Origin of the sequence: Pleionea mediterranea, assembly GCF_003148745.1 — a bacterium.
Classification (GTDB): Bacteria; Pseudomonadota; Gammaproteobacteria; order Enterobacterales; family Kangiellaceae; genus Pleionea; species Pleionea mediterranea.
In genome coordinates this window covers 115,343-173,013 of the sequence record NZ_QGGU01000004.1, presented here as the reverse complement: position 1 = coordinate 173,013, position 57,671 = coordinate 115,343, and the positions used below count along the sequence as shown (strand labels likewise).

The window sequence follows — 57,671 nt, the reverse complement described above, 5'->3', positions numbered from 1 at the left end:
GATCGCCATTAAATCTCGACGATGATCTTGTTCAATAAATTCTACCTGTGGATCATTTTTTAGCTCGTTGAATAATTGCGTCGATAACTCAACCGCAACCGAGCCTTGCATTGGTAATTCACGTTTTACACGAATGCCTTTCGCTTGTAGCTCAGAAGACACTTCACGCAAATCAAAACGTGTCGCGCCTGTGCCGGACATCATCGGTAACGAGGCAGTTTTATATTTAACAATAAAACGAGAAGTTTCTTGCTCGGCAAGACTTCCTTGTTTGCTTTCGCTCTCAGCCGATCCACAAACGGAAAATGCAGATATAACAGCAGAAGCGAGCAAGTGATGTTTAAATTTGGATCCCACAGAATACTCCTTGAATAGGTAAGTTTAACTCGACGGTCTGATCATCGTTTAACGGTGAGGTATTTTGGCAGCTGTGTTTTACAGTTATGTTTTACAGTTGTGCTATATAGTCGTGTTATAGAGTTTCCATAGCACCTGAATAAATAACACTTGAATAAAATATTGTCTTAAACACTCGCCTTAAAAAACCGCAGCGAAGACTACTGCAGACAAGGGGGATTTGCACTTTTGAAAGTGACTATTCTGTAATATTCACACTTTTAACAAGCAGTAATGTGACACCATCTACTTTTAAACTGCGAAACGGATCACACTTGAGAGTTGGTCATACAAGCGGAAAAGATTGAAGCTTTAAGGCTGGAATTATTTAAAAAAATCAGCGAGCAACAGAAGTTACTCGCTGATAGTTTGAAGATTTATTTTTCGAAATAAAAAGGTTCGCGTTTTTTCGGGTGATTACCAATTTGATCCATGGTGTTTGCATCGTACAAACGACCATTCACCATCACCTTATCGATCTTGTCGCTGTTGCGAATATTTTCCAGAGGATTTTCGTTTAAGATCACCAGGTCGGCCAGTTTTCCCGCTTCCAAGGATCCAATATCCTTTTCCATTCCCAAATATTTTGCGCTGTCGAGGGTTGCAGCCCGTAATGCTTCAAGGGGTGTCATACCACCTTGTTCAAACATCCAGATTTCCCAGTGCGAACCAAGACCTTCACGTTGTCCGTGTGCTCCTAAATTCACGCCCACACCCATGTCTTGTAACTTGGCGGCAACGCTTGCAGTTTTAAAATGGTTGTAGTCTTCTTCCGGCGCTTTCATACGACGAATGGAACGCGGCCATAAAATATCTTTTGGTACGTACTTCGATAACAGCGGGTGCTTCCACACATCCTGATGTTGATACCAATAATGTTCGCCCCAAATACCACCGTAAGCCACAACCAAAGTTGGTGTGTAACCCACTTCCGTTTGCGACCACAACTGTTCAACATCGTGGTAAATTTCTGCGGTTGGGAATGAATGCTCTATGCCAGTATGCCCATCCACAATCATGGTGAGATTATGTTGCAGTAATGAGCCGCCTTCAGGCACCACCATCATATTGGTTTCGCGAGCAGCATCGAGTACCTGTTGCCGTTGATCGCGTCTTGGCTGGTTGTAACTTTTCACCGAAATAGCGCCAACGGATTTCATTCGCTTTAAATGATCCAGTGCATCGTCACGCGATTCTACCTGAGCCGTTATCGAAGCTTCGGCACCGTATAAAATGGTTCCGGTTGAATAAATTCTTGGCGCTGCGATTCGACCTTTTTTCGCCAGTTCACTGGCGGCAAAAATAGTAGAGGTATCGTTCGAGGGATCGTGCAAAGTGGTCACACCAAACGCCAGAGTCGCGTAATTCACCCAGTTTTGTTGCGGAGTGATTTCGCGACGACCCTGCGCGCCATGCCAATGCACGTCCACCAATCCCGGGATAATGGTTTTACCGTCTAAATTAATCCGTTTCGCACCACTGGGAATATCAAGAGTTCCGGTTTCGCCAACCGCTTTAATGCGATTGCCTTCGATGACAATGTCACCATTTTCGATAACCTGTTGATCATCACCGGCATCGCTTTGCATCGTAATAATCCGTGCATTGGTCAACACATAGCTGCCACGCGGTACGTCATAATCGGTTTTAAAGCCGAGCTTACGGGTTTCAATTTCGGGAAGTTTGGTATCGGCAAATAAGGGGTGCGGCAATGTTTGAGAATAGAGCGTATCGCCCTGAGACCAATAAAGCGTTTTACTGTCTTTGGTCCAACTTAAATTTTCACCGGAGAAATCGCTGATTTTATGCACCGGAACAGCGGTACCTTTGGCACCTGTAGCAAAACTTTTTCCGGCTTTGGTAAAAGGAGTCACATAAACCTGAAAACGCTCAACAAACGCGATCCATTTTTCATCCGGCGAAACTTTGTATTCTGTCGCCCAGGGCGTATGCAATCGTTCCGCAACCTGATTGCCCTGCAAATCCATTTCAACCAGTGTATTTAATCGACGTTTGCCTTCGCTGCGACTGCGGGTCACATACAATTGAGCCGACTGTTTGCCAAAGTGCGCTTGCGAACCACTTTCGGTCACTAGTGCAGGATTATCACCATCCTCTTCCATTTTAAAGATTCCGGTTTGCTCGGCGTATAACGGACTGGTTAGATAACCGCCCGACACTTTACGATAAACAATGGTTTCACCATCAGGAGAAAACTGTGGTTCGATAAATTGACCGGGCTGGTCAGTTAAAGCACGACCACGACCACCGCTGGCACGAACTTTACTCACCGTACCAAACTTTTGATCGTTCCAGGTGGTGTAAACGACCCAGCGACCATCGGGCGAAAACGACGGGTAAAACTCGAAATGATCAGTTTGCCGGGTTAATCGTTCTGGGCGACCGTTCGGCAGTTCACGAGCATACAAATACCCCAATGCCTGAAACACCACACGCTCTTCATCGGGCGATACTGTTACCCAACGCAGCATATTTACATCAAATTCCTGCGGTGCCACTTCTACCGGAAAACGCACTGCAGTACGTATTTCACGAGTGTCTTTAATTTTAAACGGCACTTCTTTAACACTGAGCGTCTGGGTGTTTAATCGTTTGATTTTACCACCGGCCCAAAACACCAGATCGCGACTGTCTGGCGTCCAGCTGATGGTTGGATAAACGCCGTGGATCGCCCAGGTTTCCTGCATATCCCGATCGAGCTGCTGATAAACCGGAGAAATTTCACCGGTGGTTAGATCTTTAATAAACAGGCTCGACTGATTACGAATACGACGCACAAACGCCAGCTTTTTACCATCGGGCGATGGCGTCGGCCGAACCGCACCACCGGGGCCACTGATTTCGGCTTTAATATCTCCGTCGTGACGATCGATACTGAAAATTTGGTAGATCTGTTTGTTGGAATCTTTGCTGTACTCAAAGATAGCCCCCGGAGTGGAGTCCCGGCTGAAAAATACTTTTTCACCGTCAGCAGAAAATACTGGCTCACCCAGATCTTTCTGATCGTTCGGACGTTTATTCAGTTGAATGCCTTTTCCACCCGACAGGTGATACATCCAGATTTCACCGGCGCCCAAAGAGCGGCTTGAAGTGAAATGTTTACGCGCCACTATAAAGCGGCCATCGGGCGACCAGCTTGGGCTGTTTAATAATCGAAATGATTCATCAGTAATTTGCTTTGGCTCACTGCCATCGGCTTTCATTACCCAGATATTATCGCCACCCCCCGCATCAGACGTATAAGCAATAAACTGCCCATCGGGACTGAACTTTGGCTGCATATCCCACGCCATGCCGGAGGTAATGGATTTGGCCTCACCACCAGAAATCGGCATGGTGTAAATATCACCCAACAGATCAAACACAAGGGTTTCGCCATCGGGGCTGACATCCACGCTCATCCAGGTACCCTGTTCCACATCGATGCTTACCTGCTTCGAAGGGCCCGGCGGATTATTAACATCCCACTTATCGGCTGCAGCCATGGCAGTCGGTGCAAAACAGCAAACACTGAATAAAATGAGTGAAAAATGCCAAAATTGGCGTAATCGGCGAGTAACGTAACTTATCTTTGAAGGAATCATAACTAACTCTCTGAATATTGGTATTTTTTCTGATGGCGTTTTACTGCCTGAACAGTTAATGTTAGTGCGTGGCGATAATTTCAACAATAAGCCACAAATAATCAATAGATTTTTTGTAAACAAATAACAAATCGTCTGATTTTTCAGTTGTTTGCTGGGATTTTTTAATAAATCTATTAAACTATGAACAGTATCACACATTTAAAGAGTGTATGGAGTGGATTGGCTCAACAAGTTACTGAACAAAAATAACAAACGAATCGGGTTGCAGCTTGAAGGCGAAACTTTAAGTTATTGCTATTTGCTGCCTCAAACAAACACCCCAGAAATTAGCGCTGCCAGTCAAATTCAACTGTCTGAAGACAGCCTGACCGTTTCGTTTAAAGCCGCCATTGCCGAAATTAATGCCAAAGGCGCCGATGCCTATTGGATTTTACCCTCAGAAAGTTACCGCTTACTTACTGTTGAGCGCCCAAGTGTTCCAGATTCAGAAATGACTGAAGCGATCCGGTGGCAGATTAAGGATCAAATCGATGTGCCTCTGGAAGAAGCCGTGATCACACACTTTGAATACCCCGATAATCTGCCCGGTGGTAAGCGTCAGTTTGTGGTGGTGGCCCGGCTTGACGCGGTTCAACGCCTTATCGACTTATCGTTACAATCGGATCTTAATTTAAAGGCCATCGATATTCAGGAGTTATCACTGGGTAACCTGATGACCCCCTGGCTGCAACAGGGACAGAACATTGCATTAATAGCCGAAACACCTACGGGCATTTCGGTCAACTGTTTTAACGGCAACGAATTTTCATTTAACCGCGCTTTACCGGGTGTGTTTCTGCCTCGCTCAAATGACCCTGTAAACAGTGAGCCGGAAACAAGTGACTCAACCGATAATGAAAATACAAACGGTGATGAAGAATTTTCTCTGGATGTCGACATTGGTCAGCATGAAACCGACGATACAAACAACGATCAATTATTGCTCGAAATCCAGCGCACTCTCGACTATTACGAAAGCCAGATTTCGCGTCAGGCCGTAACGAAAGTCATACTGCCCGACTTTGGTCAAAAAACAGAAAGCCTTGCTGAAGAGCTTAATGCCAACCTGGGGTTACAGGTGGATATCTTAAAATTGAATAAACATTTTAACTGGAGCGATTCGTTGGTGGAGCATCAACTGTCACGGCATTTACCCGTATGTGGCGGTGCATATAGGGATATGGAGGTGGCTCATGCAACAGATTAACCTGTACCTGCCGGAGCTGCAGCCGAAAAAAGAAGTCCTCAGTTTGCCCCAAGTGGGTCTCATAACTGCGGCATTTCTGTTTATTTTTATTGCCTTTGGCTGGAGCATCACGTCCGACACTGCGGCACTGAAACAACAGTTAACCAGCGAAACCGAAATGCTGAAACCGCTGGAATTGCAAAAGCAGGAACTCGATAAAATGGTTGCGGGCCGACCGGACGAAAGCGCACTGGCTGAGGAAATCGCCGCGCTGGAATACCACATTCAAAACAAATCGCTCGCGTTAAATACATTGAAAAACAGCGATGTCGCAGCCAGTGACGGCTTTAGTCAATTGCTTGAAGAGCTGGCACAGAGCAAAAACAGCAAGCTCTGGTTTACCGACATTGGCATTAACAACGAAGTATTATTATTAAAGGGGCAAACGCTGGATCCAAAATTAATCACTGCCTGGATTGAAAACGCTACCAATGGCAATGCATTAAGCCGCCAGTTTTCGGCAATAAAAATAGAACAGCACAGCACTTATAAACGCGTGTATGACTTTGAATTATCCGGTGGAGTCGTCGTCCATCATGAGTGAACAAAACAAACTCGATCAAATGATCGAAAAATACAACGAGCTGGAAACCCGACAGCGAGCCATGATACTCGGGTTGGTTGTTGCAGTATTACTGGTGATTTTTGACTTTGCCTGGTTTCAACCGCAATCAACCGAGCAGGCGCGCTTAAAACGCGAGTTAAGTAGCGTACAAACCGAGCGTCAAGAGCTGGCAAAAGCCGTTGAACAGCGACAGCAACAATTAATGGGCACCGCGTTTAATCAACAACGTAAACGCATTAAGCAATTGCAACAACAAGAAGCCGAAGTTGACGAAGCCCTCTCGGAATACGCACAGCTGGTGTCGCCACGACAAATGCCAGAATTATTGAGAAACTTTTTTGAAAAAAGCGATCGCCTAACCTTACTGGCATTAGACAAATTACCGGTAAAACCGGCGTTTAAACAAGTTGCGAGTAACGGTTCCCAAAAAGACGATAGCAATACCGACAATAAATCTCATACCGCGGGTTCTCAAAAAATCAGTTTTTACCGTCATGACTTTACGGTCACCTTGCGCGGCAAATACTTTGAGTTACTCAAGAGTCTGCAAACACTTGAGTCGATGAATATAAAAATCTATTGGGACAGCTTGGACTATCAGGTCGAAAGCTATCCGAATGCCGATATTAAATTAACTTTGTATACCTACAGCTATGATAAAAACTGGATTGGCGCTTAGCCTTTTAATTGCTTGCTGCGTGTCTCAGCCATTGACTGCTAAAGAGCAGCCAACGCTGAACGACCCAACGCGTCCGTTAATTAATACGCAGTACAAACCACAAAAAAGCAGTACAAGTGAAACGGATAAAAAACCGGTTCAGCAGAAGAATCAGCTTAAAGGTATTATTGTTCAAAACAAATCCAATAAAGCCATTATCGACAGCAGTATTGTTACTGTTGGCGATCCAATTAATGGCTATATTGTGCACGCCATAGATGCACACAAAGTTTTGTTACGTAAAGGCAAACAGTATAAAACGCTTCGCTTAACGCCCAGTGTCAAAGCGGTCAACAAATAAGGTTAATAAAAGATAATGACTAAGCAAAAGCTAATTTACACAGCGATCACCGCGCTTTATCTTTCGGCTTGTGCCACCACAACCGAACCTGAGCCGTCAGCTAAGGCGACGCCTCCAACCATGGTTCAACAAACATTTGAAGATGATGCAACAACGCCTTCATCAACTCAAACTGCGCCCGATTCCAGCGCCATGCTCGACTCTTTAATGCCTCAAGTCACTCTGGGCAATGACGCGCCCGTTTCCGCCACGCGGTTTGACATTAAAGCCGATCAACTGCCCATGAATAAATTCCTGATGGGTTTGGTCGACGACACGCCTTACAATATTCTGGTGGATCCCAACCTGACCGATCCCCTTACGCTGCAACTGAAAAACGTTACCATCGATGAAGTTTTATCGGTACTCGAACAAACCCACGATATTGATGTGCAACAACAGGGCAGTATTTACTATGTAGGCGGTTCAAAATTACAGACCGCTGTTTACCCGCTCGACTATTTAAATCTTGAACGCAAAGGCAAATCGCAAACTCAGGTCAGCTCCGGACAAATTTATTCCAGTGGTGGTCAGGGGCAACAAGGCCAGCAAGGCGGTAACAGTGGCGGTGGTCAGGGCGGCCAAAATGTTAGCACCATCAACTCTTCAAACATTGAAACCAACTCATCAACCAATTTATGGCAAGAAGTGCAAAAAGCACTGAACGCCATTGCCTCACAAGACGATAACAGTCTGGTTATGGTGAGCCCACAAACCGGTATTGTGCTGGTAAAAGCACGACCCATGGTGCAGCGACAGGTGGCGGAGTACTTAGGCGTTGCTCAGGCCAATTTGGGGCGGCAGGTAATTCTTGAAGCTAAAATTTTGGAAGTAAAACTGAACGATGAGTTTCAGGCTGGGATCGACTGGTCAAAAGTTCAGGTGAACGGCGCCGGCAATATGATAGCGCTGGGTCAGATGGGGCAGGAACTGGATGTTGCTGCTGAAGCCAACCCAATCAATGGCGTGTTTAACTTGTTGTACGAGACAGATCCTAATGATCCTAACCCTTTCAGTGCCACGGTTAACTTGCTAGAGCAACAAGGTAACGTACAGGTGTTATCCAGCCCGCGTATTTCCACCATTAATAATCAGAAAGCTGTGATTAAAGTGGGCACCGATGAATTTTTTGTCACGGATATCAGCACCACGACCACTTCCGGGATCAGTTCAACCACCACGCCGGACGTAACACTTACACCATTTTTCTCTGGCATCGCACTGGATGTTATGCCACAGGTTAGCGCCAACGGCGACATTATTTTGCACGTCCATCCTTCGGTCAGCGAAGTCAACGATCAAACTAAACAAATTAATATTGGCGATCAAAACCTGACATTACCTTTGGCTTTAAGCAGCATTCGTGAATCGGATTCCATTGTTAAACTGAGAAGTGGTGAAGTGGTTGTGATTGGTGGTCTGATGCAAAATCAGGTGGTCAAAACCGATTCTGGTGTGCCGGTACTCAGTAATATTCCGGTTATCGGTAATCTGTTTAAACAACAACGTGACAAAGTCGTCAAAAGCGAACTGGTTTTATTACTGAAAGCGACCGTTGTTGATCCTAACGGTTGGGACAGTCAGGTAAAAGAATCTAAACAGCGATTTGATCGGTTTGGTCAATAACTTATTGAGTAGCGCATGTATCTGTATCACTATGGCTTTCGAAAACTGCCTTTTTCGTTAACACCGGATACTGAATTGTTCTGTGCGCTACCCAGCCATAAATCAGCACTGAATACCTTAAAGTTTGCCCTGTCCACTGGTGAAGCCTTTTGTAAAATTACCGGCGAAGTCGGCTCGGGCAAAACCATGTTGTGTCGTTTGCTAATCAATAAGATTGGTGAGCAGCGACAAGTTGCCTATATTCCTAATCCGGTGTTAACGCCACGAGAACTTAAACTTTCTCTTGCGCACGAACTCAATATGCGGCTCGGCAAATCCGTTGGTGAAGAACAACTGGTGCCTAAAATTCAGCGCAAACTAATTGATATCAATAAAAAGCGTGGCCCGGTCATTTTAATTATTGATGAAGCGCAAAGCATGCCCGATGAAACGCTGGAAGCGCTGCGGTTATTTACCAATTTAGAAACAGAATCGAATAAACTGATGCAAATAGTCTTGTTTGCCCAGCCAGAACTCGACAGCAAGCTTTCTCAACCTCATTTACGACAACTGCGTCAGCGTATTGTGTTTTCTCATAAACTCTTTCCGCTTACTTACAGCCAGACAAAAGCCTACTTAAATCATCGAATTGCAAAAGTATCCGTGGAACGAAATATTACTCTTTCAAACACGGCACAATGGTTACTGCATAAAGCCAGCCGGGGCATTCCCAGATTAATTAATATTTTAACCCATAAATCCTTGATGCTTGCCTATGGTGCGAATAAGCGCAGCATTGGTTTATCGCAAGTCTGGCACGCTGTTTTAGATACCGACGACACGCGAATTTATGCCACACGATTAAAAGCAGCACTCGCCGTAATTGGACTGAGTGTATTCAGTAGCAGCGCTCTGGCGCTTTGGATAATGCCATGAGTGTGGTCAATAAAATGTTGCGCGATTTGCAGCAAAATAAACCGGAACAAACACTCAAGTTAGACGATACTGATGTTAGTGATTCAGTTAGCGATGCGACTCATGATAATGCTAAGCCTTATCTTAAACGTTTATTCATTCTTTTATTGCTGACAGCTGTAGCGATCAGTTTTTATATTGTTAATCCACTTTCAGATCCAGCCAGTGAGCAACCAATAGCAAATTTACACAATACAGTGGCTGACAGTGATAATAATTTGCAATCCAGCCAAGACGAGTCACAAACAGTTGCGAACATTAAGCATGAAGGTGCTTCTTCAAATACTTCGCCGCTAACGCATGATACATCAATGATAGAGGATACGACTTCTGAACAATTGTCTTCCGTCTCATCGGATAAAAACGTTTTTGAATCAAACAGCACCCGCTCTCAAACTACCAATGCGAAAGCCTCTAATTCTGACAATGTCATTTTAGACAAAGCTAAAACTATTTCAGATACAAGCCAATCGACAGATACAACTCAACCGAATAATGCTCTGGCTTCTAGTTCAGACAGTTTCAGTTCGACTAATCATAGTTCCACAGATAATAGTTCCACTGATAATCGCTCAACTACTAATCATTTAATCGAAAGCCGTTCAGCCGAAAACAATTCAAACGAAAACAGTTCAAACGAGAATAGCCCAGCCAGTGAAGAGTCAACCGAAAAACAGTTAAGTATTATTAAGAATGACGTTAAACAAAATACAAACGCAAAAAAAGTAGACGCGGTTGCGACAAACAACACCAAAGTTAAAAACCTGTCCGATGCTCAGCAGAAAAAGCAGCAGTTGCAATTGGCAAATGGGTTTATTGAAAATGGCTTATTCGGTAAGGCAGAGCAACAACTCAGCAATTTACTCAGTGAATATAACGATTATCACCCAGCTGCGGAAAAGCTGGCTTATGTTTTTTTGCAAACAAATAATACTCAGGCGTTGGTATCCTTGCTGGAGCAACAAATAGCCAGTTTTCCGGGACACACCACCTACCGAATTTTATTGGCACGTCATTACGCCAATCAACGCCAATGGCAAAATGTTGTTCACGCCACGTCAAGTGATCATCAAAGCAATACCACTTTAATGTTAATGCGCACACTGGCGTTGCAACAACTGGGTCAACATCAAACGGCTATCGAATTGTATGTTAATTTATTACGCCAGTCGCCTGAACGAGGCGACTGGTGGATTGGGTTGAGTGTTTCTCTTGAAGCGGTAAAGCGATATCGAGATGCGCATCAGGCGTTGGTAAAAGCGGCCAAAGATCCAAGAGTGACCCAACCACAACATCAGTACATTGCGCAAAAAACCCAATATTTACAAGGTTTGTTCTAATGCTTAGAAAGAAAATACGACTCGGTGATTTACTGGTAGAAGGTAATGTAATTACCGAAGATCAATTGATGGATGCGTTAAAACAACAGAAGTCCACCGGTCAGCGGTTGGGTTCTATGCTGGTTAATCTTGGGTACGTGGGTGAAGAACAGTTATTACGATTTTTAGCCCAGCAGCTTGAAATAGATTACATCGACTTGCCCAATTTTAAAGTCAATCAAAGTGTTATCGGCAATCTTTCAGAAATTCAGGCCCGTCGATTTAGAACACTGGTTATTGATGAAAAACCGGAAGGCTTTTTGATCGCCATGGCGGATCCCACCGATCTTCATCGTTACGATCAAATTCAGGCAATCCTGAAAAAGCCGGTTAAAGTTGGTGTTGCCAAAGAAGCCGACATTATCAGAAACATCGATTTGTTTTATCGTAAAACCAGTGAAATAAGTTCTCTTGCCGAAGAACTGGAAGGTGAATTAGGAACAGACGAATTTGAGTTGCCCACACTGGCCGATACAACCGACTCTGACGAAGCTCCGGTCGCCAAACTGTTAAAAAGCGTGTTTGAAGAAGCGGTTCAACTGCAGGCGTCCGATGTTCATATTGAACCGGATCAGGATGTTATTCGCATTCGATTACGGGTTGATGGCTCTCTGCAAGAACAGGTAATGAAAGAAAAGCGGATCGCATCTGCTCTGGTTCTGCGTCTAAAATTAATGTGTGGACTGGATATATCGGAAAAACGAAAACCCCAGGATGGCCGCTTTAATATAAAAGTTCGCGGTCACAGTGTTGATGTTCGTCTTTCAACCATGCCGGTACAAAATGGTGAGTCGGTGGTGATGCGACTACTGGATCAAACCAGCGGTATTTTGCGGTTGGACGAAATTGGCATGGACGGCGAAATCCTCAATCAATTTCGACAACTGTTGCGCTCACAACACGGCATGGTATTGGTCACCGGCCCTACCGGCTCCGGTAAAACCACAACCTTATATTCTGCATTAAGTGAACTGAATTCACCGGAGAAAAAAATAATCACCATTGAAGATCCGGTGGAATATTATTTATCGCGGGTCAATCAGGTTCAGGTTAATACAAAAATTGGTCTCGACTTTTCGCGAGTACTTAGAGCTGTGTTACGACAGGATCCCGACATCGTTCTGGTGGGCGAAATGCGCGATCAGGAAACCGCTGAAATTGGTTTACGTGCCGCCATGACCGGACATCTTGTGTTATCAACATTACACACCAACGATTCCATTTCTTCTGCACTTCGATTAGCGGACATGGGCGCAGAGCCCTATCTTGTTGCCAGTGCATTACGCGGCATCATTGCTCAGAGACTGGTAAGGCGGGTGTGTACCTATTGCGCCAAAGATCATCAGCCCGATCCTCAGGAGCACACCTGGCTCGAATCCATTAAAGGCGCTCAATTAAGCAATGCAACCTTTAAACACGGCGATGGTTGTACTCAATGCAATAATACCGGTTACCGTGGACGTGTTGCGATCCACGAGATGTTGGTTCTCGATGACGATATGCTCAGCGCGCTTCGCCGCAATGATGTGGATGAATTTACCAAGGCCTCAAAAGCATCGCCTTTATATAAATCACTGCTCGACAGTGTGGTTAAACTCGCTGTAAAAGGTGTCACCTCTTTGGAAGAGGTGTACCGAATTGGCGAAACAGTGGAAGAAACCGACTTACTTCCCGGAAATCCTGACGATGAAACCGCTTAAGCCACAACCACAACGGATTTACTAATGCCGATCTTTGAATACAAAGCACGACGCTCAAACGGTGCCTCGGTTGATGGCACCCTTGAAGCAACCAGTCGAGAAGCCATTGCCGACAGGCTGCAAGGGCAAGGACTTATTCCGGTTCAAATAACCGAGCAGAAAGACAAAAGTAATGACATTGGTGAAAGCTTAAAAAAACTGTTTCAATCGAAAAAAGTTGAAACCAATGATCTGGTGATGTTTTCACGCCAGATGTACAGCCTGACAAAAGCGGGCGTACCGCTTAATAAATCCATAATTGGTCTTATCGATACATCGAACAGTTTGCCATTAAAAGAAGCGTTACGAGACATACTCGATGGCCTGACCGCTGGTAACGATTTAGCGTCGTGTTTTTCGCGACACCCACATATTTTTAATTCGTTTTATGTCAGCCTTATTCATGTTGGCGAAAACTCCGGTAATTTAGAAGAAGCGTTTGAACGACTGGCCAGCTATCTGGAACTGGAAGAACAAAATCGCAACCGGGTTAAATCCGCCATGCGTTATCCATCAATCGTTCTCGGTTTACTGGTGGTGGCCTTTGGCGCCATTAACTGGTTGGTTATTCCAAAATTGGCAGCTTTATTTCGCAGTATGTCCACAGAAGAGTTACCCCTGTTTACCCGCATTCTTATTGGCACATCCGACTTTTTTGTTAACTACTGGTATCTGATAGTCGGCGGATCAATTTTACTGGTGGTGTTAATTCAGCAATATATCAACTCCGACAAAGGTCGATTAGTCTGGGATGAAAAAAAGCTCAATCTCCCGATATTTGGCAGCATTATTTACCGTGCGCTATTAGCGCGCTTTGCCCGTGCATTTGCCATGATGTCTCGTGCCGGCGTCTCCGTTACCCATGCATTGGGTGTTGTCTCCATGGTGGTCGATAATCGTTATGTCGGCAATCATGTTATTGATATGCGGGCAGCCGTTGAGCGGGGTGAAAGCATCACCATGGCCGCCACGAAAAGCAAAATGTTCTCCTCACTGGTGATGCAAATGTTGCAAGTGGGGGAAGACACCGGACAGGTGGATGAAATGCTGGAAGAAGTGGCCGACTTTTATGAGCGCGAAGTGGATTACGACATCAAAAAAATTGGCGACTATATAGAGCCTGTATTAATACTAATTGTGGGAGCCATGATACTGGTACTGGCGCTGGGTGTGTTTATGCCAATTTGGAATCTGGCTTCATCTGCAGGTGCTTAACCCATGATGCTGCAATATTTTTCGCGCCAGTTTTACTGGTTACTGTTTATTGCTGTGTTCGCACTCACTTTATTGTGGATAATCAACCACCCCAGCGATCGCCAATCAATCAGATTACACAATAATATGATGGCCATGACTACCATGGCGTTTCAGGAAGCCATTGTGTTTACCCATATGAAATATCACGCCTCAGCCAACCGAACCGGTGCAATTTTGGATTTAGTGCAGCTCGATCACCACAACATCGACTTTAATCAACACGGTTTTCCGGTGGGTACGGATCACACTGAATCCTCGGTAATATTACCCATCACCACACGAAATTGCCGACAGCTTTGGATTGCTTTATTGCAGCCGATGAGCCCTATGTTGCAGCCAGATCCCTATGCATCACTCAAGGCAGAAGCGATTAATGGTAAGTGTGTATTCACTTCCTTAAATAGCCCATCGACAAAAATCACATATTCACCTGTTAGTGGTCGAGTTGCTATGAATACACGAAACTAAAGAAATGCTTAAAATGACCGATATAACCCACTGAATAATAGGTAATTTATGATTTATTATTTTGCTAAATATTGTATTATCTGCTAATTTTCAAAGTAGATAATTGTGGACGGGAATAGCCTCTAATTGAGTTTCCCAATAGCCAACGAATTCTTACTATTTTTAACAGTTCCCGGAGGAATCCATGAAAGCGGTAGCAAATAAAGGTTTTACATTAATTGAACTGGTGGTCGTAATAACGATTATCGGTATTCTGGCTGCGGTTGCCGCGCCTAAATTTATCGGCGTTCAGTCCGAAGCTAGAGAGTCTGTATTACGAGGCGTAGAAGCCGGTATTCGTAGTACTGCCAGTCTGGTTTATGCCAAAGCCCTAATTCAAGGTGTAGAAAATGGAACTGACGCCACTGTTAATACAGGTACTACACCTGCAACTGTGACTACCACAGCAGGATATCCTAATGAAGACGAAATCTTTTTGGTGATGGATATCAGTTCTAATGAGCTAGTTCAAGGTGCAACAGCTGGAACCATCGGCTATGATCTAACAAACGCCACACCAACTACTCCAGAAACAGATTGTATTGTCACTTATGTGAATAATGATGATGGCACAATTAGTGTTACCGTTGCTGCCGCAGGCTGCTAATTAGCAAAACTGAATGATTCATAGTTCAATAAAGCCGCCCGTAAAACAGGCGGCTTTTTCATTACTGGAACTGGTGGTTGTGATTGTTATCATCGGTATTTTGGCGGCGGTGGCTACGGCACGGTTTGGCTCCAGTAACAGCTTTGAAGGCCGGGCGGCGGCGGCTGAACTGGTCAATCGTTTGCGCTTTGCCCAGCAACTTGCCATGAACAATACCAGCCGCACCATTGTGGCAACCGTAACCGCTACTTCTCTGGATATTGAAGCCGACGGCAGTAGTTTGTCCGGCTACCCTTTCGACTTTTCGTCCGAATACGACGTTAGTTTTTCAACCGCGAGTTTTACCTATACGACGTTAGGTGAAACCACCGCAACTACTCTGACGGTGACACCATCATCGGGTGTCAACGTCTGTGTCTCGAGTGCCGGCTATGCCAGATTGTGCTAATCAGCCAAACCATAATCATCTAAAACAGCAACGGGCGTTTACGCTGGTTGAACTGGTAGTGGCCATTGCCGTGTTTGCGATTGCAATGACCAGCCTGATCATTGCCTTTAATCCAGCAACAACCGGTTCAGCCAATCCCATTTTACAAACTCGTGCCGCCGAACTGGGCCAGGCCTATCTTGAAGAGATCATTGGCAAACGCTTTGATGAAAATAATTCTGTCGGTTCACAGACTCGCTGCGGCGATGGCACAGCACCCGCTTGTACGGCACAGGGCAGCTTTGGTCCCGATGCCGGAGAAAGCCGCTCACGCTTCGATGATGTTGATGATTATGATGGACTGACCGAAGTGCCCACCAACGCACTCGGAACCACACGCACCAATTACAACAGCTATCAGGTCTCTGTTACCGTAACCTATGCAGGCGGTGACTTGGGGCTTAACGCTTCCGACGCCAAGCGCATCGACTTGTTAATAACCGGCCCCAACGGTGGCCTGTATAATTTCACTGCGTATCGGACAAATTTCTGATGCAAAACTCAACCAAACCAATCAAACGACAACAAGGCTTTACGCTAATTGAGCTGGTGATTGTGATTGTTCTGTTGTCGGTTATGGCTGTCTCCATTGCCACACTGTTTCGCGATACCACAGAAGGCTATATGCAGGCCGAGTCACGGATTGGCATGGCCTCAAGTGCCAGGCTGGCGCTTGAACGTGTTGGTCGAGAAGTTCGCGAAGCTATGCCAAACAGCATTCGTGTTAATGGTGGCAATAATTGCGTTGAGTTTGTGCCCATTGAAGCCGCCACCCGCTATACCGATTTACCCACTACATCTCCCGGAACCACCATTAACGTTGTGGAACAAGATGCCAGCACCAAAATAAGCGGCCTCAATACCAGCAACCTGTTTGTTATGGTGATTCCGTTGAACACCAATGAAGCCTATAACGCCGCTGCCGGTCATTATTCTTCAGTTTCATCTTTTTCAAAACTCGGAAACAATGAAACTCAGGTGACCATCAGCTCCAATCGTTTTCGTCGTAATTCACCGCAAGATCGGATTTTCTTTGTCCGTCAACCGGTGAGTTTTTGTGTGGTCGGCAATAATTTAAATCGTTACGATAATTACGGATTTAATACCTCACAGCCTGCGCCAGCCAGTATGGGCACACCAACACTTGTGTTGGACAGAGTATTACTCAGCAGTAATGGCAATCCGGTGGATGTGTTTAACTACGACTCTGGTTCTCTTAATCGCAGCGCACTGTTGGTAATAGAACTCTACCTTGACGGTCGAAAAGAATTTATTAATCTTGAGCACGAAGTGCATGTAAGAAATTTTCCATAATGGAATTTTTAAACCCATGTTGGTTTTGGCAAACGGTCATAAAACTTTTACTGTTTTGGAAATCAGACTTAGATCAACCAGGTGCATGTTTTTAATGAAGCTGACTCACCATCAAAAAGCCTGACAAAAAGGTTATTCACTATGAACCACTCAGATAACAGTTTATTTCACAATTCAATAATCAAGTCTGTTAAATATTCGGCTAACCCTTCTATTAAAAATAATGGTTTCAGTCTGGTGGCCGCTTTATTTGTGATTATTGTTTTGGGTCTTTTGGCTGCAGCCCTGTTTCGAATGACTCAAACTGCCAATATTGCAGTGGCTCAGGAAACTCTGTCCATTCGTGCCTTTTTTGCTGCCGAAACAGGTGCGCAAACTGCTGCCATGCAAATTTTTCCGCTGTCGGGAGCTGGCAGTTGTAATAACCAAACCATAAACTTTACTAATCCAGGCCTGATAGGTTGTAGCGCAAACGTACAATGTGTCAGTTACACGGCCGATGGCGATACTTATTTCGAAGTGAGCAGTCAGGGGCAGTGCAGTTCTGGTGACTTACAAACCAGTCGCACATTAGAGGTGATGCTGAAAGATATTTAATAGAATTACTTTTAATGTTCCGATTAATGTTCCGAAAGTAATTTCAGTTCATTCGTAGATATTTTTTAAGGAGACAAACGTTAAAAATCGACACGACTTAATAATCATTCCAATTATAATTTTTATTAACCGCCTTCTAACAAAAATAGATTTAAAAACTCCCAATAAAAAAGCCGGGACAAGCCCGGCAAAATGCTACTTTGGAGAACACTCTAATTCATCAACTCTATTGAGCTGACGTAAGGGTGTTAGTTACCTGATAGTTGGTCAGTGCGCTGATGTAACCGGTCACTCGTAACGTATAGGTTCCCGAGTCTTTTACATCGAAACTAAGCGCTTCAGGGTTTGAGAGCGATGCACTGGAAGCCACTTCATTGCCCGCTGGATCAACCAGGTAAAAGTCCAGATCGGCAACACCATCCCAACTCAGGCTTGACTGTATTTGCACCACATTACTGGCCACGTCAAATGGAAATTCAGCCACTTCCAGATTTTCGGCAGAAGGACCCATAACACCTGAGTAGGTTTCCGTTTGTTCAACATAAGTAACACCGTTATCAACCAATGCACCGTCTATCTCAAAACGATCGAAATACATTTTATCTTTAACCGAGCGCAGCTCGATTTCATGAGTATCGTCGGTTAAACCTTTAATGGGCGTTACCACTAAACCACCAAAACCTTGTTCACGATAAAGGCTAACGGTTTTTAATGTTTTACCATCAACTACTACGTCAACTAACCCACCTTTTGGTCCCGAAAGAAAATGAATTTTAATTGCGTCACCACGGAACGATGCCTTAACAGTGGAGTGCTTGCCTTTCGACTCGACATAGCCACCGCCAAACGCAGTGATTAAACTTTTCTCTTTAAAGCGACCTATATAGTCCACCAAAACATCAGTGTCATCACCCTGAGACCAGAATCCTTGACTTGACCAATCAGTGTTGCCTTGCTCAAACGACAGGCGCTCACCAGTTACATTGCGAGCCATATCAATTGCGGCTTTCACATTAACGTAACCACTGCCCACTTCATGCTCTTTGTAACCCGCCATAGGATCAGCGGTGGCTTTAAGGATTTCTTCAATTTGATCCGGAGACAGATCCGGATTGACACTCAATAACAAAGCCGCTGTTCCAGCAATAAAAGGCGTCGCCATGGAAGTACCCGAGATCGTGTGATAGTAGAGATAGTATTCTGGGTGATTCGGATCAACGACTGGACCTAACGCTCCAATAGCTGTGTTCGGCGCCCGGGTTGAGGTAATGCCATCGCCAGGTGCTGTTATGTCCGGTTTTTTCCAAATATGCCCTTCTAAACCACGGCTTGAAAAATCCGCCAGCTCTTTGTTTGGATCACCAGCGGCAACGTTAATCACCCAGGGTGGAATGGCGTATTGGTTTAAAGTATCTTCATCTGGGCCCGAATTGGATGCTGCAAAAGACACCACCATTCCGTTTCGATAAGCCAGATAAGACGCCTGATTAATCGGGTTATTCGGATCAAACTCGGCGCCGTCGCCACCACCCCAACTGTTGGTAATAATATCAATGCCTAAACGATCTTGATTCGCAATGGCGTAATCAAATCCTAATAAACCGTATAAAATATTTAAGCCTTCACCAGCGCCTAAACCTACCAGTGTTGCACCCGGTGCAATACCATCATTATAATTTTCACGACGCTCGTCATTAGCAGACGCAGCACCACTACCAGCAACGGTTCCTGCCACATGCGTCCCATGGCCTGAAGAAGTATCACTGTTAAGGGTGCCTTCGGCAAAGACATTAATGCCACCGGCCAAATCTAAATCACCGATAATTTTTACATTCTCAATGGTTTTCGATCCAAACTCTAAATCAGGGTGTGTCGCATCAACACCTGAATCAAGCACAGCAATGGTGACACCAGTGCCATCAACGCCATAATTATCATGCACGAAATGGCCGCCAGTAATTTCACCGGAGGTGTAATTTGAATACTCCAGTGGTGCATTAAAATAAATGCTGCTTACTTCTGGATTGGCAGCCAAAATATCTAATTGCTGTTTCGTTACATTAACACCAGCCATCGGCAGTGCCTGCATACTTAAAAAGGGAACGTTTAATCCCTGCATCACTGTGTCAACAGATGACTTGTCATTAAAAGAAACCACCACATTGAAAGGTCCACTTTCCTGTTGTAGTTTTTGCTGAAGTTTTGGTCCAATGTGCGCGTCTGCAGCGGCATAACCGGATAAGGTTAAAGCAGCAGCAAGAGCGGTATAAGTAATAGGTGATCGCATTGATCTCTCCCGTTGTTATTATCATCAGACTCAGCCTGTCAAAAATAACCAAAAAATCCTATAAGGGAATACACCTATTTCGTTGAGGAAATTACACTAGAAGCTATCTAATATATAAATTTTTTACAAACAAACATCATTGACCAGAAACTATCGGACACATGGATTGATTTAATTTTTTGTCAATGGATTGATAGGTATCTTGCAGATTGGGATCATCCGGCTTAATGGCCAATGCCTGATTGATTAATTGGCGCGCTTCATTATTACAACCAAGCTTACCCATTAAATAAGCGAAATTATTTAGGTATGCAGCCGTGTACTGACCATAAGGATATCCTTTTTGATACCAGTTATAGGCCCGCATGGGGTCCAAGTTTAAATAATAATTACCCAATAAAAAGTAAGCCAACCACTGATCAGGCCACTGTTTACTGGCTTGTTGAAGCGCCATTACACCAGAGTCTATTTTCCCGACGTCGATAAGATCCTGTGCCGCTTTGGTATAGATAAAAGAGTTGAAGTGACGACTCGATTTATCAGGCGGTACCACTGCCAGCAGCCAAAAATTAGCACGTTGCCAGGTGCGCTCAAAAACCGATAGATCCATTTCATAATGTTTAATGTCACCGGAGTGTAGTCTGATGGTTTGTTGTTGCAGATCGTACCCGGTCACCACGGCATAATGCCACGCAGGTATCCATGGTATGGATAAGTTTTGTAGAACAATGACTGGCATACCATCACTAACCAGTGCTAATAACTGCTTTAAATTACTATTATCAGCGTAGGGCAAAAAATGATATTTACGGGTTGCTGCGGCCATTTCAATTTGCAACGAACCTTCCAGCTCAGGAATAAAAATACTGGGCGCGAGTTTCTCTGGCGTCTGTTTTGCGCCATAAAAATTAAATACTTCTGCCAAAGCGGTTGGCCCACAAAAATATTTTTTCTGCGCATAAAAGGGAACGGATTTAATGCTTGACTGACGAGGAAGTGAATCGGGAGGACTTGCAGTTAATGCCAATGTTTGTGGTGCCGTACCACAAGCTGACAGTAATATAAAAAAGCTGGCAATAAAGCCAGCTTTTAAAACCCATATGTGTATGGAGGAGCACACTTTTATACTTCTCTTTTTTATTGACGCTCGTTTTTATAATGGACGAATAAACGGATAAACATCGGTAATGCCCATAACATCAAGAACTGCCACAACCACTAACACTGTCACAATAGTGCCGACAATACCCTGACCCGCCGGCATATCATTTAATTGTTGCTGAAAACTCAACAACTCTTGTTGTGTCATATTTTCAATTCTGCTTTTTGCGTGTGCTTTATCAACACCTAGTGCAATGAGTTTATTACTGACTGCTTCCGTATCCAGCATCGCAAGGATTTGTTGCTTATTATAAGCGTACTCTTGTTGCGCAATTACTTTATCAGAAGGAATAACATCAGCAAATGCAGTTGTTGCACTCATGGAGGACAGAAATATTGTTAAAATTATCACCATCAATTGTTTCATTACAGACTCCTTTTTTAAAGGCATGTTAAAAACACGATGCATACATCTTAGACCAATAAGGCTATTTTTTATATGCTAATTTAGGAAACTGCCAACAGGATCAAAGTTTATTACTAGTAATATCTGGAATAAAGGTAAGGGTTACCTGCAAGCCGCCGCGGGATAAATTGTGCAGCTCGATTTCACCGTGATGCAGTTCGACAATACGTTTCACTATGGCCAAGCCCAGGCCCGAGCCACGACCGGTTCTGGCCTGCTCTCCGCGAGAAAACGGTTGAAATAAACGTTCAACATCTTTATCGGGAATGCCTTCACCGTGATCACTCACCGTAATAATAATTTTTCCGGCGGTAAATCTTGAAGCAATTTCTACCGGAGGTTTACCGTATCGAAAGCCATTCTCGACCAGATTTCCGATCAAACGTTTCATCGCCAATATTTTTACCGGATACTTTGGCAATGAATTTAAATCGGTGGTTATATCACGATGGTGCAACACATTATTTTCAGCAATTTGCTCAATAATCTGATTCAGGTCGACATCTTGCGCTGCCTCGTCACGACCATCTCGAACAAATGAAATAAATTGATCAATAATGGCATCCATGTCTTCCGTGTCGGCAATAATGCCATTTTTGGTTTCTATGTCCTGTTCACCTAAAAATTCTGATGCTAGGCGAATGCGGGTAATGGGTGTTCTTAAGTCATGCGAAATACCCGCCAGCAACAGTGTTCGATCTTCTTCCAGCTGGTGAACATCTTTTGCCATTTGATTAAACGCTTGGGTTACCGCAACCAATTCCCGAGCGCCACTTTCTTTTAGTTTACCGGGATAATCGCCCCGACCTATTTCACGAGCAGCAACTTCCAGTCGCTTCAAAGGACGGTGCAGCTGCTTCGCAAATATCCAGCCACCTAAAATACTCAAAACAAAAATAATTGAGATGTAAAATACCGGCACAAGATAAGTCCAGTAATCAATCCGAATCGAAGGAATTCGGATCCAGATGTCTTTCTGTTTTGGGTGCAGTATCCAATAATAAGCTTTGTCCGATTCTTCTATACGTATCTCGGAACCTTCTCCTAAATAACTCGACAACTGATCCGATAAACTTTTGTAGTAAACCGCATCGGCAAAACCTTCACCAAGCGCCTGTTTAAAGGCAAATGACTGGATCCCGGTGGCTTGTTCAAATTGTTCGATGACTTCTGGTGCAACATTATTCTGTTCATGGATCACTAGCGCGTTCATCTGATTCGCCATTTGTTTCATTAAAATATCGCTGTTAGGTTTAACCACCATAAACGCCGTCACAAATAAATACACCAGCAAATTTACGAACAGAAGCCCGGCGATTAACAATGCAGTGCGGCCAAATGCGCCTTGAGGAATGAGAGTCATCTAATTAGAGTCATGGATATGGAATTAATGTTGCGGATGAATTGAGCGCCGATTCATTCAACGCTCCCAATTCAATCGAAAGGAATTTTTCGAAAAAAGATTAAGCGGCACCGCCATCGGGCACAAACACATAACCCACACCCCATACGGTTTGAATATAACGAGGCTTTGCCGGATCCTCTTCAATCATACGGCGCAATCTCGACACCTGCACGTCAATGCTGCGTTCCAGTGCGCTGTAATCACGGCCGCGAGCCAGGTTCATTAATTTATCCCGAGATAAAGGCTGACGTGCATGAGACACCAGCGCTTTTAAAACCGCAAACTCACCGCTGGTTAAATTCATCACCTCGTCACCACGACTCATTTCGCGAGTTGCCAGGTTAAGAGTAAATTCGCCAAAGCCAATTTCTTTCTCTTCCGAACTGGGTGCACCGGGTATTTCTTTCATACGCCGCCGCAACACCGCTTTTACCCTTGCCAATAATTCGCGCGGATTAAAGGGTTTCGCCAGATAATCGTCGGCACCGAGTTCCAGCCCGATGATACGATCCACCTCGTCGCCTTTGGCTGTCAGCATAACAATAGGAATTTGATTTTCGTTGGAACGCAGGCGTCGGCAAATGGACAAGCCATCTTCGCCCGGCAGCATTAAATCCAGCACCATCAAATGGTAATTCTCACGCTCAAGAAACCGATCCATCTGTTCGGCATTGGCAACGGTGCGTACCATATAACCTTGTTCTTTTAGGTATCGCTCCAGCAGACTGCGTAAGCGAAGGTCATCATCAACCACCAGTATTTTCGGCGTTTCTTCGTTCATGGCAACTTCCTGTGTATGGTTGTTATTGTCATTGCGCGACAGCTCAACAATTATGGTTAAACCACAATCTTCATTTTAGTGTAGCATTTTTGCTATTTTTTCCATGCTATCAATGTTTTAGGATAAGTCACAAGCACGGGAATGTAACCATTTATTGGCAATTTTTTCGATACCTGATAGCTCCGACTCCCTTTCAGGTTCAGCTTTCGCTATAATCGCGCGCCTTAAATTAAAATTTATTGTTCAGAATCGTTATTCGCGTCTGACCGGATCACCGTCTGTGGTCCCACTAATTAATGTCTCAGGATGTCGTTCTATGCTAAACATTGCGCAAAAAATCGCCGAACAACTCGCCGTCAATCAAAAACAGGTGCAAGCCGCTATTCAGTTGCTCGACGAAGGCTCCACGGTTCCATTTATCGCCCGTTATCGAAAAGAAGTCACTGGAGGATTGGATGATACACAACTGCGGACGTTGGAAGAACGCCTGACCTACCTGAGAGAACTGGAAGATCGACGCGCCGTCATTTTAAAAAGCATCGACGATCAAGAAAAACTGACACCGGAATTAAAGCAATCCATTGTCAGCGCAGAAACCAAAACCGAGCTGGAAGATCTTTATCTGCCCTACAAACCAAAACGCCGCACCAAGGCGCAGATCGCCCGCGAAGCAGGTCTTGAGCCATTGGCGTTAAGCTTACTGGAAAACCCGGATCTGACGCCCGAAACAGAAGCGGAAAAGTACTTCAACGATGAACACAAGATTAGCGACAGCAAAGCCGCATTAGATGGCGCACGCCAAATTTTAATGGAAATGTTTGCCGAAGACGCCAGCTTGCTGGGCAAACTGCGCGATTACCTCTGGGATAACGGTTATCTAAAATCAACATTGGTTGAGGGTAAGGCTGAAGAAGGTCGTAAGTTCTCGGATTACTTCGATTACTCGGAAGCCATCAATAAGATCCCGTCACACCGTGCACTGGCGGTTCTGCGGGGCCGTAACGAAGGGGTTCTCAGTTTACAACTGGTGCCGAATAAAGATTTGCTGGACGATGAGTCGGCATCTAACCCCTGTCAGCAAATGATTGCCGATCAATTTAACATCAACAATCAAAAGCGCGCTGCCGATACCTGGTTACAAACTGTCGTTATGTGGACCTGGCGCATCAAACTTCATATGCATTTTGAGACTGAGCTAATAGGCCGGGTACGTGAAAGCTCAGAAACCGCCGCAATCAATGTGTTCGCAAATAATTTACGGGATCTGCTGATGGCAGCACCCGCGGGTTCCAAAGTCACCATGGGGCTTGATCCCGGCTTGCGTACCGGCGTTAAAGTGGTTGTGGTGGATGACACGGGCAAACTGCTGACCCACACCACCATTTTCCCCCACGCGCCGCAAAATCAGTGGGATCAATCGATTCGAAAACTGGCCACGCTTTGCGAGATGCATAAAGTGAATTTGATCAGCATTGGTAATGGCACCGCTTCTCGCGAAACCGATAAACTGGTGACCGAACTGCAGAAAAAGCACAGTGAACTAACCTTTGATCGCATTATGGTCAGCGAAGCCGGCGCCTCGGTGTATTCGGCATCGGAACTGGCAGCGCTGGAATTCCCCGATCTGGATGTGTCGTTTCGCGGTGCAGTATCCATCGCAAGACGTTTGCAGGATCCTCTTGCCGAGCTGGTAAAGATTGAACCCAAATCGATAGGCGTCGGCCAATACCAGCACGATGTCAGCCAAAGCCAGCTATCCCGTACTCTGGGAACCGTGGTTGAAGACTGTGTTAACGCCGTTGGCGTTGATTTAAATACTGCCTCTGCCCCGTTACTGTCGAGAGTCTCCGGGTTAAATAAAACTCTGGCGGGCAATATTGTTCAATTCCGCGAATCCAATGGCCGTTTCAGTAACCGGAAGGAGCTGAAAAAAGTGGAGCGACTGGGGCCTAAAGCCTTTGAACAGGCCGCAGGATTTCTGCGCATTACCGATGGTGACAACCCTCTGGACGCCTCAACTGTCCATCCTGAAGCTTACACGCTGGTTGAAAACATCCTCAAGAGCCTTGAAAAGCCCATTAAACAGGTTATGGGCAAAGCCGATGTCATCCGTAAGCTGATGCCCGAAAAGTTTGTAACCGAGCAATTTGGTGTACCCACCATTACCGATATTTTGAAAGAGCTGGAAAAACCGGGGCGCGATCCTCGGGGCGATTTCAAAATGGCCAAATACAAAGAAGGCGTTGAACAACTGAAAGATCTTAAATCTGGAATGGAACTGGAAGGTACCGTCACCAATGTCACCGACTTTGGTGCTTTTGTCGATGTGGGTGTGCATCAGGATGGTCTGGTGCATATTTCGATGATGTCGGACAAATTTATCTCGAACCCACGTGAAGTGGTAAAAGCGGGCGATATTGTTCGAGTCCACGTTATCGATGTGGATCTGAAACGTCGCCGCGTTGGTCTGTCGATGGTGGGACCTAATCCGGAGAATGCCACTCAATCGATGGCGAAAGAAAAAGCCCATAAACCGAGAAACAAACCAAACAAACAACGCAGTAATGCTCCGGCCGGTGCGTTGGGCATGGCATTAGCGGATGCGCTTAAGAAAGGAAAGTAGTGCACTCAGTATTTGCATATCTCATACTCAAATAGCGAGTGTTTATGCATAAAATACAATAGGTTAGCGAGTTTTCACTAGCCTTTTATTGTGCGATCGCACAATAAAAGTTGTAAAAAATTGTTTGCATAGCAAATCACGGTTTGATATAAAGTTTTTGCGCTAGCGAATACAAAGAAACTCGGAGTAACCGGGTCTTGCAGACTGGAAAACCTTTACTGGCCTCACAATAGTGAGGCTTTTTTATGTCCGCCGCTTTTTCAACTGCTCATTTATAGCCCTTATTAATCGCTTGATACACCCGATTTAAAGTAAACTGCTACACTCAGCGGGATGATTCAGACGCAGCCCTGTTTCTACGCCGGTCAGACAGACGCCACTTCAATGTAACAGCCCCACATGCAGCAAAAATTATCGCTGGCACCCAGCTCAGGCTGTGCTCCACATAAAGCACTAATCCGGCAGCAATTAAAAAATAAATAGCCGGCAGCAGTTCGTACAAACCTTTAGGCAAAATAATATTGGTGAGCATAACGGGATCCTCCATGCTTTAACTGACACCATTCCATTGTCTATAAAAAATTGTTTTCTAATAAAATTTCCGGTTTACAAAAAATATCAACTTTCAATAGCCCCCGACTTTTAGAAATAGAGCTAGGCGGCTTTACTCATCGATGTGCTTGCTGATCGCCTCGATGAAGAACATCGACTGTTTATTCATTGTCAACAGAGCTTTGTCTGTTATGCCGGAATTGTTATACCGGAAAACATTGTCTGTTATACCGAATAAGTCGGTAAAAATAAACGATCTAATTTAACTATTAACGCTGAGTAACGGCTTATGGTAATTAGTGTAGCCACAAAATTCATAACGCAGTTGCAAAACAGCTGTTATTTTGACGCGGGTTTGATATTCTTTTCAGCCATTCGACTCACTCACATAAATAACACATGACGTTAACAGACCGTATTTCATCCATCATTCATTTGCGCCGATTTAATTTATTTATCGCGCTGTTTTGTGCTGGTTTAATTGGCGCAGCGCTTTATTTTCAGCATGTGGATAATCTGGATCCCTGCCCGCTTTGTATTTTTCAACGTGTCATTGTGATTGCATTCGGTATCGTATTTTTATTAAAAGCGCTGCACAAACCGAAGCCTGAGTCGTTCATGCAATGGATTTATTTTACGCTTGGCTTGTTAGTCGCTGCAGTTGGCATTGGACTGGCTGGCCGACACGTCTGGTTACAAAGTTTGCCCGAACATCTGGTGCCTGCCTGTGGCCCGGCGTTGGATTACTTGATGGAAGCGCTACCGTTTCTTGAAGTGATTGAAGTGGTGATGCAAGGCTCGGGAGAATGCGCGAAAGAGGATGGTTGGCAATTTTTATGGCTGAATATGCCACAATGGATGCTGGTTATCTTTTGCGGTTTTGCGCTGTTTTGTTTGATTGGCTTGTGGACTCGCTGGCAACAACGAAAACCATTTTAAAAATCAAACATTAACTTGTACATAGTTCTTGCCTGTACATAGCTCTTGCTTATAAATACCCCTGGCTTGGTTAGCATTAAGTTTAGTTTTCCTTAATTCTGCTTAAGGTTATTATTCATTGGAACCCAAAACGCTTTTCAATAAAGGCTTAAGCCCCTCTATACACCATCAAATGGTAACTGGATTTGCTCATCGCCGGGATCCTGTTTAGGTGATTTTTGCGCTTGTCGCTTAATGGGAATTTGTATAGTAAAACAAGTTCCATGCCCAACTTCCGACTCCACCCGTAAATTACCACCGAGCTGCTCACTGATAATAAAGTAGGACACCGATAACCCAAGTCCGGTGCCCTTTCCTTCATTTTTTGTGGTAAAAAAGGGTTCAAACACTCGCTTACGAGTTTGCTCATTCATCCCCGGGCCATTGTCTTTAATATCAATTCTCAAGTTATAACTGCCAACGGCAGCAGATACCCAGATGGTTGGCTTGGGATTATCTTTTTGCGTCGCTAATGCCTGAGCGGCATTAACCAGTAAGTTCAACAATACCTGACTTAATTGATTTTTTTGCGCCTTTATTTTTGGCAAGTTTTCAGCAAAGTTCTTTTCAACCTGAATATTGCGAAAATCAAATTGACGCTGTTGATTGTAATCTTTTTCCGCCAGGCGAATGGAAGATTCCAGTACTTCCACTACATCCACCAGAGTACTTTCACCGTGACTGGGACGAGCAAAACTCAGCATATCCGAAACAATGGTTGCCGCGCGTTCTCCGGCTTCTTTAATCGCCGTTAATGCATCATAAATTTTTTGCTGTTTTAAATACGCCACCACTTTATCGAATTCAAGATCCAACGATTCTGAAATTTGTAAATTGCGTTCAAAGGTTGGCGATAAACGGCGACGAATATTTTGCGTACTCTGCAAAATGGCTCCCAATGGATTATTAATTTCATGAGCCATGCCAGCGGCCAGCCCACCCAGCGATAACATCTTTTCAGTTTGCACCAACATTTCATCGAAGTGGGCTTTTTCGGTAATATCATCCAGCCGGATCACCACGCCGGGCGAGTCGGAGCCCGATGCCTGACTTAACGGATAAAGCATCACGTTAAATTGGCGCTTCATATTATCCAGCTCTATATTGATGGTTTCATTAAGTGCCGATTGTCCGTTATCGCTGTTTCTCATCAGTCGAAAAATGATCGGTTTAAACTGTGGTAATAACTGCACAATCACCTGCCCCAATGCAGCGCCTTCTAAAATGCCAAATATTTTTTCTGCTTCAAGATTCCATTGCGTTACTTTTAATTTGTCATCCAGCGAAATAATAACCGATGGCATGGAGTTAACCAGATTCTCCAATAACAACCGTATTTCATAAATTCGTTTTTCGGTCAGTTCTCGTTTTTGAACTTCTTGCACCAACTTTTCGGTACGCTCCTGCATACGCGTTTCAAGTCGATTCCTCACTCGCTCCAGCGCTTCTTTTGAGGCATGTAATTCTTGCTCGACTTTTCGTCGCTGCGTAATATCGCGGGCAATTTCAAGATAGTGGGTATCTTCCATCCAGCCAGCCACCGACACATGGTTTTCAACAGGTAAACGTTCACCATTAGCGGTGCAATAACTGCTTTCAAAGGTGACCGTTTTTCCGCTGTAAAGTTGCTGATGCATTTTCGGAGTACGGTATAAGGTGCACTCAACATCCAGATCCATATTACTCATGGATTTTAACTGCTCAATGGAATAACCGAGCATCTGACAGGCTTTTCGATTGGCATTAATGATTTGACCATTTGGTCGGGTGATTAAAATGATATCGGCAGCGTGATCAATCAATTCTGCAACGTTTCGGCGGGTATCGTAAGACTGGGTCTCTTTCAGGTGAATCCGACTTAATAATAAATAAAGCGGAAACGACAGCAGTACCAATGTGATCACCAGTACTTTCAACTCCAGCCAAACCTGATTAATTCCCTGAGGATACTGCCCGGATACCTTGTATAACCAATCAATCGCCGAAGGCAGTACCAATAAGCAAAGCAGTAAAATAACCGTCCAGTGGGTCAAACTTATTTTCATTACTTTTTTTTTCATTATTATCGCAATACTTTTTATTCAGTTTATATTCTAAAAACGAGCCCTTTAGTTTCTTATACAAGTTGCGCTTTAACACGCAAAATCAACTGTCATTATTATGCATGGATCAAAGGACAACTCGATTACGTCACAACGTCTTAGTCATTAGCTTAGAATAAATCCATTCTGCCCGCACGCTAAATACTTTGCGATTGCCATTGAATATGATAAAAAGGATGTTAACGGCATTAACTGTCTGACTCAAAAAAGCATAAGAACTGAGGGGAAAGATATGCTGAATTCTGTTAAACAGGATTCCAGAACTCAAACGGTAATCGAACGCTGGTTAGCGGAACGAAGCGAGTTGCTGGTATTGTATTGTCGCCTGACAGGCAAACGCAAAAGCCAAATTCTGCCGGATATCTCCCAGATCAATCAGTTCTGCGATATTCTTATCGACTATGTTTCTGCCGGTCATTTCGAAGTTTACGAACAGGTGGTCAGCCTGTGTGATAAAACCGGTGATGAGTCATTGCAGTTGCTTAAAGATCTATTCCCTAAAATCAGTGAAACCACCGATATAGTGGTGGACTTTAATGATAAATATTCCGATGACAAAGCAAATGATGCGCTTATGTCTGAACTGGATTCCGATTTATCCACTCTTGGCGAAGCCATTGCTGCCCGTGTTGAAATGGAAGATCAATTGATAGATACCTTGTCGGTTCATCATTAGGAGAGACGAATAAAGATGATTCGAGTCATTATAGAACGCCAGCTTAAGCCCGATAGTTTCGACGAGTACGCCACGGTTATCCGTAAAGCGAAAAAAGAAGCCGCGCGCAAAACAGGCTTTATGGGCGGAGAACTTTACTTCGATTTAAACGACAACGATAAAATTGTCATTATTGCTGCCTGGGATACTCTGGAAAACTGGGAGCTTTGGGACAAAAGTGAGGAGCGCAAAGTATTAACTGAAGAACTTGCGCCATTAATGCTTAACGATGAAACCATCACAATATTAAAAAGCAGCCGCTAGTCGCTGTGTCAGTACTTTCGTTCAATCATAAAAAAAGGGTCTGATGACCCTTTTTTTATGTATTCTTTAAACTCTTCAATTAAGTTAAATCTCAAAGTTTAAATCAACTATCCAGCTGTTTTAATTCATCAGCCAGACGACCTGTGATAGCAAAGTAAAACATTTTAAAATCCGCCGCAAATGAATACAGCGGATACTCAAAGGTCGCGGGCTTATTGCGCTCAAACAGCGCATGGCCAATCCAAGCCGGAGCGTAGCCTGTTACCAAAGGCAACCAGAGCCAATACCACTGACCTAAAGCCAATAACGCCGATAGCAACGCAATTGAAGCTGCCGTTCCAGCGTAGTGCAGTAAACGGCAGGTCTTGCTGCGGTGTTGGCTCAGGTAAAACGGCCAAAACGCTTTAAACGTGGTTAGCCGCGACTGTTCCGTCATCGGAGTTTACTGCTGCGCTTCTTCAGGCTGTTTTTGTGCCTGTTGCTCAGTTTCCGGATTGATTTCCAGCAACTCAACATCGAACACTAATGTCGCGCCACCAGGAATGGTTCCCGGACGGCCTTGATCGCTGTAAGCCAGATCCGATGGGATGTAGAAACGGTACTTGGCGCCTTTACTCATTAATTGCACACCTTCGGTCCAGCCTGGAATGACTCGATTCAGTGGGAAATTAATCGGCTCGCCACGTTCCACAGAGCTGTCGAATTGAGTGCCATCAATTAATGTACCTGTGTAGTGTACGCGTACTTCATCGGTAGCTGCGGGGTAATTTTCTTTATCGCCTTCTTCAAGCACTTTAAAATGCAACCCACTGCCACTTTCAGCGGCTTTAATGGTGTCATCTTCTTTTACCATTTTCGCAATGTAAGCAGCGCCATCGGCTTTATTTTTTTTAACTTCTTGTTGCTGCTTTGCTTGCATGGCTTGTTGAACATTTTGCTGAAACGCCATCATCTGCTGATTCATTTGCTCATCATCCATTACAGCTTTACCTTCCAGACCGTCCAGAAAGCCCTGACGCAGCATGTCTTTGTTGATCTCGATGTTGTTTTTACTCAGGTCTTGAGTAATGCGAGAGCTGTACAATGCGCCCATGGAATAGCTTTGCTTTTCCAGATCTGTTTTTGGCTCTGCCGCTTTTTCCGCAGCCTTATTCGCTCCGTCCTGATTACATCCGGCCATCAGCGCCGAAAGAACGGCAACAGAAATTAGTTTTTTCACAGGTTTTCCCCTACAGTAAGTAAATGAATTTATTAAAGTTAGACCCGCAGTCTAACGATATCTGATTGAAAATCCAAACGATGTGGCTATGGCTGTCTTGGCAATGAGTAAAAATGTGAAGAATATACCGCTTTATGGGCTGATTATCTGTGTTTTGGCGCTATCTGGCTGTGAAAAGACGCCGCCGGCCGTTGCTACCTGGCAACATGCCGCAGTAGGCACTTACGATGCTTCTGTGTCCGATGATGGCCGATTTGCGGTGATCAGCTCGGTCAATCATAAGGCCGCCTTTTGGGATCTGGAGCGCAATGAAAAATTGTTCCAGTGGCAACACAATGATTCTCCCGACTCCGCCATTATCGCCAGTGATATCTCACCCGATGGCAGTCGTGCCATCACCGCTGACGATCGCACCTTTGTCATCTGGAATACCAACACCGGCAAACCCTACGGTTACTGGCAGGCACCCGCGCGCATTTCCCAGGTTGCCCTGTCTGATTTAGGCCGGTTTGCTTTACTGGGCTTGCGCAATGGCACCGCTGTTCACATTAGCCTAGAAACCGGGCGACGCCTTGAGTTTACCGGCCACCGGGTTGAGCCCATTGCCTCGGTTGACCTTTCACCAAACGGATTATGGGCACTCACCGGTGCCAGTGATGGCCGCGCCATATTGTGGAACACCCAGACAGGGCAACCGAAATACATTTTCGAACATGAATCGCGAGTAACCCTGGTCAGGCTTGAGCGGCAAGGGCGGTTTGCGTTTACATCCGGCACACGCGGTAATGCAATTGTCTGGGATCTGACCAACGGTTCCGAGCGCACCCGATTGCAATTAAAACCCAGGGAATACATAACAACCGCAGCGGCATTTTCCGATGATGCAACCCTGATAGCCACGGGCGCACCGGATCGCGACATAGTGCTCTGGTCAACCCGAAACGGCAAAAAGCTGCAACACTTTAAAGCCGAGGTTAGAGACAGCTGGAAACCGGTGGGGGCAATTGTCTGGTCGGTTGCGTTTGATCAAGCGAATAATCACCTGTTGACCACGGCATCTTCAGGGTACAGTCAAAAATGGGCCATCGATCCAACGGTCAATCGTTAGCGATTATTTATGGGTATTGCTTCCGTCTAACTGAAAACGATGAGTGCCATTCCCACAAAAAAACCGATGCCTTTTGAGCATCGGTTTTTATTGGTGACAACATTTTAAGCCTTGAATATCAATCTATTCTAATAATAAACGCCCTGATAAATTAACGTTTACCAAAGGTGTCGCCAAAGAAATCACCTTCTTTCCATTGTGGGCGCGAGGCGCTGTTGGCAATTTCCTTACCGATCAAATAATTTACTTTGGTAAAACGTGCCCCCGCCTGATAATCAATCGGTAACGTCGCTTCGTCACTGGGCTGATGATAATGCTCGGCAAAAAACTTTTTAAAGATTTCTCCGCCGTTAACAGACTCATCCAGCGATTTAAAACCAGGTACTAAAAATACCGATGGCACACCTTGCTTAACGAAAGAGTAATGATCGGATCGAACAAAAATATTTTGCTCTGGCATAGGATCCGGCGATAACTGCAAGCCGATCTTTTCAACCGCATGCTGAACAAAATCACCCATGGTGGAATGCTCGGCACCAAAGGCAATCACATCACCTATGGGATACAATATCAACGGCATATCAAGATTTACATTCGCCACCATTTGCTCCACCGGTACGGTGGGGTTTTGCGCGTAATAATCGGAGCCAAGCAGCCCTTTTTCTTCTGCCGTTACCGCAACAAATAAAATCGACCGTTTGGTCGGGTTTTCAGCAAACAGTCTTGCCGTTTCGAGCATAATGGCCGTGCCACTGGCGTTATCCAGCGCGCCATTATTGATGTGATCGCTGTCACCGTCGGTATGATGCCCACCAATGTGATCAAGATGCGCGGTATACACCACATACTCGTTTTTTAATTCCGGATCGGTTCCTTCAACAATGCCTGCCACATTAGCACTGGTTATTTCATCATGCTCGGTTTCACTGGCAATGGTGGCGCTAAAGCCCAGAGCAAAGGTTGGTAAAGGCTGTTTAGACTCGGCCATCTCGACCAGCGCCTGATAACCCTGCGGTGCCGACTGCATCAACTTTTCTGATGCTTCCATACTCAATAATGCACCGCCTTTTAATTGCGGAATACTGTTGCCCGGCTCGCCTTGTTCGTCCAGCCAGTTTAACGATGGCTTATCGACGTTTTTTTGCATACGTTGATAGCTGTAGCGCTTTTCAGCTTCCGGTGTTTGCAAATAAATCATACCCACTGCACCGTGCTTTGCCGCCGCTTTGGCGCGCTGATAACGCGACGCAAAATGGGCGCCTTCTTCTGACGGTAAATTGCCCGGCTTGCCGGTTAATAACACAACAATCTTATCGGTGACGTCCACTTGCGCGTAATCGTCATGGTTCAGTTCCGGCGCGCTGATGCCATGACCAACAAACACCAGAGGCGCATTGATCGACTGGCTAGTGGCCACACTGCTGCCACCGGTAATAAATTCATCGGGGTAACTGAAGTTAACTTCGCCGTTTGATGTTTGCAGTTGCAACACGGCCGAGTCGGGTTTTAACAATCGTTGACGGAAGCGTACTTGCTGGGTGTAGCCACCGTTGTCACCGGCCGGTTTTAGGTCAAATTGAGAAAAATGAGACACCACATAATTCGCCGCTATGTCATAGCCCTTGCTGCCAGTATCACGCCCCTCGAGTAGATCATCGGCTAAAAAATCAATATGCGCTTTAATCGCATTTGGACGAACATTTACCTCGGGCTTTGGAGTATTTGCGACAGCATCCGTTGCTGTTTTATGCTCAACTTCAGACTGACAAGCCGTTAATGCAAGGGCTGTCGCCATCAAAAAGAGTCGCGAAGGAGTCACTGTTTTTTCCATCATTAAGTCTGTCTGTTATTAAAATTAAGAAGCATAGATTACCCACTCATCAAAAAAATACCAGCCCAACTTCGTAACAGAGTATAAAGCCAGCTCGGTAATCGCTCGTTTTGATAACCAGTTAGTATCATGCACAGGCAGAGTTGGGGCGATGTTAACTCGCATTATCGGTATAATGGCGGCAAATACATTGAATCGACTATGGGTTTACCTTGAGCAATTTATCAACACGCGACTTATCCGTTTTGTGGCACCCCTGCACACAAATGAAAGAGCACGAAATTTATCCTTTGTTGCCCATTGTTAAAGGCGATGGACTCTATCTGATTGACGATCAGGGCAACCGTTATATGGATGCGGTCAGTAGCTGGTGGGTTAATCTGTTTGGTCATGGCCGTAGCGAAATTAAAACCGCCATTCAACAACAGGCGGATCAGCTTGAACAAGTGATCTTTGCTGGCTGCTCCAATATACCGGCCATCGAACTGGCTGAAAAACTGATCCAGCTGACACCTAAAACTCTTGATCGGGTGTTCTATGCCGACTGCGGCTCAGCGGCAGTCGAAGTGGCGTTAAAAATGAGTTTCCAGTACTGGAAGAATATTGGTCAGCCCGAAAAACAACGCTTTATTGCTTTAGAAAATGGCTATCACGGCGAAACCATGGGCGCGCTTTCGGTGGGCGATGTGGCGCTCTATAAAGAAACCTATGGCCCAATGCTGTTCGAAACCATAATGGCGCCATCTCCCGACTGCTATTATCGTGAAGAAGGTGAGAGCTGGTACGACTATTCATTACGTCAGAGCGATAAAATGGCCGAACTGCTTGAGCAACATCATCACGAAGTGGCAGCGGTCATCCTGGAGCCACTTGTACAATGCGCCGGTAATATGCGTATGTACCACCCCATTTATCTGACCCGGGTGCGTCAACTGTGCGATCAATACAATGTGCATCTTATATTTGACGAAATTGCCGTGGGCTTTGGCCGTACCGGTACCATGTTTGCCTGTGAACAGGCCGATGTTGTGCCCGACTTTATGTGCGTATCAAAAGGCATTACCGGTGGCTTTCTGCCATTAGCGGCAGTGGTGACTCACGATTCGATTTATCAGGCATTTTACGATGATTACGCCACGCTTAAAGGCTTTTTACACTCCCACAGTTACACTGGCAATGCACTGGCCTGTGCTGCCGGAGTGGCAACCCTGGATATTTTTGCCAAACACAACGTACTGGCCGACAATCAAATCTTAATCAATAAACTCAGTCAGGTGGCCGAGCGCTTTAAACAGCACCCAAACGTTGGCGATGTGCGTCAGACCGGTATGATTCTGGCTATCGAAATGGTTAAAAACAAAGCAACCAAAGAAGCCTTTGACTGGCGTGAAAGACGCGGCATAAAAGTGTATCAGTACGCATTAACTCAGGGTGCTTTGCTTCGGCCACTGGCCAATGTGGTTTATATGATGCCACCCTATGTGATTACTGAAGATGAAATTGAACGACTGGCGGAAATTGCCTGGCAAGGCATTAACCTTGCGGCTGACGCCGATTAAACGATTACAGCCGAGTAAAAAACGGGAACAAAAGCCGTGCGATTAAACCGAGTGTATCTGGATCAACCATTACAGCTAAATGACCGCTTTGCTCTGCCAGCGGATGCGGTTCGTCATCTGGTCACAGTATTAAAGATGCAGGCTGGCAGTGACATCGAACTGTTTAATGGCGATGGCCATAGCTACCGGGCCAATCTGACAGAAGTGGCCAAAAAACAGGTGACGGTGACCATCACCTCTCAGCAGACCGATGACAGAGAGTCAGCTCTGCAACTGCATCTGGCTCAGGGCATTTCTCGCGGCGATAAAATGGACCTGACTCTGCAAAAAGCCGTCGAGCTGGGCGTGCAACAAATCACTCCGCTGTTTACCGAACGTTGCGGCGTAAAACTGAGTGCCGAACGACTGCAAAAGAAGCAACAGCATTGGCAAAAGGTGATCATTAGCGCTTGTGAACAATGCGGCCGAAATCGTTTGCCGCTACTTAATGCGCCGATCCAATTAAACGCCTTTATTGATCAGCAAATCGCGGCAATGCCATCGCTCGAAACTTTATTATTGCTTAATCCACACCAGGGGCAGTCGATTCGAAATCTGAAACAAGCGTCACAATTTACCCTGCTTATCGGGCCAGAGGGCGGCCTCAGTGATCAGGAAGTTGAGCATCTGATGCAAAAAGGGGCAACCGGCATTCAACTTGGCCCTAGAATTTTGCGAACCGAAACCGCAGGACTGGCCGCTATCAGTTCGCTACAGGTTAGTTTTGGTGATTTTTAAAGCGCTTAGATAATTTAACCATGCACTCCAAGGCTCTTGTATTCATAAAGAGCCCCTATTATTAAACCGTTTTTTCAATAACCATGCACTTGCATAGACAACTCGCACACATCAACACTAACAACTTTAAACTTCGCCTTAACTAATGCCAACAAAAGTGATTAAAAGAAGCGAAACTTAGCCATATGTTAAATCTCCTTCTATAATAAATTTATCGTCTTAATAATTCCTTTTTTATGGTTTTTAATATTAATAATCGCCGAACTTTACCTGCGTTTGCATTCATAGCGTTGTTATTTATGTCAGCCTCAGTCTGGGCAGACACCTCATTGGAACAAATAAAGCAGCAAGCAAATACTAACCCGGTCGAAACCCTGTCGCTCATCGAACAACGTTTAACATTAAAAACACTGCCGCTTAGCGAACGTCTGGAATTAATGCTTATCGAGTCGCAACTCTACAGTCAGCTCGGTTATCTGGATAAGTCACAACAATCCGCTGTTAATGGCGAACAACTCGCCAGTGCCCACAATAACTTTCGTTACGAAATTGAATTTAAGTTAATGCAGGCCGAAGCCTTATCTCAAATGAGTGACTGGCCCAATACAAAAAAAGCCTACACTGATATTCTGCAACAGGTCGAACAAAGCAATCATCAAGATAAAACACTGCTCATTGCATTAACCAAGTCCAAGTACGGACTGTCCTGTTATTACAACGGAGAAAACCAGTTAGCGCTCGATTTGCTGTTTGATGCGTTTGAAAAATACCAAGCCATAGATACTGAAATGGTGCCAACCGTATTAGCGAATATTGCTCTGGTGTACGATGCCACTGGCGATCACCATACTGCCTTAAAATACTTTTTTAAAAGTCTTGAATATTACGACACCGATAAGCTTGAGCTGGCCGCTTCTGTCACTTACTACAATATTGGCTATGTGTCCTTAAAGGTTGATAAGTTTAAACAAGCGGAAACTTATTTAAAAAAATCCGAACAGATCGCCCGAAAGCATAATATAACCCAGGGCATTGCTTTTGCTACCAGTCAACTGGGTACTTTGGCGATTAAACAGGATAAGTTTGAACAAGCACTTATTTATTTAAATGAGGCCTACTCCATAGCCATTGACTTAAAAAATGATCGCCTGGTTAATCGAATTTTAGTGCAGCTATTACAATCCCATATAAAACTCGGCAATATCGCCAAAGTACGCAATCTTATCAATCAAATAATACCCGACCTTAACCAGTCGTCAGACGCCTATCAAGTTGATGTTTTAAAACTTGTTTCTAAGTTTCATGCCGATCAAAATCATTATGAACAGGCCATCAATCATTACCAGCAACTGATTGCATTACTTGAAGAAACCATTGATAAAACCAATACCGAACAAATCAGAGATATGCAAAATCAGTTCAGCAATCAACTCCGCGAGCAAGAAAATCAAATATTAAAACAACAAAATGAACTGCAGAAGTTAAAAATTTCGGAGCAACAAAACCAAACCTTAATATTTATTTTAGGATCAGCGGCCTTACTTATCGCAGCAGTTTTTATGACGCTTTTCTGGCGCCGCGAAAAACAGGTACGGCATAAGTTCACCCAGCTTGCATTGACCGATGAACTTACTGGCGTGCCCAACCGACGGCAAATTGTTAAGCTTGCAGAAGCTGAATTCAGCCGGCACCAGCGAACCCAAGTGGATGTCATTTATTGCATTATCGATCTGGATCACTTTAAAAACATCAACGACACCTATGGCCATGATATTGGCGATATTGTGTTGAAAAAATTTGCACAATCGGTAAAAAGAATCATCCGCGAGCATGACTCCTTCGGTCGCGTGGGTGGCGAAGAATGGTTACTGGTTTTGCCACGGCTGCCTGATAATGAACTCACTTCGTTCTTTATGCGTATTCGTGAAGCCTGTGCCGCTATGGATATACCTGAAATAAAAGAGACCATTACCGTTAGTATGGGTGCCGCGAAACCCGAAGAACACGACCGACTACTGGAAAGCGTTTTAAAGCGAGCCGATAAAGCCCTATATCGTGCAAAAGAGAATGGTCGCGATCAGGTGGTGTTAATTTAAACTTTTAATAGCGGATGTGTTTTTTACCAAAGGACACATGAGCAGCGCTGGTAACCTATAAAGCTTACTTTATTACTTCTCTCCTTTTGTCCTTATCCTATAACACTTTAGCTTGATATCATTTTACCTTGATATCATTTATACCACTTTCTAATGGCGACTTTTGATTATCGGTATCATTGTTAAATGACTTAATTTTTGACGAATGTATGCTAGGGTAGATGCCACAATGCATCGAAATATTCGACCTATATCATCTAACTAGAGCTATTAACGTTCGATTTTTTCACTGTAAACTAAAACTGGTCGATTGATAGAACCTTATTAGTAAAAATAAGTATTAGAAGCCTTCTCAAAAATAGCGAACGAAGGTGAGACAGCTTCTAGTAAAAATATATATTAGTCATAACCTGTAAAAACGAGTCCAGCATGTTAAAAAATACAGAGTCTAGCTACGGTACTTTAAGCAAAGCCTTACACTGGCTGGTGGCGTTAGTTGTTTTTACCATGTTTGCCGTTGGCTTTTGGATGGTAGAGCTCGACTATTACAGTGACTGGTATAAAACAGCACCCCACTACCATAAAAGTGTTGGCTTGCTGTTAAGTTTGGTTGTGATATTTCGTCTATTTTGGCGAATGATCAACAAACGGCCGGAGCCTCTTGCCACGCATTCTCGTTTAGAGATTTTTGCAGCCCATGTGGCACACCTCTTATTGTATCTGGCATTGTTTGCCATCTTTATCAGCGGTTATCTTATTTCAACCGCCGATGGGCGTGGTATCGAAGTATTTAACTGGTTTACCATTCCCTCAGCGGGTGAATTTATAGAACAGCAGGAAGATATTGCCGGCAGCCTGCACAAGTGGCTGGCCTATGGTCTTATTGCGCTGGTCTCTGTTCATGCACTGGCCGCTATAAAACATCACTTTATAGATCGAGACAATACACTGAAACGTATGTTGTAATGCTTGACGATTTGCTACTTTAAACCGTTACACTTTTGGAGAACAACACGATGAAAAAAACGTTATTAAAACACTCGATGTTATCTTTCGTAAGCGCCTTTTTATTAATGGGTACAGCAAGCGCAGCGGAATATAAAATTGATACCAAAGGCGCCCATGCTTTTATCAACTTTAAAATTCAACACCTGGGTTACTCCTGGCTAACCGGCCGATTTAATGATTTTGAAGGCACTTTCAGTTACGACAGTGAAAAGCCCAATGACTCTAAAGTAATGGTTGAAATTAACACCGCCAGTATCGACTCTAACCACGCGGAACGTGATAAGCACTTACGCAGTGATGACTTTCTTGAAGTGGATAAGTTTGCAAAAGCTAAATTTGTTAGCACAAAAATTACCGATAAAGGTAATGGCAAGCTGGAAGTGGTTGGTGACTTAACACTGCATGGTGTCACTAAGTCCATTACCATCGACGCTAAAAAGATTGGTGAAGGCAAAGATCCCTGGGGTGGCTACCGTGCTGGTTTTTCTGGCAAAACCACTTTGGGTCTAAAAGACTTTGGTATTCCCGAGCGATTAGGTCCTGCATCAACTGAAGTTCATATGTCGCTGCACATTGAAGGGATCCGCCAGTAGCAACGATCACCCAATATTAAACAGCATTATTTGTAACACCAACAGCCCGGCAATAATCGGGCTGTTTTATTTAAAACATTCATCTGGTTAATTTTAACTTCTGTTTATTAGCCCTAAACTCTTCCTTAAATTATTCTAATCATCCCTTTTGATAATTCTTAACTTAATCATCCTTGTCTTAATCATTCGTGTACTGCTCATCCGTATATTGCTCATTCGTTTATTAATCAGTACTTAATTGACCTACTGCTAATCACTTTGTAAGCTTAAAACAGCTTTTACAGTAATCATCTCAAAAAACTCCATAATAAAAACACTGGGAGAATGATATATGCGCGTTATTCAAGGGTTATTGATCGCGGGTTTGCTCGCGTTAAGTTTACAGGCTTGCAAACAATCTTCATCACCAGAGCAGCAACAACCTCAAAGCGATGACGTCACCGTTATCGCAGACACATTATTTTATAACGCGACCGTGTATACACTAAGCTGGCCCTCACCCGCACTTGATGGCACACCAGCGGCCGATGCACCATTTTATAAATCCAGTGAAGCGTCCAATGCTCAGGGTAGCGACCGGGTACACTGGCGCTCAGACGCCAATGCAGTAGCCGTATCCGATGGCCGCATTGTGGCGGTGGGTGATAACGAAAGCCTGAGTAGTTTTGTCGACGACCAAACACAAAAAATTGATTTAAAAGGTGCCATTTTAATCCCCGGTTTAGTTGACTCCCATGCCCATGTTTCTGAGCTTGGGCAAATATTATCGCGAGTCAATTTAATTGATGTTCCTTCCCCTGAAGACGCCATTGACTGGATCCAACAACAAACAGACGCTCAAGCGGGCGAGTGGATTATTGGTCAGGGTTGGGATGAAGGTGCCTGGGCAAATAATTATCCAAACCGACAATTACTGGATAAAGCGTTTCCCGATAACCCTGTTTTATTAAAAAGCCTGCATGGTTTTGCTGTGTGGGTAAACTCCGCTGCGCTTAAAGCGGCCAATATCACTGCATCGACCAAAGCCCCCATTGGCGGTGAAATAGTTCGCGACAATAATGGAGAGCCTACTGGCATACTATTAAATCGCGCCACCACCTTAATGGATACTGCTATACCTGAGCCCAGCGACAAACAAGTGAGCCAATGGATTATGGCCGGTCTGCAACAAATGGCCAAAGACGGTTATGTCGCAATACATCAGGCCGGTGCAAGTGCCCAACATATGAGAGTTTTTCAGCAGTTACGCGAGCAAAATCAATTACCGATTCGAGTGTACGCCATGTTATCGGCACGGGATGAATCGTTAAGCACACACTGGTTAAAACAGGGCCCACAGATTGATCCCGAAGGCTTTTATGATGTTCGCTCTGTCAAAGCTTATTACGATGGTGCTCTCGGTTCTCGCGGTGCCCGTTTATTGCAGGATTATTCAGACAAACCCGGCCATAAAGGTGTTAGTGGTGATGGTTACGGCTTTGACTCTTCTCTGGTTCGTCGGTTGATGGCGGCAGGTTTTCAGGTTGGTATTCACGCCATTGGCGATGCCGGAAATCGTGAAACCCTCGACTTTATCGAATCGGTTTACAAGCAATACCCAAATGCCAGCGAACTCAGGCATCGAATAGAACACGCGCAGGTGATCCACAGCGACGATTTTTCGCGCTTTGCTGATCTCAATGTAATCGCGTCGATGGAGCCGCCACACGCCGTTGAAGATAAAACCTGGGCAGAAGATCGACTGGGCCCCGATCGCATTAAAGGCGCTTATGCGTGGCGTCAATTAAGAGAACAAGGCGTACCCATTACTTTTAACTCGGATCTGCCCGGCTCCGATCATAATTTCTTTTACGGCTTTCATGCCGGCATTACCCGCCGTGACAAGCAGCAAGAACCCAGCGACGGCTGGTACCCTTCTGAGGCGTTAACCGCAGAAGAAACGTTACGCGCCTATACGGATTGGGCCGCTTACTCTGCGTTCCGAGAAGACGACACAGGCACAATCGAAGTCGGTAAGTGGGCTGACTTTACCGTGATGGACATTGATCCACTCAATACCCACCCGGATAAATTATTGGATGGTGAAATTTTAATGACGGTGGTTAATGGTAAGGTGGTTTATCAGCGAGAAAATTAACATTTGTTTTAAGCCGCGTTCACGTGAGTTTGATTAAATATTGGCAATAACTTACACCGAACCTGATACAACAAGCATAAGTTTATGTGCGTGTGCGCGGCTTGAAAACTTTTTATCCCGTGTTTTTTAACCTGCTTTGTTTAATATTTATTGTAATAGAACCAATAATAAAGCCCGGAATGATTTGAACCAGTGATCCATAAAACAGTTGGCTAACCAGTGCTTGCTTCCAATCCGAAAAAATATTGTAGTGCGTTCCGATTTGCCAAGTCGTATCAATCCACCACAGTAAAAAAACGGGAATGCGTGAAATAGGAGAGAATATAACTAAAACTAACAAAAGCAATGTGTATGCATTTTCTTCATCAAAGTTTTTGATGCCCCAATAAATTGAGTAAGCAATGGTTAACCAAAGTAATCCAATTAAAAAAATTGCATAATCTGGCAATCCAATTAACTCTAGAGAAAAGCGCACCGGTGTCACAATTATCGAAATGATAATTGGAAGCTTTGCAAACTGAAACGCTTTTCGAAACATAATATTCTCTTTTGTTTAAGCCGAGCGACAACCTCTTTAAAGCGGTTACCTGTGTTTGTTGACTTTGCTAAATTGAAATCAGAAAAATAGTATTACAAAAAATGGGATTAGTATTCGTTTAATGGTTTCCTTACTCGAAGATAAGTTAATGCCTTAAGCATTGATATATGCGCAACAAATGGCTACTTATCCTTCTGACTTTTACAGTTAAGTTCAGTGTAACCACAGTGGGGGCATTCATCAATTTCCATTAAAAAGTGAAGCCAATAGCCGATATTTCTTTTGCTAATCGCAAAATACAACCAACTTCTTTTGCAACTAGGGCAGTTTACTATAAAACACGCAGTTACTCCGATAAAAAAAGTTATCGCCAGGGCAGCCAAGCCCAATCCTTGATTATTTTAGGAGTTAAAAAAATATACCATTGAAAAGCCAAAAACTACGAACAGTAGGCTACATATGTTAAAACGAACACTTCTACCTGAAGACTTAAATAAATTCATTTTTTAGCTTTATGTCCGCGTTATAGGTGCGAGCTTACGAGCGACTTAATTGCCGCGTTTGTTAAATACTTATTTCGCCGCACTACCCAGTACCAAGAAACCCAAAGGCCAAGTAGCGAGCAGTGAGTATGTAATTAGGTTTGCGTTGCGTACCTTTCCCTTAATACTGAGTGAGGGTAATGATTTATTGATTTTCTTTGAAACCCAATATTCCGACCACCATCAGGCAAAAAAGAAGGGAATCAACAAAACTAAATCTGCAATAGGGATCATCCAGTTTAAGTCTTTCTCGTATGGTATTAGCCATGGAGCCTGCCATGTAACCGCTAAAACTTTACCCATGAAGGAATCAGTTCCGTAGGCACTACCGCCGCCAGTAACCATTTGAACCAATACAAGCAGAAACCAGTTGAGAGGTACACCTATTATGGTCGAAACCACATTAGAAATGCTTACCGTTTTCAAAGACTGGCCAAGAGACAGCTCTAAACTCTTTGATATGTAGGTTGCTTCTATAGCTATAATCGGTACTAGAGAAATCAAATATGCTGGCATAGCTAAAAACAACATAGGCACACCCGCATTAGCTTTGGCAATTCCAGGAATTACCAAAGCTAAAAAAGCTAGTATGGTTTTCTTCGATTTATACACAGTTCCCTCTTGATATTTAACGCTTTAAGAAGAGCTGCACGGTAGCGCATCTTTCTAGTTTTTACTGTTAGTTACCTTTTGTAGTCTGACATCCACTAAAAATGCAACACCTTCACAGCGTTCCCCATGCTCAGTCATTTTTGTGAATTTATTTTCATTAGCTATATAAGTTAGATAGCCATTTGCTTCCACTTGAAAACTACCAAAACATGAGAATAAGTTTGATTGAATTCCACCGTGGAACCAAACAGTCTTACTTTTATTAGGCAAGTAAAACTCACCATTTTTATTGGTAAAGACTTCGTCTGTATTTACCCTGACGCTCACCATCGAGCCATACTCCCCTGCTCGACTAGAAGGCTCTATGCGAGTCACTTTTGCGTTACTTACCGGTTTCCCTAACTCATCTAAAATGACACCTTTAAATTCAGGGGTGTAAACTTCAGGCAAAGGAAAAATGACACAACCTTGAAGAAGAATGGCGATAAATAAAATAAATATATGGTTCATACGCAACTAACACCTACATAACAAGCGCGAATTTATCAGCATCCTGTTGACCCACTGTTTACGCGGCATTGAGTTTTAGTTGTTGAACCTTACCAAGTTTGACGGCCTTTTTTGCCTGCCATAAATCATAGTTGTCTTGCATAGTTAGCCAGCTTTCTGGGGAGCGACCTAATGCTTTAGAGAGCCTTAAAGCCATCTCTGGGCTTATGCCACTTTGGCCCTTAAGCACACGATTTAGAGTTGAAGCGGCAACATCAAGGTGCTTGGCTAATTGGCGGCAACTAACATTAAAAGGCTCCATGTAGGTAGCAAGGATGAATTCACCTGGATGTGGGGGTTTGTGCATACTCATTAGTGATAATCCTCGTAGTTAACGATGTAAACATTGCCCGCCTCAAACTCGAAGGTAATACGCCAATTGCCACTGACGGTTATAGACCAGAGGTTTTTACGAGCGCCTTTAAGCTGATGAAGCCGATAACCAGGGATCTCGAGATCTTCAATGGCATGGGCGGTATCAAGGGCTGTAAGTTGCATACGAAGTTTGTTTGCATGCTTGGCCTGAATACCCTTCTTTGTGCCTTTCTCGAAGAATTGTTGAAGTCCTTTATGTTTGAACGACTTTATCATTAGTGCAGTGTAGCGCGTTGCGCAACATTGTCAAGCCGCATACCGCCTGCATGACCGGCCGACAACTGCGCAGCAGTTGGAGGTCCAGCCAGCGTAGCTGGCGAGGTTGATGCTCTTGTTATGTGGTAAATGCACCATATTAGTACCTTCTACTCTTGAACCAATCTCGAAACCCAAAGCCCAAGTACACGAGAACGCCAACTATGATCGCGGTCATTAAACATACCCGAAAGATCACCCCTAAACCCAGAGTGTTCTTCTCTAAGACTGAATAAGATGGAGAGCTCGCGTCATAGTGAACTATTACTTTTTTACCAACTGGATAACGAGCTACAACTTCCTCGGGTGAGTCAGTCCTTGAGCTAAAACTCACTAAGTTCGAATAATGTCAGGTAGCCGCAACCATATAGGTATAGCGGACATCAGCATAATATGTTCGACCATGCCGACTACTCAGTAATTTAACGCGGGAGAACGTTATCAGGCCTCACGTATTCGCATCATACTGATGAAAAAAGTACGAATAAAAAATGGGAAAATCATCGCCATTACTACTACCGTTTATGAGCAATAAACCGCCTATTGCAAAAACAGACCAAGCTAGCTTCTTTAAAATCGTGTTCAAAACAATAAGTCTACAGCAGCGCTGATAGCGCCGAAGGTAAAAAGCAAGGTTAGAAATACGCCACCAAAATACTCCACTTTGAAGCTGATTGGGTGATCAGACATACTGCGAGTTTCTCCAACGCTACCTATATAGAAACCGTGTTCTTTCATTGTCTGGATCAATTTCCAAGACATGAATGCCATGATGCAAAGTGAAATAACTAACCTAATGCCGCTATTACAATCGGGATGTAACAATACGATAAATACTCCCGCGAACATCATTAATACACGTGTCTTGAAAATAGCATTTTCACGATTTCTAGCACCATTTACTTTTGCTATCCATTTTTTATTCGCTTCTTTGATTTGCTGCTTGGTATATACCCTTGTTTGAAACTTACTATACGCGATGCCGCACTTGGGACACTGCCACTCAGGAGCCGTATCGGTGGCGGAGCGTTGATACTTGCACTTCGGACAAATGTTATTAAAAGGTTTACTCATGAACTGGAATTACCACATAACTTTTTAATTATGTTCACGTTGGCATAAGTAAACGCCAACCAAAAATCCATTGAACCTTAACTCCTAATGTAAATCAACGAGATAGCCTATTTTTTATAAAGCGCCACTCTACATATGAGGATATCCCATTCAATAATCGTCCCTTTCGACAACATTAAAGCGCTTTTAAAGCGTCATTTTAAACAATGAATCAAACCATCACTTAATAAACCTTACCGCGTAAATTGGCGGTAAATGATTACTTAAACACTGCCAACTATCCCCTTGATTGTCACTTAACCATAAGTTACCCGTGGTTGACCCCATCAGTAATTGGTCGCCTGTGGCATCAATATCCAGCCCGTGCCGAAACACCAAGTCGTAACTGAGCCCTAGCGGTAATCCTTTATTTAATTGCTCAAATGTTTTTCCACCATCCCGTGTGCGTGTGACGACAAACTGCCCATCAACAGGGATCCGGCATTCGTCTTTTACCGCTGGTACAAACCAGGCGGTGTTTCCATCGTCTGGATGCACCACCGTGGCAAAACCAAAAGCGGAGGGTTCCACTGACTCAACTTCTTGCCAGCTTTTTGTGCCATCACTGGAAACAAAAATACCATTATGATGTTGCACCCAAAACTGTTCTGGATCCGATGGGCATTGAACCATTCTATGCGGATCTTGAATTAACGGATCGCCTGCTTGTTCAGGTGGCATATACTCAGCACGCATACCCTTGGATTGATTATTCCAGGACTCACCGCCATTTTCGGTTACCCAAACACCGGCACAGGAAACCGCAATAGACACTTTGTTTGAATCTTCTGGATCAACACAAATGGAATGAATGCCCGCTTCATCAAAACCGCCACCAAACCATTGTTGCTGCTGTTTGTATTGCCAAAGCGTTTGATTTAATTGCCAGCTGTTGCCACCATCATTGGAGTAAAACAGGCCTCCGGGAATAGTGCCCGCCCAAAGTTCATTAGAGCTTTCACCCTTTGCAAACTCAAGACTCCAAATCATTTTCAGGCTATCGCCGTCTTCTTTATCGTCCTGTTTTGGGTAAGCTGGCGCAGTTAACTCCTGCCAATGTACGCCTTCATCGTCACTGGCGTGAAACTTGGTACCAAAATGGCCGTGATCCAGCGCGGCGTACCAACGCGCATGATGCTTACTGGCCAACATCATGGTCACTGGCACACCCGAAAAGCCTACGGGTTCAATGGTTTGATGTTCGGTTAGTTTAAATAAACCTTTTCTTGTCGCTATTAATGCAACCGCGCTCATAATGCCATCCTTCTTTCTTCAACGTGAGTAAGAAAACATTAACCGCCAGATAATGCCTGTAGAATATAAATTTCCGATTGCTCGTTAACGCTATCGGATAAATGAATGCGATCGCTGATAGTACTGCCGTCCACAGCAATCAACATGTGTTTGCGCAAACGCCCCTGATCATCCAGCACATAACTTTTTAACTGATCATTATCACTAAATGCATTATCCAATGCTTCACGCACAGTTGTTCCGGACACCTGCTGTGATGGGCAAGACAAATGACGTTCGAGATTTTTGGTGAATATAACCGTGGCCACCGAGATTCTCCGGCTGAGAGATTTAATTCATAGGTTAAATTATAGCCAAACAGAGTCAAAGATCGATGGCTTTTTCCAGAAACTGTAAATTTATAAATACGACATTAATCGTCATATAAAAGTTAAGTGCGCTGCATCCGAAACCAACAGTGCGGGTATAAAAGCCCCAAACGGCATATAAACAGCTCCCGTCAACAACACCAACAAACAACAATAAGTAACGTGGATAGAAAATGAAGCAGGCCGACTCAATACGCAGATACGTAAATGAGTCAGCGTAATGATGACAATATTATTGACTGTTTGGATTTTATCTCGAACCCACTCGATAACCGGTTTGTAATAAATCGCTAAGCAGCTAATTACAAATTCGATACCACCTAAATCCAGTAGCAGCATAAGCTCTGGAGCCAGACAGGCCGCTACCAGTACAATCATTCCAAGACATAATTTACTTAATAACGAACGATTTCTCCAAAAATCCATAAATAATTCTGCTCCATTTTTGTAACGCTTTATCAACCGAATATATCGTAATTCAGCTTTTCAAATAGAACTAAAAAGTAAAATTATGTAACCAAAGACTAGACCGTCATGGTTTTAAAACCACTCGATAACAATTGTCATTGATTAGTGTGCTCATCTTTATAAGGAAAATATCGTGCAAACAGGAAGTGAGAAGGTAGATAGATTACGATTATAAATCCTGACAAGAGCAGGCTTATGTATAACGGGGCAGCCAACTCGCTTTGTGATTGGCCAAGCCCATAAACCCAGTTGATATTTTCTGAAGGCTCAGTCAGTAAACGAGTGAGCGGTAATATCACGAGAGCGAGTAAACATTGGGTTGGCAATGCACGGCGATCGTAACCAAAACGATAAAGCATCAATAGCAATATTGGCGGTAACGCCAAATGAAAAGTCCCCGAAAGAATACGGATATGCCATTGCGTTTCATTGGAGAACATATAAGCGGCAATGTGTGTCAAATTCCCACCGAATAGAAAGTCGAGTACCCACATCAACTCAAGAGCCAGCACACTAACAGCCATGATGCTTGCCAGAAAGCGACTTTCTAACCATAACGCAGGCACAAGAACTATCAATGCTATGTCGGAGAACCACAAAAAATTGGTTGGCCCCAAGTCATGCCAGTAAACCGGCACAATTAGAAAGACCATTAGCGTATAGGGCAGTTTGATCCACAGTGAAATTCGATTTCTATTCATTGGCCTTCAAGAGTACCATGTGTTTTTCATTGACATAAAACTCATATACATAAGCTTCATCAGGTAGATGACTAAAACGGCTAATATGCCACGGCCAGTCAATGAAGCAACGTTGCCCGTCTGGCCAGGCTATCTTAAAAGAAAGACTATCTTAAAAAAATTATGGTATGTAACGTTAACAAGGCGATCAGCGATAACAACATCACTGATCGCGTATTTTTCACGAACGATTGTTATCGCTTAATCCCAAACTGTAAATCAAAAAAGTTTCGGATCATATTCATGCGATGCATGCCGGTTTTCTTACCACGAATGCTGTGCTTCTTACCCGGATAATCCATCACAAAAAACTGGATATTATTATCCTGCAATAATTTATAAAGCTTGGTGGAATTTTTAAATAAAACATTATCGTCCGCCATGCCATGATAAATCAGCAAAGGGCCTGATAGATTTGTTGCGTAAGGAAACACCGACGATTCGTCATACGCTTGTTTATCTTTTTGAGGCGTTCCCATGTAACGCTCTGTGTAATGGGTATCGTATAAACGCCAGTCGGTAACCGGAGCACCCGAGACGCCCGCTTTAAAATACTCGGGCGCTTTAAACATAGTCATCAAGGTCATATAACCGCCATAACTGTGACCGTGCACACCAACTTTATCAGCATCAATCCAGGATTTTTGCGTTAAAAACTTAACCCCTTCAATTTGATCCTCCACTTCAATTTTACCCATTGCGCGGTAAATGGGATCTTCAAACGCCTTGCCACGATAATTCGATCCTCGGTTATCCACGGTGAATACCGCATAGCCCTGCTGTGCCATATATTGAGGCAGCATTCTTCCCCAGCGATTGGTCACCATTTGCGCGTGAGGACCACTGTACAAATAAACCAGTGCCGGGTATTTTTTTGAGGCGTCAAAATTAGCGGGTTTGTAAAGTCGATAATAAAGCGTTGCTTTATCTTCGGTTTCAAATGTACCAAATTCTGGTTTTATCCAGTCTGACAAATAAGGCGTCAGCGGATGATCGTCATCCACTTTATTTTCAACCAGATAGGTAATGCGTTCACCATTGGCGTCATTTAACGAAACTTTGGGTGGTGTATTGGCATTTGAATAATTATCCGTAAAACTGCTGCCGTCACTGGCAAAAGAGATCGAGTGGAAGTAACCCAGCTCCGTCAAACGCTTAACGTTATTATCGGAAAACCCTGTAACATATAAGTGCGATTCAAGGGGTGTATCTTTTCGGCCAGTAAAATAAACTTTTTTATTGGCCTGATCGATGTATTGAATGTCTTCAACCACCCAGTCACCCTGCGTGATTTGTACCTTTAATGTTCCATCCATTTTATACCAATATAAATGTTTGAAACCATCGCGTTCCGATGCCCAGATAAAGCCAGAACTTTTCTTCATTTTTTTATCGTTTAAAAAGCGTAAGTCATGGTGCAAGTTAATCCAGGTATCGCTTTTTTCGGTTAACAGTGTGGACTGCTCCATGGATGGCCACTGGACTTTCTGTAACTTTAATGTTTTTTGATCGCGACTCTGCCATTGATAAGTAAAAACATCACTGCTATCGGTCCACTTCACTCTGGGAATATAAATATCTTTATTGCTGCCAAGATCAACCCATTTAATTTTCTTGTTAGAAAGCTCAAGTACGCCCAGATCGATCTCAACATTATTTTCACCCGCAAACGGATATCGCTGAGTAACGGTTTTTATTTCTTCGGCGTAAATTTCACTGCGAGTTACCAACTCTACAGGAGATTCATCCACTTTGGTTAAGGCAATTTTAGATTCATCGGGCGACCACCAGTAGCCAGTCATACGATCCATTTCTTCCTGAGCCACAAATTCCGCCATACCCATTTTGATATCGCCGCCACCTTCAGTGGTTAACTGAATTTCTTGATTGCTGCTTAAATCAAAAACGTAGACATTTTTTTCACGCACATAGGAAACAAAGTTGCCTTTGGGAGAAAACTTAATATCGGTTTCAAATTCAGGCGTTTCGATCAACTTACGCGCTTTTTTATTGCCCACTTTCCAGTAAAAAATATCACCACCTAATGGAAATAATAATGCTTTACCATCATTGGACCACTGGTAACTAACAATGCCCGAGCCAGAAAGACGCAATCGCTCACGACGGGCTTTTTCTTCATCGGACAGTTGTTCTGCGCCAGAATGCAAGTCGTCGGAATTGAACAACATTTGGGTTTTACCCGATTCTATGTGGTACTCCCACAAATCCAATCGCTGATAATCGTCTTTTTTACCTTTTAAAAAGGTTACTCGCTGCCCATTGGGAGAAATTTTAAGCCCCCGAATTGAATCGCCCGACAAGGTAGGTGAAGCGTAGATGCGCTCAGGCGTGAGCTTTTCGGCCACAAGCCACGGCGATAAACTGAGCATGCCCAGTGCCATTATTTTTTTCATGGAAAGGTCCTGTTATTTTAAGAGTGGCTCGAGTTTAAGCATTTGTAGGATGAAGCTCAAGTTTGCGCTTGTAACGGATTATGGATGGAGCAATAGACTAGACTGGATCAGCGGCTTCGATTGCAAAGCCGCTGTGGACAATCCTTTGACTTAAACAAATACCTTAAGCAGATTTATGAAACCAGTCGCGCCAGCTTTTTTGATGCTTGCTGCCATGATCCATGGGATCAAAGTCGTGTATGGATAAGTATTCGGTGTGATCTTTTCTTGGCTCAAATTCACCGGAGCAGGTTTTAAAACTGTAATGTTGCGACCAGCTTTCTGCGTTTTCAATCACCTGATTGATGGCATCCACCACATCCAACACATCCTGATTGGTCGAAGTAGGATGAAACGACACCCGAACCCAACCGGGTTTATCGGTTAAGTCGCCCGAATCAATTTTGCTGGTAATAGCCGATGAAGTGATTTGATCCACATCAAGCAAAATATGACCGTAAGTACCGGCGCAAGAACAGCCCCCCCGAGTTTGAATGCCAAACTTGTCATTCAGCAAACGGACGATCAAATTATGGTGCATACCCAAAACATAAAAAGATACGATACAGAGCCGATCTTCTACATTGTCCTGCAACATATTCACTTTGGGATTTTTTGCCAACTCACTCATAAACAAGGATCTTAGCTCTTTTTCCCGCGCTTCAATGTTTTCAACGCCCATGGCGTCTTTTACTTTTACCGCCAATGCGGCACGAATGAGTTGTAGAAAACCTGGCGTACCGCCGTCTTCACGAATTTCTATATCCTCAAAAAAACACTGCTCACCCCAGGGATTGGTCCAGGTAACGGTGCCACCGCCGGGCTGATCCGGTACTTTATTTTGATACAGTTTTTTATCAAAAATTAAAATACCGCTGCTGCCTGGTCCGCCTAAAAATTTATGGGGCGAAAAGTAAATGGCATCAAGCTTTTGTTTAGGATTAGCCGGATGCATGTTCACATCCACATAAGGCGCTGAAGCTGCAAAATCTACAAAACACAGACCGCCATGATCGTGCATGATTTCCGCCATTTGATGATAAGGCGTTTTAATGCCGGTCACATTACTGCACGCAGTAAAGGCACCGATCTTTAATGGCCGATCGGCAAATTGAACCAATAACTCTTTAAGGTGATCCAGATCCGGCAATCCATCCTTCGGTTTAATCATTTGAACCGTCACTTCACAGGCATTCCAGGTGGTTTGATTGGAATGGTGCTCCATGTGAGTAATAAATACGACTGGCTTCTCCTGTTCCGGAATTTTAATTCGCTCTTGCCATTTTTCAGGAATTCGCAAGCCTAAAATACGTTGAAATTTATTGACCACCACCGTCATACCAGCACCGGCAGCAATAAGTACGTCGTTATCATCGGCATTAACATGCTGTTTAATGATTTTCTGCGCTTCGTGGTACGCATGGGTCATGGTGGTGCCGGTCAGCGTGGTTTCGGTATGGGTATTCGCCACATAGGGGCCAATCATATCGGTCATGTAGTTTTCAATCGGCTGATAAAGTCGTCCACTGGCGGTCCAGTCGGCATAAATGACCGGACGAGACGTGCCATTTAACGCCACCTGAAGATCGTTACCGATGATGCCGTTGCGAAAATCTTTAAAATAGTGCTCAAGATTCATAAAACTGTCCAGAAATCGTTAGAAATGCCCTAGGGCTAACCAAAGCTTTAAAAGAGATAAAACAATTTAGGTTATATTAGCAATTACGAATATTATGCCAGACTTTACCGCAGAAATACTCGATGGATGACATTTTTTTGTACAAAAACGTACCGAAATGCGGCTTGTTCGACCTGCTACCAGCTGCAAATTCGCCTGTTTGGCCAATACTTTTTAATCGAGTGCTTTATTCGATGCCTAACCTGTTGCAATCAGCTGGAAGTCACTGCTCAGAAATGAGCGCTCAGAACAGTCGCTAAACCGCTCCGGGAAAGTCCAGCTGACGCCATGCTTCAAACACAAAAATAGCAACGCTGTTGGATAAGTTCAAACTTCGACTGTCCGCTTTCATGGGCAGTCGCAACACACAACCCTCAGGCAGTGACTCACGAATACTAACGGGTAAACCACGTGTTTCCGGACCAAACATAATATAGTCGCCAGCTTTGTATGGCGCTTTATGATACGACACCGTCCCTTTGGTTGAAGCAGCGTATAAGGTTTGTGGCTGCTCACTCTCTAAAAATGCTTCATAATCCTCATGAATTTTTACCGACGTCCATTCGTGGTAATCAAGCCCGGCACGCCGCATCCGCTTATCTTCAATTTCAAAGCCAAGCGGTTTTATCAAATGCAATTGAAACCCGGTATTGGCACACAAACGGATAATATTGCCGGTATTCGGCGGAATTTCGGGTTGGTAAAGCACAATGTTTAGCATGTTCGGTCACAGTCGACTGGGAATAAGCGAATTTTACTGATAGTTTGCAGGTATGCAATTGAATTATCAGAAACTTGCTACTTGACCAACACTCTCTATACTTTTTCAACTTATACTTAAGCAACTAAGTACAAACAATAAAAACCTGACAAGTGATCGACCAATAAAATAGAACGAGACGCCATTAAATATTATGAGAATAACGACTACTCTATTAGCTCTGATTTCATTTGCGCTCAACGCTCAGGAGCTGCCACGCTTTTTTGATCCGGGTATAAACAACATTTCACTCGCAAAAGACGCTTCTAATATCATAAAGCTCGACCAACATAACTGTTCAAAATTGATGTACCGGTCTTTTTGTTTTTTAAATAAACAGAAAAGTGAAATGATCAAGTTAACGACATATCCTGGAGGAGTGAACTACCACTTTTCCTATATTGAGGTATCAAAAACCAACAATACTGATTACCCAAGCTTGTTTAAAAACACATCCCAGTTTGCAACCCATAAGGGTATTAAACTTGGTCTTTCAAAGTCGGAGGTCACTTCAATTTTAGGCGAGCCAATTCAAGCTAATAAAAATTATATAATGTATAAGTCAATTAATAATGATTCACTGTTAAAATATTACAACATGCCCATATATAAAGCAGAGTACTGGTTTAACAATGATCAATTAGTCGAATTTAAATTTGGTTTTATTAATCCATAGACTTTCGAGCTAACAAAGCACAACTTTAGTGTAAGATATACAAGCAAATAAAATCTCTACCTGACTAGAACCTTAAAAACACCACTAATCTAGTTTGAAAAATAAATGCTTATCATAAAGTCATTAACTACGTTTAACCAATGTGCCAATTGATGAAATAGAATCTTTACCCGTGCAACTTAATTTCTCTATAACTTTTTCACAAGGATTTTCATTGGATTCAATACAAAACTTGAAATGAGTTTGCGTTTTTATTGCAGTGTTTAACAATCCTTTTGGCAGTTCAGGCCAGTTCCAATTTAACACAGCCTTTTTCGATGCTTTATTAAAAACTCTATCAGTTGTTTTTTTAACGTGTATATTTTCAATTTCATAATCAGGAGTAATGACATACTCAACAGTTGCACAACCTGTTTTGTTTGAAACAGCTGCTGCAAAAGGATATCGAGCGGGAAATCTATTCAGTAGTTGCCACTTTTCTTTTAATAGCTCACCTTCAACAACCGGAAGACTTGCATATTGCTTCTGCTCTACATTATTTGTTGCACACCCTGCTAACACTAAAACGCCTATTGTTTTTATTATTGCTTTACTCATTTAAGCTGACTCCTTTTTAAAAATATTTTATACTCTATAAAAGTAGAGAATATATGCTGCACAAACATGGATGCCAGTTCAAATGGTTTTCAAAAAAATTCACCGAAAATAGAATGCAGATTAAACCCGATATTTTTTCTGTTTTCGGGTAATGGTATTGCGTCCCCACCCTAATAACTTTGCGGCTTCCTGCTTATGTCCATCTGAAATGGTTAGTGCCAGATCAATCAGCATTTGCTCCAGTTCCAGCTGTACCTTTTGTAATGCCTGTTCGTCACCTTGTTGTACTTGCTGCATTAGCTGGTGTTGAAATTCCGCTTGCCAATTTGTCCCTGATATTTGATCACTGTCTAAATTTTCAGAAGAAACCGTTTGGTGTTTTATTTCAGGCGGTAAGTCAGTTTCTAAAATTTCTCGACCTGACGACATCACCATTAACCAGCGACAAACATTTTCCAGTTGCCGAACGTTACCCGGCCAGCTGTATTGCATTAATCGTCGCTCGGCTTCGCGGGTTAGTTGTTTCGGCTCTGTTTCCAGCTCTTTTGCGGCTTCGGCTAAAAACTGCGCCGATAATAAAGGAATATCCGATAACCGTTCTTTCAGTTGCGGCAGCTGAATTCGGATCACATTAATACGATGAAATAAGTCTTCGCGAAAACTGCCTTTTTTCACCAACTCTGCAAGATTTTGATGTGTGGCTGCTACCACTCGAACATTGGCACGCACCGGTTGCGTGCCCCCCACCCGATAAAATGATCCATCCGACAACACTCGCAATAATCGGGTTTGGGTATCCAGTGGCATATCGCCAATTTCATCGAGAAATAGCGTGCCTTGCTCGGCCTGTTCAAAACGCCCCAGATAACGCGAACTTGCGCCGGTAAACGCGCCTTTTTCATGGCCAAATAATTCCGACTCAATTAAATCTTTTGGAATGGCCGCCATATTTAACGCCACAAAAGGCCCTTTGCTGCGGCGACTGTGTTGATGCAACGCACGGGCAACCAGTTCCTTTCCGGTGCCTGATGCGCCATTAATGAGCACGGAAATATTCGATCGGGACAATCGACCAATGGCGCGAAACACTTCTTGCATGGCGGGCGCTTCGCCAATGATGGTGGGCAATGATTCAGCGATAGTTGAATCGTCTACGGCACTCTCCTGTTGATTAACTTGCACCGCACGACTCACCAGTTCAATCGCCTGATCCACATCGAAAGGTTTTGGTAAATAATCAAAAGCACCATGTTCGTAGGCGTTGACGGCGCTTTCCAGATCACTGTGCGCGGTCATAATGATCACCGGTAAATCTTGATACTGCTGTTTTAACTCTTTTAACAAAACCAGCCCATCATCACCGGGCATACGAATATCACTGAGCACGGCAGCAAAGTGTTGCTGCTCTAATAATTCGCGCGCCTGCTGAGCATTTTCTGCCGCGCTAACCGCAAATCCTTCATCGCTTAACGCCTGCGTCAGCACCCAACGAATGGATGTGTCATCATCAATCACCAGTACCGGTGTTTGCTCAGTCATAATAATATTGTCTCATTCGCTTACGCATCGCTTCCGTCCACCGGTTATCTGTTGCTGGCAGCATCAATAATCGGTAAAAAAATCGAAAAGCAGGTTTTGCCTGAGCCTGAATCGAACTCAATGATGCCGTCGTTTTGCCGTACCAGCGATTGTGCAATTCCCAGGCCAAGGCC

General features: G+C 44.0%; 55 protein-coding genes (2 of these 55 running past the window's edge). 26 read left to right on the top strand and 29 right to left on the bottom strand.

Features of this window, described 5'->3' with window-relative positions; translation table 11 throughout:
• Positions 1-357, bottom strand: the 5' portion of a protein-coding gene (locus tag C8D97_RS06375; protein WP_109762920.1) for a Calx-beta domain-containing protein. The gene continues 2,403 nt to the left of window position 1, outside the view; 357 of the gene's 2,760 nt are visible here — the first part of the coding sequence; it begins with the start codon at positions 355-357; its stop codon lies off the left edge, out of view.
• Positions 358-773: 416 nt separating this feature from the next.
• Positions 774-4,001: an amidohydrolase family protein gene (locus C8D97_RS06370; protein ID WP_109763080.1), complete on the bottom strand. Its 3,228-nt coding sequence runs from the start codon at positions 3,999-4,001 to the stop codon at positions 774-776.
• Between the two features lie 217 nt (positions 4,002-4,218).
• Here C8D97_RS06370 and C8D97_RS06365 point away from each other — a divergent pair, with 217 nt between their 5' ends.
• The 15 genes from C8D97_RS06365 (at position 4,219) to C8D97_RS06295 (ending at position 17,379) form a co-directional block, all read left to right on the top strand.
• On the top strand, positions 4,219-5,250 hold the full coding sequence (locus C8D97_RS06365) for a type IV pilus biogenesis protein PilM (RefSeq protein ID WP_109762919.1): 1,032 nt from the start codon (positions 4,219-4,221) through the stop codon (positions 5,248-5,250).
• Entirely contained in the window at positions 5,237-5,833 is a 597-nt protein-coding gene (locus tag C8D97_RS06360; RefSeq protein ID WP_109762918.1) for a hypothetical protein, read from the top strand. The genes C8D97_RS06365 and C8D97_RS06360 overlap by 14 nt, the downstream gene beginning before the upstream one ends.
• Positions 5,826-6,533 carry a hypothetical protein gene (locus tag C8D97_RS06355; protein WP_109762917.1) on the top strand — a complete coding sequence of 236 codons (708 nt, stop codon included), beginning with the start codon at positions 5,826-5,828 and terminating at the stop codon, positions 6,531-6,533. Before C8D97_RS06360 ends, C8D97_RS06355 begins: the two co-directional genes overlap by 8 nt.
• A 19-nt stretch (positions 6,534-6,552) precedes the next feature.
• A complete protein-coding gene (locus C8D97_RS06350; protein ID WP_109762916.1) occupies positions 6,553-6,873 on the top strand; it encodes a hypothetical protein in 321 nt (106 codons plus the stop codon).
• Positions 6,874-6,888: 15 nt separating this feature from the next.
• Positions 6,889-8,538 carry a pilus (MSHA type) biogenesis protein MshL gene (gene mshL, locus C8D97_RS06345; protein WP_109762915.1) on the top strand — a complete coding sequence of 550 codons (1,650 nt, stop codon included), beginning with the start codon at positions 6,889-6,891 and terminating at the stop codon, positions 8,536-8,538.
• Positions 8,539-8,553: 15 nt separating this feature from the next.
• Positions 8,554-9,453 carry an ExeA family protein gene (locus tag C8D97_RS06340; protein WP_109762914.1) on the top strand — a complete coding sequence of 300 codons (900 nt, stop codon included), beginning with the start codon at positions 8,554-8,556 and terminating at the stop codon, positions 9,451-9,453.
• On the top strand, positions 9,450-10,832 hold the full coding sequence (locus C8D97_RS06335) for a hypothetical protein (RefSeq protein ID WP_109762913.1): 1,383 nt from the start codon (positions 9,450-9,452) through the stop codon (positions 10,830-10,832). Before C8D97_RS06340 ends, C8D97_RS06335 begins: the two co-directional genes overlap by 4 nt.
• Entirely contained in the window at positions 10,832-12,571 is a 1,740-nt protein-coding gene (locus tag C8D97_RS06330; RefSeq protein ID WP_109762912.1) for a GspE/PulE family protein, read from the top strand. Before C8D97_RS06335 ends, C8D97_RS06330 begins: the two co-directional genes overlap by 1 nt.
• Before the next feature lie 24 nt (positions 12,572-12,595).
• Positions 12,596-13,825 carry a type II secretion system F family protein gene (locus C8D97_RS06325; RefSeq protein ID WP_109762911.1) on the top strand — a complete coding sequence of 410 codons (1,230 nt, stop codon included), beginning with the start codon at positions 12,596-12,598 and terminating at the stop codon, positions 13,823-13,825.
• Between the two features lie 3 nt (positions 13,826-13,828).
• A complete protein-coding gene (locus tag C8D97_RS06320) occupies positions 13,829-14,335 on the top strand; it encodes a hypothetical protein (RefSeq protein WP_109762910.1) in 507 nt (168 codons plus the stop codon).
• A 184-nt stretch (positions 14,336-14,519) separates the two neighbouring features.
• Positions 14,520-14,981 (top strand): type II secretion system protein, encoded by a 462-nt coding sequence (locus C8D97_RS18500; protein ID WP_109762909.1) that lies wholly within the window; start codon positions 14,520-14,522, stop codon positions 14,979-14,981.
• A 13-nt stretch (positions 14,982-14,994) separates the two neighbouring features.
• Positions 14,995-15,429, top strand: a complete 435-nt coding sequence (locus C8D97_RS06310) for a prepilin-type N-terminal cleavage/methylation domain-containing protein (protein WP_109762908.1) — start codon at positions 14,995-14,997, stop codon at positions 15,427-15,429.
• Positions 15,413-15,961: a type IV pilus modification PilV family protein gene (locus C8D97_RS06305; protein ID WP_109762907.1), complete on the top strand. Its 549-nt coding sequence runs from the start codon at positions 15,413-15,415 to the stop codon at positions 15,959-15,961. Before C8D97_RS06310 ends, C8D97_RS06305 begins: the two co-directional genes overlap by 17 nt.
• A complete protein-coding gene (locus C8D97_RS06300) occupies positions 15,961-16,782 on the top strand; it encodes a PilW family protein (protein WP_109762906.1) in 822 nt (273 codons plus the stop codon). Before C8D97_RS06305 ends, C8D97_RS06300 begins: the two co-directional genes overlap by 1 nt.
• Positions 16,783-16,923: 141 nt before the next feature.
• Positions 16,924-17,379, top strand: a complete 456-nt coding sequence (locus C8D97_RS06295; protein ID WP_109762905.1) for a type II secretion system protein — start codon at positions 16,924-16,926, stop codon at positions 17,377-17,379.
• 226 nt (positions 17,380-17,605) lie between these two features.
• Here C8D97_RS06295 and C8D97_RS06290 read toward each other — a convergent pair whose 3' ends face one another.
• The 5 genes from C8D97_RS06290 to ompR all read right to left on the bottom strand — a co-directional run bounded on the left by C8D97_RS06290 (position 17,606) and on the right by ompR (position 23,419).
• Positions 17,606-19,666 (bottom strand): S8 family serine peptidase, encoded by a 2,061-nt coding sequence (locus tag C8D97_RS06290; RefSeq protein ID WP_109762904.1) that lies wholly within the window; start codon positions 19,664-19,666, stop codon positions 17,606-17,608.
• A 136-nt stretch (positions 19,667-19,802) separates the two neighbouring features.
• Positions 19,803-20,786, bottom strand: a complete 984-nt coding sequence (locus C8D97_RS06285; RefSeq protein ID WP_210204874.1) for a PA2778 family cysteine peptidase — start codon at positions 20,784-20,786, stop codon at positions 19,803-19,805.
• A 33-nt stretch (positions 20,787-20,819) separates the two neighbouring features.
• A complete protein-coding gene (locus C8D97_RS06280; RefSeq protein ID WP_109762903.1) occupies positions 20,820-21,194 on the bottom strand; it encodes a PA2779 family protein in 375 nt (124 codons plus the stop codon).
• Positions 21,195-21,294: 100 nt separating this feature from the next.
• Positions 21,295-22,596, bottom strand: a complete 1,302-nt coding sequence (envZ, locus tag C8D97_RS06275; RefSeq protein ID WP_109762902.1) for a two-component system sensor histidine kinase EnvZ — start codon at positions 22,594-22,596, stop codon at positions 21,295-21,297.
• Between the two features lie 100 nt (positions 22,597-22,696).
• Complete coding sequence (gene ompR, locus C8D97_RS06270) at positions 22,697-23,419, bottom strand: osmolarity response regulator transcription factor OmpR (protein ID WP_109762901.1); 723 nt, start codon at positions 23,417-23,419, stop codon at positions 22,697-22,699.
• A 316-nt stretch (positions 23,420-23,735) separates the two neighbouring features.
• On the opposite strand from ompR, the gene C8D97_RS06265 reads away from it, so the two are divergent.
• Complete coding sequence (locus C8D97_RS06265) at positions 23,736-26,042, top strand: Tex family protein (protein ID WP_109762900.1); 2,307 nt, start codon at positions 23,736-23,738, stop codon at positions 26,040-26,042.
• 325 nt (positions 26,043-26,367) lie between these two features.
• Here C8D97_RS06265 and C8D97_RS06260 read toward each other — a convergent pair whose 3' ends face one another.
• Positions 26,368-26,589, bottom strand: a complete 222-nt coding sequence (locus C8D97_RS06260) for a hypothetical protein (RefSeq protein ID WP_146196091.1) — start codon at positions 26,587-26,589, stop codon at positions 26,368-26,370.
• A 404-nt stretch (positions 26,590-26,993) separates the two neighbouring features.
• Between C8D97_RS06260 and C8D97_RS06255 the strand changes: the two genes are divergently transcribed.
• Complete coding sequence (locus tag C8D97_RS06255) at positions 26,994-27,533, top strand: disulfide bond formation protein B (RefSeq protein ID WP_109762898.1); 540 nt, start codon at positions 26,994-26,996, stop codon at positions 27,531-27,533.
• Between the two features lie 158 nt (positions 27,534-27,691).
• Here C8D97_RS06255 and C8D97_RS06250 read toward each other — a convergent pair whose 3' ends face one another.
• Positions 27,692-29,632 carry a PAS domain-containing sensor histidine kinase gene (locus C8D97_RS06250; protein WP_109762897.1) on the bottom strand — a complete coding sequence of 647 codons (1,941 nt, stop codon included), beginning with the start codon at positions 29,630-29,632 and terminating at the stop codon, positions 27,692-27,694.
• Positions 29,633-29,906: 274 nt separating this feature from the next.
• Here C8D97_RS06250 and rsd point away from each other — a divergent pair, with 274 nt between their 5' ends.
• Positions 29,907-30,350 carry a sigma D regulator gene (gene rsd, locus C8D97_RS06245; RefSeq protein WP_109762896.1) on the top strand — a complete coding sequence of 148 codons (444 nt, stop codon included), beginning with the start codon at positions 29,907-29,909 and terminating at the stop codon, positions 30,348-30,350.
• Between the two features lie 15 nt (positions 30,351-30,365).
• Positions 30,366-30,653, top strand: a complete 288-nt coding sequence (locus C8D97_RS06240) for an antibiotic biosynthesis monooxygenase family protein (protein WP_109762895.1) — start codon at positions 30,366-30,368, stop codon at positions 30,651-30,653.
• Between the two features lie 103 nt (positions 30,654-30,756).
• On the opposite strand, the gene C8D97_RS06235 is transcribed toward C8D97_RS06240, so the two are convergent.
• Both C8D97_RS06235 and bamJ read right to left on the bottom strand, forming a co-directional pair.
• A complete protein-coding gene (locus C8D97_RS06235; RefSeq protein WP_109762894.1) occupies positions 30,757-31,089 on the bottom strand; it encodes an Mpo1-like protein in 333 nt (110 codons plus the stop codon).
• A gap of 6 nt (positions 31,090-31,095) precedes the next feature.
• Complete coding sequence (gene bamJ, locus C8D97_RS06230; RefSeq protein ID WP_109762893.1) at positions 31,096-31,872, bottom strand: BamJ family beta-barrel-assembly machinery protein; 777 nt, start codon at positions 31,870-31,872, stop codon at positions 31,096-31,098.
• Between the two features lie 103 nt (positions 31,873-31,975).
• On the opposite strand from bamJ, the gene C8D97_RS06225 reads away from it, so the two are divergent.
• On the top strand, positions 31,976-32,980 hold the full coding sequence (locus C8D97_RS06225; protein ID WP_170115161.1) for a WD40 repeat domain-containing protein: 1,005 nt from the start codon (positions 31,976-31,978) through the stop codon (positions 32,978-32,980).
• A 151-nt stretch (positions 32,981-33,131) separates the two neighbouring features.
• Here C8D97_RS06225 and C8D97_RS06220 read toward each other — a convergent pair whose 3' ends face one another.
• The gene (locus C8D97_RS06220) at positions 33,132-34,814 is read right to left on the bottom strand and encodes a M28 family metallopeptidase (protein ID WP_210204873.1); all 1,683 of its coding nucleotides are present in this window, start codon (positions 34,812-34,814) and stop codon (positions 33,132-33,134) included.
• Between the two features lie 209 nt (positions 34,815-35,023).
• Between C8D97_RS06220 and C8D97_RS06215 the strand changes: the two genes are divergently transcribed.
• The 6 genes from C8D97_RS06215 to C8D97_RS06190 all read left to right on the top strand — a co-directional run bounded on the left by C8D97_RS06215 (position 35,024) and on the right by C8D97_RS06190 (position 42,981).
• Positions 35,024-36,370, top strand: coding sequence for an adenosylmethionine--8-amino-7-oxononanoate transaminase (locus C8D97_RS06215; protein ID WP_109762891.1), 1,347 nt, complete (start codon positions 35,024-35,026; stop codon positions 36,368-36,370).
• Between the two features lie 36 nt (positions 36,371-36,406).
• Entirely contained in the window at positions 36,407-37,147 is a 741-nt protein-coding gene (locus C8D97_RS06210; protein WP_109762890.1) for a 16S rRNA (uracil(1498)-N(3))-methyltransferase, read from the top strand.
• Positions 37,148-37,446: 299 nt separating this feature from the next.
• Positions 37,447-39,243, top strand: coding sequence for a tetratricopeptide repeat-containing diguanylate cyclase (locus C8D97_RS06205; RefSeq protein WP_170115160.1), 1,797 nt, complete (start codon positions 37,447-37,449; stop codon positions 39,241-39,243).
• A gap of 429 nt (positions 39,244-39,672) precedes the next feature.
• A complete protein-coding gene (locus C8D97_RS06200; RefSeq protein WP_109762888.1) occupies positions 39,673-40,209 on the top strand; it encodes a cytochrome b in 537 nt (178 codons plus the stop codon).
• 50 nt (positions 40,210-40,259) lie between these two features.
• On the top strand, positions 40,260-40,844 hold the full coding sequence (locus tag C8D97_RS06195) for a YceI family protein (protein ID WP_109762887.1): 585 nt from the start codon (positions 40,260-40,262) through the stop codon (positions 40,842-40,844).
• A 331-nt stretch (positions 40,845-41,175) separates the two neighbouring features.
• Positions 41,176-42,981 (top strand): amidohydrolase, encoded by a 1,806-nt coding sequence (locus C8D97_RS06190; protein WP_109762886.1) that lies wholly within the window; start codon positions 41,176-41,178, stop codon positions 42,979-42,981.
• 112 nt (positions 42,982-43,093) lie between these two features.
• Here the strand turns inward: C8D97_RS06190 and C8D97_RS06185 are convergent, their stop codons facing one another.
• From C8D97_RS06185 to glnL, 17 genes are all read right to left on the bottom strand, one after another.
• On the bottom strand, positions 43,094-43,519 hold the full coding sequence (locus C8D97_RS06185; protein WP_109762885.1) for a hypothetical protein: 426 nt from the start codon (positions 43,517-43,519) through the stop codon (positions 43,094-43,096).
• 725 nt (positions 43,520-44,244) lie between these two features.
• Complete coding sequence (locus tag C8D97_RS06180; RefSeq protein ID WP_210204872.1) at positions 44,245-44,673, bottom strand: hypothetical protein; 429 nt, start codon at positions 44,671-44,673, stop codon at positions 44,245-44,247.
• Positions 44,674-44,727: 54 nt separating this feature from the next.
• Positions 44,728-45,183 carry a transthyretin-like family protein gene (locus C8D97_RS06175; RefSeq protein ID WP_109762884.1) on the bottom strand — a complete coding sequence of 152 codons (456 nt, stop codon included), beginning with the start codon at positions 45,181-45,183 and terminating at the stop codon, positions 44,728-44,730.
• A 58-nt stretch (positions 45,184-45,241) separates the two neighbouring features.
• Entirely contained in the window at positions 45,242-45,535 is a 294-nt protein-coding gene (locus C8D97_RS06170; protein WP_109762883.1) for a HigA family addiction module antitoxin, read from the bottom strand.
• Positions 45,535-45,813 (bottom strand): type II toxin-antitoxin system RelE/ParE family toxin, encoded by a 279-nt coding sequence (locus tag C8D97_RS06165; RefSeq protein ID WP_109762882.1) that lies wholly within the window; start codon positions 45,811-45,813, stop codon positions 45,535-45,537. Before C8D97_RS06165 ends, C8D97_RS06170 begins: the two co-directional genes overlap by 1 nt.
• Before the next feature lie 139 nt (positions 45,814-45,952).
• Positions 45,953-46,186 (bottom strand): DUF3592 domain-containing protein, encoded by a 234-nt coding sequence (locus C8D97_RS18590; protein WP_425348728.1) that lies wholly within the window; start codon positions 46,184-46,186, stop codon positions 45,953-45,955.
• A gap of 248 nt (positions 46,187-46,434) precedes the next feature.
• Positions 46,435-46,926, bottom strand: a complete 492-nt coding sequence (locus C8D97_RS06160; protein ID WP_109762881.1) for a hypothetical protein — start codon at positions 46,924-46,926, stop codon at positions 46,435-46,437.
• Between the two features lie 219 nt (positions 46,927-47,145).
• Positions 47,146-48,219: a WD40/YVTN/BNR-like repeat-containing protein gene (locus tag C8D97_RS06155; RefSeq protein WP_109762880.1), complete on the bottom strand. Its 1,074-nt coding sequence runs from the start codon at positions 48,217-48,219 to the stop codon at positions 47,146-47,148.
• 38 nt (positions 48,220-48,257) lie between these two features.
• Positions 48,258-48,527 carry a MoaD/ThiS family protein gene (locus tag C8D97_RS06150; RefSeq protein WP_109762879.1) on the bottom strand — a complete coding sequence of 90 codons (270 nt, stop codon included), beginning with the start codon at positions 48,525-48,527 and terminating at the stop codon, positions 48,258-48,260.
• A gap of 111 nt (positions 48,528-48,638) precedes the next feature.
• Complete coding sequence (locus C8D97_RS06145; RefSeq protein ID WP_109762878.1) at positions 48,639-49,013, bottom strand: hypothetical protein; 375 nt, start codon at positions 49,011-49,013, stop codon at positions 48,639-48,641.
• Positions 49,014-49,150: 137 nt separating this feature from the next.
• Positions 49,151-49,756, bottom strand: a complete 606-nt coding sequence (locus C8D97_RS06140; RefSeq protein ID WP_109762877.1) for a membrane-associated protein — start codon at positions 49,754-49,756, stop codon at positions 49,151-49,153.
• A 233-nt stretch (positions 49,757-49,989) separates the two neighbouring features.
• Complete coding sequence (locus tag C8D97_RS06135) at positions 49,990-52,209, bottom strand: S9 family peptidase (RefSeq protein ID WP_109762876.1); 2,220 nt, start codon at positions 52,207-52,209, stop codon at positions 49,990-49,992.
• A 163-nt stretch (positions 52,210-52,372) separates the two neighbouring features.
• Entirely contained in the window at positions 52,373-53,887 is a 1,515-nt protein-coding gene (locus tag C8D97_RS06130; RefSeq protein WP_109762875.1) for an aminotransferase class V-fold PLP-dependent enzyme, read from the bottom strand.
• Between the two features lie 295 nt (positions 53,888-54,182).
• The gene (trmL, locus tag C8D97_RS06125) at positions 54,183-54,647 is read right to left on the bottom strand and encodes a tRNA (uridine(34)/cytosine(34)/5-carboxymethylaminomethyluridine(34)-2'-O)-methyltransferase TrmL (protein ID WP_109762874.1); all 465 of its coding nucleotides are present in this window, start codon (positions 54,645-54,647) and stop codon (positions 54,183-54,185) included.
• Positions 54,648-55,485: 838 nt separating this feature from the next.
• Entirely contained in the window at positions 55,486-55,959 is a 474-nt protein-coding gene (locus tag C8D97_RS06115; RefSeq protein WP_109762872.1) for an energy transducer TonB, read from the bottom strand.
• A gap of 120 nt (positions 55,960-56,079) precedes the next feature.
• A complete protein-coding gene (gene ntrC, locus C8D97_RS06110) occupies positions 56,080-57,498 on the bottom strand; it encodes a nitrogen regulation protein NR(I) (RefSeq protein WP_109762871.1) in 1,419 nt (472 codons plus the stop codon).
• A gap of 44 nt (positions 57,499-57,542) precedes the next feature.
• A protein-coding gene (glnL, locus tag C8D97_RS06105) for a nitrogen regulation protein NR(II) (RefSeq protein ID WP_210204871.1) crosses the window boundary here: on the bottom strand, positions 57,543-57,671 show its end. It continues 948 nt past the right edge of the window; only the last 129 of its 1,077 coding nucleotides appear in the window; its start codon lies beyond the right edge, outside the window; the stop codon is at positions 57,543-57,545.

Excerpts from the sequence above, each read along its gene's own strand:
- mshL (WP_109762915.1), top strand. The coding sequence starts at position 6,889 with ATGACTAAGCAAAAGCTAATTTACACAGCGATCACCGCGCTTTATCTT.
- C8D97_RS06115 (WP_109762872.1), bottom strand. The coding sequence starts at position 55,959 with ATGAGTAAAGCAATAATAAAAACAATAGGCGTTTTAGTGTTAGCAGGG.
- C8D97_RS06260 (WP_146196091.1), bottom strand. The coding sequence starts at position 26,589 with ATGGAGGATCCCGTTATGCTCACCAATATTATTTTGCCTAAAGGTTTG.
- C8D97_RS06175 (WP_109762884.1), bottom strand. The coding sequence starts at position 45,183 with ATGAACCATATATTTATTTTATTTATCGCCATTCTTCTTCAAGGTTGT.
- C8D97_RS06280 (WP_109762903.1), bottom strand. The coding sequence starts at position 21,194 with ATGAAACAATTGATGGTGATAATTTTAACAATATTTCTGTCCTCCATG.
- C8D97_RS06335 (WP_109762913.1), top strand. The coding sequence starts at position 9,450 with ATGAGTGTGGTCAATAAAATGTTGCGCGATTTGCAGCAAAATAAACCG.
- C8D97_RS06155 (WP_109762880.1), bottom strand. The coding sequence starts at position 48,219 with ATGAGCGCGGTTGCATTAATAGCGACAAGAAAAGGTTTATTTAAACTA.
- C8D97_RS06205 (WP_170115160.1), top strand. The coding sequence starts at position 37,447 with ATGTCAGCCTCAGTCTGGGCAGACACCTCATTGGAACAAATAAAGCAG.
- C8D97_RS06185 (WP_109762885.1), bottom strand. The coding sequence starts at position 43,519 with ATGTTTCGAAAAGCGTTTCAGTTTGCAAAGCTTCCAATTATCATTTCG.
- rsd (WP_109762896.1), top strand. The coding sequence starts at position 29,907 with ATGCTGAATTCTGTTAAACAGGATTCCAGAACTCAAACGGTAATCGAA.
- C8D97_RS06295 (WP_109762905.1), top strand. The coding sequence starts at position 16,924 with ATGAACCACTCAGATAACAGTTTATTTCACAATTCAATAATCAAGTCT.
- C8D97_RS06340 (WP_109762914.1), top strand. The coding sequence starts at position 8,554 with ATGTATCTGTATCACTATGGCTTTCGAAAACTGCCTTTTTCGTTAACA.
- C8D97_RS06165 (WP_109762882.1), bottom strand. The coding sequence starts at position 45,813 with ATGATAAAGTCGTTCAAACATAAAGGACTTCAACAATTCTTCGAGAAA.
- C8D97_RS06235 (WP_109762894.1), bottom strand. The coding sequence starts at position 31,089 with ATGACGGAACAGTCGCGGCTAACCACGTTTAAAGCGTTTTGGCCGTTT.
- C8D97_RS06140 (WP_109762877.1), bottom strand. The coding sequence starts at position 49,756 with ATGAATAGAAATCGAATTTCACTGTGGATCAAACTGCCCTATACGCTA.
- C8D97_RS06330 (WP_109762912.1), top strand. The coding sequence starts at position 10,832 with ATGCTTAGAAAGAAAATACGACTCGGTGATTTACTGGTAGAAGGTAAT.
- C8D97_RS06220 (WP_210204873.1), bottom strand. The coding sequence starts at position 34,814 with ATGATGGAAAAAACAGTGACTCCTTCGCGACTCTTTTTGATGGCGACA.
- C8D97_RS06135 (WP_109762876.1), bottom strand. The coding sequence starts at position 52,209 with ATGAAAAAAATAATGGCACTGGGCATGCTCAGTTTATCGCCGTGGCTT.
- C8D97_RS06355 (WP_109762917.1), top strand. The coding sequence starts at position 5,826 with ATGAGTGAACAAAACAAACTCGATCAAATGATCGAAAAATACAACGAG.
- C8D97_RS06240 (WP_109762895.1), top strand. The coding sequence starts at position 30,366 with ATGATTCGAGTCATTATAGAACGCCAGCTTAAGCCCGATAGTTTCGAC.
- C8D97_RS06170 (WP_109762883.1), bottom strand. The coding sequence starts at position 45,535 with ATGAGTATGCACAAACCCCCACATCCAGGTGAATTCATCCTTGCTACC.
- C8D97_RS06305 (WP_109762907.1), top strand. The coding sequence starts at position 15,413 with ATGCCAGATTGTGCTAATCAGCCAAACCATAATCATCTAAAACAGCAA.
- C8D97_RS06145 (WP_109762878.1), bottom strand. The coding sequence starts at position 49,013 with ATGGATTTTTGGAGAAATCGTTCGTTATTAAGTAAATTATGTCTTGGA.
- C8D97_RS06225 (WP_170115161.1), top strand. The coding sequence starts at position 31,976 with ATGAGTAAAAATGTGAAGAATATACCGCTTTATGGGCTGATTATCTGT.
- C8D97_RS06255 (WP_109762898.1), top strand. The coding sequence starts at position 26,994 with ATGACGTTAACAGACCGTATTTCATCCATCATTCATTTGCGCCGATTT.
- C8D97_RS18500 (WP_109762909.1), top strand. The coding sequence starts at position 14,520 with ATGAAAGCGGTAGCAAATAAAGGTTTTACATTAATTGAACTGGTGGTC.
- envZ (WP_109762902.1), bottom strand. The coding sequence starts at position 22,596 with ATGACTCTCATTCCTCAAGGCGCATTTGGCCGCACTGCATTGTTAATC.
- C8D97_RS06310 (WP_109762908.1), top strand. The coding sequence starts at position 14,995 with ATGATTCATAGTTCAATAAAGCCGCCCGTAAAACAGGCGGCTTTTTCA.
- C8D97_RS06290 (WP_109762904.1), bottom strand. The coding sequence starts at position 19,666 with ATGCGATCACCTATTACTTATACCGCTCTTGCTGCTGCTTTAACCTTA.
- C8D97_RS06160 (WP_109762881.1), bottom strand. The coding sequence starts at position 46,926 with ATGAGTAAACCTTTTAATAACATTTGTCCGAAGTGCAAGTATCAACGC.
- C8D97_RS06325 (WP_109762911.1), top strand. The coding sequence starts at position 12,596 with ATGCCGATCTTTGAATACAAAGCACGACGCTCAAACGGTGCCTCGGTT.
- C8D97_RS06265 (WP_109762900.1), top strand. The coding sequence starts at position 23,736 with ATGCTAAACATTGCGCAAAAAATCGCCGAACAACTCGCCGTCAATCAA.
- ompR (WP_109762901.1), bottom strand. The coding sequence starts at position 23,419 with ATGAACGAAGAAACGCCGAAAATACTGGTGGTTGATGATGACCTTCGC.
- C8D97_RS06130 (WP_109762875.1), bottom strand. The coding sequence starts at position 53,887 with ATGAATCTTGAGCACTATTTTAAAGATTTTCGCAACGGCATCATCGGT.
- C8D97_RS06190 (WP_109762886.1), top strand. The coding sequence starts at position 41,176 with ATGCGCGTTATTCAAGGGTTATTGATCGCGGGTTTGCTCGCGTTAAGT.
- trmL (WP_109762874.1), bottom strand. The coding sequence starts at position 54,647 with ATGCTAAACATTGTGCTTTACCAACCCGAAATTCCGCCGAATACCGGC.
- C8D97_RS06250 (WP_109762897.1), bottom strand. The coding sequence starts at position 29,632 with ATGAAAAAAAAAGTAATGAAAATAAGTTTGACCCACTGGACGGTTATT.
- ntrC (WP_109762871.1), bottom strand. The coding sequence starts at position 57,498 with ATGACTGAGCAAACACCGGTACTGGTGATTGATGATGACACATCCATT.
- C8D97_RS06360 (WP_109762918.1), top strand. The coding sequence starts at position 5,237 with ATGCAACAGATTAACCTGTACCTGCCGGAGCTGCAGCCGAAAAAAGAA.
- C8D97_RS06370 (WP_109763080.1), bottom strand. The coding sequence starts at position 4,001 with ATGATTCCTTCAAAGATAAGTTACGTTACTCGCCGATTACGCCAATTT.
- C8D97_RS06200 (WP_109762888.1), top strand. The coding sequence starts at position 39,673 with ATGTTAAAAAATACAGAGTCTAGCTACGGTACTTTAAGCAAAGCCTTA.
- C8D97_RS06320 (WP_109762910.1), top strand. The coding sequence starts at position 13,829 with ATGATGCTGCAATATTTTTCGCGCCAGTTTTACTGGTTACTGTTTATT.
- C8D97_RS06195 (WP_109762887.1), top strand. The coding sequence starts at position 40,260 with ATGAAAAAAACGTTATTAAAACACTCGATGTTATCTTTCGTAAGCGCC.
- C8D97_RS06300 (WP_109762906.1), top strand. The coding sequence starts at position 15,961 with ATGCAAAACTCAACCAAACCAATCAAACGACAACAAGGCTTTACGCTA.